The organism is Chryseobacterium vrystaatense, from assembly GCF_000737765.1.
Classification (GTDB): Bacteria; Bacteroidota; Bacteroidia; order Flavobacteriales; family Weeksellaceae; genus Chryseobacterium; species Chryseobacterium vrystaatense.
This window is the reverse complement of record NZ_JPRI01000008.1, coordinates 230,686-287,084: the sequence shown is the minus strand read 5'-3', so window position 1 is coordinate 287,084 and position 56,399 is coordinate 230,686. Positions and strand designations below refer to the sequence as shown.

General features: G+C 36.5%; 63 protein-coding genes, 2 tRNA genes and 1 other RNA gene (1 of these 66 running past the window's edge). 20 read left to right on the top strand and 46 right to left on the bottom strand.

Annotated features, from left to right (window positions below):
- Positions 1–10 precede the first annotated feature (10 nt).
- Genes IW16_RS19515 through IW16_RS19505 form a run of 3 tightly spaced genes read left to right on the top strand, consistent with a single transcriptional unit; the run spans position 11 to position 3,832 of the window.
- The gene (locus tag IW16_RS19515) at positions 11–1,054 is read left to right on the top strand and encodes a TerY-C metal binding domain-containing protein (RefSeq protein ID WP_034748401.1); all 1,044 of its coding nucleotides are present in this window, start codon (positions 11–13) and stop codon (positions 1,052–1,054) included.
- A 37-nt stretch (positions 1,055–1,091) separates the two neighbouring features.
- Positions 1,092–2,318 (top strand): PP2C family serine/threonine-protein phosphatase, encoded by a 1,227-nt coding sequence (locus IW16_RS19510; RefSeq protein ID WP_073175817.1) that lies wholly within the window; start codon positions 1,092–1,094, stop codon positions 2,316–2,318.
- A gap of 2 nt (positions 2,319–2,320) precedes the next feature.
- Entirely contained in the window at positions 2,321–3,832 is a 1,512-nt protein-coding gene (locus tag IW16_RS19505; RefSeq protein ID WP_034748398.1) for a helix-hairpin-helix domain-containing protein, read from the top strand.
- Positions 3,833–4,268: 436 nt separating this feature from the next.
- Here the strand turns inward: IW16_RS19505 and IW16_RS19495 are convergent, their stop codons facing one another.
- Positions 4,269–4,916: a T9SS type A sorting domain-containing protein gene (locus IW16_RS19495; RefSeq protein ID WP_084694590.1), complete on the bottom strand. Its 648-nt coding sequence runs from the start codon at positions 4,914–4,916 to the stop codon at positions 4,269–4,271.
- Positions 4,917–5,482: 566 nt separating this feature from the next.
- On the opposite strand from IW16_RS19495, the gene IW16_RS19490 reads away from it, so the two are divergent.
- The gene (locus IW16_RS19490) at positions 5,483–6,955 is read left to right on the top strand and encodes a tetratricopeptide repeat protein (RefSeq protein ID WP_034748387.1); all 1,473 of its coding nucleotides are present in this window, start codon (positions 5,483–5,485) and stop codon (positions 6,953–6,955) included.
- Positions 6,956–6,964: 9 nt separating this feature from the next.
- Here IW16_RS19490 and IW16_RS19485 read toward each other — a convergent pair whose 3' ends face one another.
- The 7 genes from IW16_RS19485 to IW16_RS19455 form a co-directional block, all read right to left on the bottom strand.
- Positions 6,965–7,402: a GNAT family N-acetyltransferase gene (locus tag IW16_RS19485; protein WP_034748385.1), complete on the bottom strand. Its 438-nt coding sequence runs from the start codon at positions 7,400–7,402 to the stop codon at positions 6,965–6,967.
- Between the two features lie 48 nt (positions 7,403–7,450).
- Positions 7,451–7,972 (bottom strand): 3'-5' exonuclease, encoded by a 522-nt coding sequence (locus tag IW16_RS19480; RefSeq protein ID WP_034748382.1) that lies wholly within the window; start codon positions 7,970–7,972, stop codon positions 7,451–7,453.
- Between the two features lie 56 nt (positions 7,973–8,028).
- Positions 8,029–9,228 (bottom strand): tyrosine--tRNA ligase, encoded by a 1,200-nt coding sequence (gene tyrS / locus IW16_RS19475; protein ID WP_034748379.1) that lies wholly within the window; start codon positions 9,226–9,228, stop codon positions 8,029–8,031.
- 496 nt (positions 9,229–9,724) lie between these two features.
- Entirely contained in the window at positions 9,725–10,315 is a 591-nt protein-coding gene (locus IW16_RS19470) for an NAD(P)H-dependent oxidoreductase (protein WP_034748376.1), read from the bottom strand.
- Between the two features lie 75 nt (positions 10,316–10,390).
- Complete coding sequence (locus IW16_RS19465) at positions 10,391–11,212, bottom strand: helix-turn-helix domain-containing protein (protein WP_034748373.1); 822 nt, start codon at positions 11,210–11,212, stop codon at positions 10,391–10,393.
- 11 nt (positions 11,213–11,223) lie between these two features.
- Positions 11,224–11,688, bottom strand: coding sequence for a GNAT family N-acetyltransferase (locus tag IW16_RS19460; RefSeq protein ID WP_034748371.1), 465 nt, complete (start codon positions 11,686–11,688; stop codon positions 11,224–11,226).
- Positions 11,685–12,311, bottom strand: coding sequence for a TetR/AcrR family transcriptional regulator (locus IW16_RS19455; protein WP_034748368.1), 627 nt, complete (start codon positions 12,309–12,311; stop codon positions 11,685–11,687). The genes IW16_RS19460 and IW16_RS19455 overlap by 4 nt, the downstream gene beginning before the upstream one ends.
- Positions 12,312–12,399: 88 nt before the next feature.
- Here IW16_RS19455 and IW16_RS27110 point away from each other — a divergent pair, with 88 nt between their 5' ends.
- On the top strand, positions 12,400–12,534 hold the full coding sequence (locus IW16_RS27110; protein ID WP_262485516.1) for a hypothetical protein: 135 nt from the start codon (positions 12,400–12,402) through the stop codon (positions 12,532–12,534).
- Complete coding sequence (locus tag IW16_RS26465) at positions 12,534–12,935, top strand: hypothetical protein (RefSeq protein ID WP_131327942.1); 402 nt, start codon at positions 12,534–12,536, stop codon at positions 12,933–12,935. Before IW16_RS27110 ends, IW16_RS26465 begins: the two co-directional genes overlap by 1 nt.
- On the opposite strand, the gene IW16_RS19450 is transcribed toward IW16_RS26465, so the two are convergent.
- Together IW16_RS19450 and IW16_RS19445 are read right to left on the bottom strand one after the other, a co-directional pair.
- Entirely contained in the window at positions 12,870–13,616 is a 747-nt protein-coding gene (locus tag IW16_RS19450) for a hypothetical protein (protein WP_034748366.1), read from the bottom strand. The two genes, IW16_RS26465 and IW16_RS19450, sit on opposite strands and share 66 nt — an antisense overlap.
- A 37-nt stretch (positions 13,617–13,653) precedes the next feature.
- The gene (locus IW16_RS19445; RefSeq protein WP_034748546.1) at positions 13,654–16,026 is read right to left on the bottom strand and encodes a TonB-dependent receptor domain-containing protein; all 2,373 of its coding nucleotides are present in this window, start codon (positions 16,024–16,026) and stop codon (positions 13,654–13,656) included.
- A gap of 133 nt (positions 16,027–16,159) precedes the next feature.
- Between IW16_RS19445 and IW16_RS19440 the strand changes: the two genes are divergently transcribed.
- Complete coding sequence (locus IW16_RS19440; protein ID WP_034748364.1) at positions 16,160–16,735, top strand: Crp/Fnr family transcriptional regulator; 576 nt, start codon at positions 16,160–16,162, stop codon at positions 16,733–16,735.
- Between the two features lie 59 nt (positions 16,736–16,794).
- Positions 16,795–17,811, top strand: a complete 1,017-nt coding sequence (locus IW16_RS19435) for an NAD-dependent epimerase/dehydratase family protein (RefSeq protein WP_034748360.1) — start codon at positions 16,795–16,797, stop codon at positions 17,809–17,811.
- Between the two features lie 12 nt (positions 17,812–17,823).
- Here IW16_RS19435 and IW16_RS19430 read toward each other — a convergent pair whose 3' ends face one another.
- Together IW16_RS19430 and IW16_RS19425 are read right to left on the bottom strand one after the other, a co-directional pair.
- Positions 17,824–18,462, bottom strand: a complete 639-nt coding sequence (locus tag IW16_RS19430; RefSeq protein ID WP_223878251.1) for a hypothetical protein — start codon at positions 18,460–18,462, stop codon at positions 17,824–17,826.
- Between the two features lie 74 nt (positions 18,463–18,536).
- Positions 18,537–18,998 (bottom strand): VOC family protein, encoded by a 462-nt coding sequence (locus tag IW16_RS19425; RefSeq protein ID WP_228376966.1) that lies wholly within the window; start codon positions 18,996–18,998, stop codon positions 18,537–18,539.
- A gap of 103 nt (positions 18,999–19,101) precedes the next feature.
- Between IW16_RS19425 and IW16_RS19420 the strand changes: the two genes are divergently transcribed.
- Positions 19,102–19,665 carry a TetR/AcrR family transcriptional regulator gene (locus IW16_RS19420; RefSeq protein WP_034748357.1) on the top strand — a complete coding sequence of 188 codons (564 nt, stop codon included), beginning with the start codon at positions 19,102–19,104 and terminating at the stop codon, positions 19,663–19,665.
- Between the two features lie 59 nt (positions 19,666–19,724).
- Positions 19,725–21,116, top strand: coding sequence for an MFS transporter (locus IW16_RS19415; RefSeq protein WP_228376965.1), 1,392 nt, complete (start codon positions 19,725–19,727; stop codon positions 21,114–21,116).
- On the opposite strand, the gene IW16_RS19410 is transcribed toward IW16_RS19415, so the two are convergent.
- The 16 genes from IW16_RS19410 to IW16_RS19335 all read right to left on the bottom strand — a co-directional run bounded on the left by IW16_RS19410 (position 21,113) and on the right by IW16_RS19335 (position 34,963).
- Positions 21,113–22,225: a TlpA family protein disulfide reductase gene (locus IW16_RS19410; RefSeq protein ID WP_034748350.1), complete on the bottom strand. Its 1,113-nt coding sequence runs from the start codon at positions 22,223–22,225 to the stop codon at positions 21,113–21,115. The genes IW16_RS19415 and IW16_RS19410 overlap by 4 nt on opposite strands.
- A gap of 102 nt (positions 22,226–22,327) precedes the next feature.
- Positions 22,328–23,416, bottom strand: a complete 1,089-nt coding sequence (locus IW16_RS19405) for a serine hydrolase domain-containing protein (protein WP_034748346.1) — start codon at positions 23,414–23,416, stop codon at positions 22,328–22,330.
- 193 nt (positions 23,417–23,609) lie between these two features.
- Positions 23,610–24,341 (bottom strand): hypothetical protein, encoded by a 732-nt coding sequence (locus IW16_RS19400; protein ID WP_131327941.1) that lies wholly within the window; start codon positions 24,339–24,341, stop codon positions 23,610–23,612.
- Between the two features lie 990 nt (positions 24,342–25,331).
- Complete coding sequence (locus IW16_RS19395) at positions 25,332–26,063, bottom strand: class I SAM-dependent methyltransferase (RefSeq protein WP_034748340.1); 732 nt, start codon at positions 26,061–26,063, stop codon at positions 25,332–25,334.
- A gap of 51 nt (positions 26,064–26,114) precedes the next feature.
- Positions 26,115–26,187: transfer RNA gene (locus IW16_RS19390), tRNA-Lys, on the bottom strand.
- Positions 26,188–26,190: 3 nt separating this feature from the next.
- Positions 26,191–26,265, bottom strand: a tRNA-Lys gene (locus tag IW16_RS19385).
- A 15-nt stretch (positions 26,266–26,280) separates the two neighbouring features.
- A complete protein-coding gene (locus IW16_RS19380; protein ID WP_034748337.1) occupies positions 26,281–27,591 on the bottom strand; it encodes a hypothetical protein in 1,311 nt (436 codons plus the stop codon).
- A 48-nt stretch (positions 27,592–27,639) separates the two neighbouring features.
- Positions 27,640–28,386, bottom strand: a complete 747-nt coding sequence (locus tag IW16_RS19375) for a hypothetical protein (protein WP_034748335.1) — start codon at positions 28,384–28,386, stop codon at positions 27,640–27,642.
- A 113-nt stretch (positions 28,387–28,499) separates the two neighbouring features.
- Positions 28,500–28,931, bottom strand: a complete 432-nt coding sequence (locus IW16_RS25840) for a hypothetical protein (protein WP_131327940.1) — start codon at positions 28,929–28,931, stop codon at positions 28,500–28,502.
- A 262-nt stretch (positions 28,932–29,193) separates the two neighbouring features.
- Entirely contained in the window at positions 29,194–29,685 is a 492-nt protein-coding gene (locus IW16_RS19365) for a YfbM family protein (protein WP_051890496.1), read from the bottom strand.
- Between the two features lie 123 nt (positions 29,686–29,808).
- The gene (locus tag IW16_RS19360) at positions 29,809–30,246 is read right to left on the bottom strand and encodes a hypothetical protein (RefSeq protein WP_034748329.1); all 438 of its coding nucleotides are present in this window, start codon (positions 30,244–30,246) and stop codon (positions 29,809–29,811) included.
- Between the two features lie 15 nt (positions 30,247–30,261).
- Positions 30,262–30,972: a hypothetical protein gene (locus tag IW16_RS19355; protein ID WP_131327939.1), complete on the bottom strand. Its 711-nt coding sequence runs from the start codon at positions 30,970–30,972 to the stop codon at positions 30,262–30,264.
- Positions 30,973–31,076: 104 nt separating this feature from the next.
- Complete coding sequence (locus IW16_RS19350) at positions 31,077–31,817, bottom strand: CPBP family intramembrane glutamic endopeptidase (protein WP_034748323.1); 741 nt, start codon at positions 31,815–31,817, stop codon at positions 31,077–31,079.
- Between the two features lie 144 nt (positions 31,818–31,961).
- Positions 31,962–32,447, bottom strand: coding sequence for a hypothetical protein (locus IW16_RS19345; protein WP_034748321.1), 486 nt, complete (start codon positions 32,445–32,447; stop codon positions 31,962–31,964).
- Positions 32,448–32,507: 60 nt separating this feature from the next.
- The gene (locus IW16_RS25835; RefSeq protein WP_051890488.1) at positions 32,508–32,921 is read right to left on the bottom strand and encodes a hypothetical protein; all 414 of its coding nucleotides are present in this window, start codon (positions 32,919–32,921) and stop codon (positions 32,508–32,510) included.
- 17 nt (positions 32,922–32,938) lie between these two features.
- Entirely contained in the window at positions 32,939–34,963 is a 2,025-nt protein-coding gene (locus tag IW16_RS19335; protein ID WP_034748317.1) for a M3 family metallopeptidase, read from the bottom strand.
- A gap of 254 nt (positions 34,964–35,217) precedes the next feature.
- On the opposite strand from IW16_RS19335, the gene IW16_RS19330 reads away from it, so the two are divergent.
- The 5 genes from IW16_RS19330 (at position 35,218) to rimM (ending at position 38,450) form a co-directional block, all read left to right on the top strand.
- Positions 35,218–35,748 carry an SRPBCC family protein gene (locus tag IW16_RS19330; RefSeq protein ID WP_034748314.1) on the top strand — a complete coding sequence of 177 codons (531 nt, stop codon included), beginning with the start codon at positions 35,218–35,220 and terminating at the stop codon, positions 35,746–35,748.
- A gap of 200 nt (positions 35,749–35,948) precedes the next feature.
- Positions 35,949–36,398 (top strand): hypothetical protein, encoded by a 450-nt coding sequence (locus IW16_RS19325; RefSeq protein WP_034748311.1) that lies wholly within the window; start codon positions 35,949–35,951, stop codon positions 36,396–36,398.
- 288 nt (positions 36,399–36,686) lie between these two features.
- Positions 36,687–37,199, top strand: coding sequence for a nitroreductase family protein (locus IW16_RS19320; protein ID WP_034748310.1), 513 nt, complete (start codon positions 36,687–36,689; stop codon positions 37,197–37,199).
- A 133-nt stretch (positions 37,200–37,332) separates the two neighbouring features.
- Positions 37,333–37,896, top strand: coding sequence for a 30S ribosomal protein S16 (locus tag IW16_RS19315; RefSeq protein ID WP_034748307.1), 564 nt, complete (start codon positions 37,333–37,335; stop codon positions 37,894–37,896).
- Positions 37,897–37,907: 11 nt separating this feature from the next.
- A complete protein-coding gene (gene rimM / locus IW16_RS19310) occupies positions 37,908–38,450 on the top strand; it encodes a ribosome maturation factor RimM (RefSeq protein ID WP_034748305.1) in 543 nt (180 codons plus the stop codon).
- 1 nt (position 38,451) lies between these two features.
- Here the strand turns inward: rimM and IW16_RS19305 are convergent, their stop codons facing one another.
- The 5 genes from IW16_RS19305 to IW16_RS19285 all read right to left on the bottom strand — a co-directional run bounded on the left by IW16_RS19305 (position 38,452) and on the right by IW16_RS19285 (position 43,160).
- A complete protein-coding gene (locus IW16_RS19305; protein WP_034748302.1) occupies positions 38,452–39,018 on the bottom strand; it encodes a hypothetical protein in 567 nt (188 codons plus the stop codon).
- The gene (locus tag IW16_RS19300; protein WP_034748299.1) at positions 38,999–39,502 is read right to left on the bottom strand and encodes a hypothetical protein; all 504 of its coding nucleotides are present in this window, start codon (positions 39,500–39,502) and stop codon (positions 38,999–39,001) included. The genes IW16_RS19305 and IW16_RS19300 overlap by 20 nt, the downstream gene beginning before the upstream one ends.
- A gap of 167 nt (positions 39,503–39,669) precedes the next feature.
- Positions 39,670–41,313 carry a serine hydrolase domain-containing protein gene (locus tag IW16_RS19295; RefSeq protein WP_034748297.1) on the bottom strand — a complete coding sequence of 548 codons (1,644 nt, stop codon included), beginning with the start codon at positions 41,311–41,313 and terminating at the stop codon, positions 39,670–39,672.
- 66 nt (positions 41,314–41,379) lie between these two features.
- Positions 41,380–42,183, bottom strand: coding sequence for a helix-turn-helix domain-containing protein (locus IW16_RS19290; RefSeq protein WP_034748294.1), 804 nt, complete (start codon positions 42,181–42,183; stop codon positions 41,380–41,382).
- Positions 42,180–43,160 (bottom strand): XRE family transcriptional regulator, encoded by a 981-nt coding sequence (locus tag IW16_RS19285; RefSeq protein ID WP_228376964.1) that lies wholly within the window; start codon positions 43,158–43,160, stop codon positions 42,180–42,182. The genes IW16_RS19290 and IW16_RS19285 overlap by 4 nt, the downstream gene beginning before the upstream one ends.
- A 55-nt stretch (positions 43,161–43,215) precedes the next feature.
- Between IW16_RS19285 and IW16_RS19280 the strand changes: the two genes are divergently transcribed.
- The 4 genes from IW16_RS19280 (at position 43,216) to rpoN (ending at position 47,661) form a co-directional block, all read left to right on the top strand.
- Positions 43,216–43,857 carry a hypothetical protein gene (locus IW16_RS19280; protein WP_034748289.1) on the top strand — a complete coding sequence of 214 codons (642 nt, stop codon included), beginning with the start codon at positions 43,216–43,218 and terminating at the stop codon, positions 43,855–43,857.
- Positions 43,854–44,453 (top strand): CDP-alcohol phosphatidyltransferase family protein, encoded by a 600-nt coding sequence (locus IW16_RS19275; RefSeq protein ID WP_034748287.1) that lies wholly within the window; start codon positions 43,854–43,856, stop codon positions 44,451–44,453. The genes IW16_RS19280 and IW16_RS19275 overlap by 4 nt, the downstream gene beginning before the upstream one ends.
- A gap of 136 nt (positions 44,454–44,589) precedes the next feature.
- On the top strand, positions 44,590–46,038 hold the full coding sequence (gene asnS / locus IW16_RS19270) for an asparagine--tRNA ligase (RefSeq protein WP_034748284.1): 1,449 nt from the start codon (positions 44,590–44,592) through the stop codon (positions 46,036–46,038).
- A gap of 159 nt (positions 46,039–46,197) precedes the next feature.
- On the top strand, positions 46,198–47,661 hold the full coding sequence (rpoN, locus tag IW16_RS19265) for an RNA polymerase factor sigma-54 (RefSeq protein ID WP_034748281.1): 1,464 nt from the start codon (positions 46,198–46,200) through the stop codon (positions 47,659–47,661).
- A 62-nt stretch (positions 47,662–47,723) separates the two neighbouring features.
- On the opposite strand, the gene IW16_RS19260 is transcribed toward rpoN, so the two are convergent.
- From IW16_RS19260 to IW16_RS19250, 3 genes are read right to left on the bottom strand one after another with little or no spacing between them, the layout of a single operon-like run.
- Positions 47,724–49,352, bottom strand: a complete 1,629-nt coding sequence (locus IW16_RS19260) for an AMP-binding protein (RefSeq protein WP_034748278.1) — start codon at positions 49,350–49,352, stop codon at positions 47,724–47,726.
- 58 nt (positions 49,353–49,410) lie between these two features.
- Positions 49,411–50,085 carry a hypothetical protein gene (locus IW16_RS19255; protein ID WP_034748274.1) on the bottom strand — a complete coding sequence of 225 codons (675 nt, stop codon included), beginning with the start codon at positions 50,083–50,085 and terminating at the stop codon, positions 49,411–49,413.
- Positions 50,078–50,569, bottom strand: a complete 492-nt coding sequence (locus IW16_RS19250; protein WP_034748271.1) for an RNA polymerase sigma factor — start codon at positions 50,567–50,569, stop codon at positions 50,078–50,080. The genes IW16_RS19255 and IW16_RS19250 overlap by 8 nt, the downstream gene beginning before the upstream one ends.
- A gap of 256 nt (positions 50,570–50,825) precedes the next feature.
- Here IW16_RS19250 and rnpB point away from each other — a divergent pair.
- Positions 50,826–51,150, top strand: an RNA gene (gene rnpB, locus IW16_RS25845) — RNase P RNA component class A.
- 200 nt (positions 51,151–51,350) lie between these two features.
- Here rnpB and IW16_RS19245 read toward each other — a convergent pair.
- The 10 genes from IW16_RS19245 to IW16_RS19200 all read right to left on the bottom strand — a co-directional run.
- The gene (locus IW16_RS19245; protein WP_034748267.1) at positions 51,351–51,902 is read right to left on the bottom strand and encodes a hypothetical protein; all 552 of its coding nucleotides are present in this window, start codon (positions 51,900–51,902) and stop codon (positions 51,351–51,353) included.
- Positions 51,903–51,905: 3 nt separating this feature from the next.
- The gene (locus tag IW16_RS19240; RefSeq protein WP_034748264.1) at positions 51,906–52,283 is read right to left on the bottom strand and encodes a hypothetical protein; all 378 of its coding nucleotides are present in this window, start codon (positions 52,281–52,283) and stop codon (positions 51,906–51,908) included.
- Positions 52,284–52,393: 110 nt separating this feature from the next.
- Positions 52,394–52,945, bottom strand: coding sequence for a hypothetical protein (locus IW16_RS19235; protein WP_034748261.1), 552 nt, complete (start codon positions 52,943–52,945; stop codon positions 52,394–52,396).
- 5 nt (positions 52,946–52,950) lie between these two features.
- Positions 52,951–53,328 (bottom strand): hypothetical protein, encoded by a 378-nt coding sequence (locus tag IW16_RS19230; RefSeq protein ID WP_034748258.1) that lies wholly within the window; start codon positions 53,326–53,328, stop codon positions 52,951–52,953.
- Positions 53,329–53,341: 13 nt separating this feature from the next.
- Entirely contained in the window at positions 53,342–53,905 is a 564-nt protein-coding gene (locus tag IW16_RS19225) for a hypothetical protein (RefSeq protein ID WP_034748255.1), read from the bottom strand.
- 5 nt (positions 53,906–53,910) lie between these two features.
- On the bottom strand, positions 53,911–54,282 hold the full coding sequence (locus tag IW16_RS19220; RefSeq protein WP_034748252.1) for a hypothetical protein: 372 nt from the start codon (positions 54,280–54,282) through the stop codon (positions 53,911–53,913).
- Between the two features lie 79 nt (positions 54,283–54,361).
- Positions 54,362–54,898, bottom strand: a complete 537-nt coding sequence (locus IW16_RS19215; protein WP_034748248.1) for a hypothetical protein — start codon at positions 54,896–54,898, stop codon at positions 54,362–54,364.
- A gap of 11 nt (positions 54,899–54,909) precedes the next feature.
- Positions 54,910–55,473 (bottom strand): hypothetical protein, encoded by a 564-nt coding sequence (locus IW16_RS19210; RefSeq protein WP_034748245.1) that lies wholly within the window; start codon positions 55,471–55,473, stop codon positions 54,910–54,912.
- 9 nt (positions 55,474–55,482) lie between these two features.
- Positions 55,483–55,860, bottom strand: a complete 378-nt coding sequence (locus IW16_RS19205; RefSeq protein ID WP_034748242.1) for a hypothetical protein — start codon at positions 55,858–55,860, stop codon at positions 55,483–55,485.
- 46 nt (positions 55,861–55,906) lie between these two features.
- Positions 55,907–56,399, bottom strand: partial view of a hypothetical protein gene (locus IW16_RS19200; protein WP_034748239.1) — the 3' portion only. The gene runs 65 nt beyond the window's last position; the window shows 493 of its 558 coding nt (coding positions 66–558); its start codon lies beyond the right edge, outside the window; it ends in the stop codon at positions 55,907–55,909.

The window sequence follows — 56,399 nt, the reverse complement described above, 5'->3', positions numbered from 1 at the left end:
ATTATAAACCATGAGAAGACTACCTATTTATTTTTTAGTCGATGTCTCCGAATCTATGGTTGGAGAGCCTATTGAGCAGGTACAGGAAGGTATCGCCAATATCATCAGAGAATTAAAGAAAGACCCCTATTCACTGGAAACGGTTTACATTTCCATTATTGGTTTTGCGGGAGAAGCTGAAGTGATTACACCGCTTCAGGATATCATCAGTTTTTATCCGCCAAAGATTCCTATTGGAAGCGGCACGTCATTGTCGCAAGGGCTCATCAAAGTGATGGATTGTATAGACAGGGATATTGTGAAAACAACGTATGAAAGAAAAGGCGATTGGAAACCTATTGTTTTTCTTTTTACAGACGGTGTTCCTACTGATGATGCTACCAAGGCTATCGAAAGATGGAATAATAAATATCATGGAAAGCCCAATACAATAGCAGTATCTATCGGAGAAAATACCAACTATAAATTGCTTGGAACTTTATCTGACAACGTGCTGCTTTTCAATAATTCTGATGAAAATTCTTACAGAGAATTTTTCAAATGGGTAACTGATTCCATTAAAACAACGAGCCAGAGTGTTACGGAAGCCCATAAAGAAGGAATTAATCTTTCGAAAATCGATTCCATTATTCTGGAGAAAGTAGATCCTGAACTGGAGCAGAAATTTCCTGACAATAATTTTGTGGTTCTCAACGGAAAATGTTCTGAAACAGAGAAACTCTATTTAATGAAATTTAAAAAAACATTCGCGGAATCAAGTATACCGGGAATGTCTACAAGATATTACAGACTGGATGGAGCCTATAAAATTGATGAAAAAGCCTATTTCAGGCTGTCATCTTCCCAAAAAAACAACCTTAAAATTTCGATAGAAGAACTTCAGGGCGGTACGTCGTGTCCTCATTGTGCGAATCCTATCGCATTGGCGACCTGCTCATGTGGTGGAATCCACTGCCTGAAAGGAGAAGGATATAACAAATGCCCATGGTGCGGAACTTCTGACTATTATGGGTTTTCCAGTGAAGGATTTGATATTAACAGAACACTGGGATAGTTAAGAGAACCCTACTTCAGAGATGAAACAAAACACCATGGAAAAAACTCTTATTTACAGGGAGAAAGAAGAATTTAAAGAATTCCATCTGATTCTTAAAAATGCCAGTTCAAAGCAGTTTTATGAATTCAGTTTTGAGATGGAAGAATTTCCGAATATCAGAATCAAAAATATTGTCAATCTTCAGGAAACAGGACTTAGTTTCGAAAATAATAAGATATCGGGAATTCCTTATGTCAGCAATGTATATGATCTGGATATTGAATTCTATCATATCCAAGAACATGAAAAGACAGAGATCAAAAAAGTAAATCTGTTTGTGAATGCCGATCCCAAAGACCTTTGGAAGAATATTCCATCTGATACAAGCGATGTTTACCATAAACCTGACGAAACATCATTTAAAGGGAAATTTCTGGATAAAAAAATCACCATTGCATCAAAAAGAGGACGTTCCCATGCCCATGAAGGAAAATTCAGGGATGATGATTTTGCAGTGAACGAACTTCAGGAAAACTGGAACATCATTTCCGTGGCAGATGGAGCCGGTTCTGCTGCTGTGGCAAGGGAAGGTTCCAGATTGGCAGCTGTCTCAGTGAACCGTTTTTTCGATTCTGAAGAAATTCTGACTGAGATCGAAAAAAACATTAACATTGTTTACCATTCAGAATCATCAAAAGAAAATCAGACAGAAGCGAAGGAGAAGATCATAAGGTCACTCTATGAAGGTGTACTGCATGTATATCATGTTTTGGATAAAACAGCAAATGAAAATTCTCTTTCCATAAAGGATTTTCACACAACGCTGATCTTTGCACTTACTAAAAAATTTGATTTTGGATATGTTGTTCTTACTTTCGGGGTAGGTGACTGTCCTATTAATCTTATCAGTCCCGACTTTTCTCAGGTAAAACTTCTCAACAGGATGGATGTAGGCGAATTTGGCGGTGGTACCCGGTTTATTACCATGAAAGAAATATTTAATGAAGATATAGTTTCACGGTTCGGAATAACCTGTGTAGATGATTTTTCTTATCTCGTTCTGATGACAGACGGCATTTACGATCCCAAGTTTATGACAGAAAGCCAACTTGAAAATATACAAAGCTGGAAAACATTTATTAATGATCTGGCCGGAAACAATGATGACCGTACAAAGGTTGACTTTACTAATGATACACATATTGATCAGCAGCTTCTGACATGGACCGATTTCTGGAGCCGCGGAAATCATGATGACAGAACACTGGCCATAATTTATTAAGCATGAAAAATACCGTTAAAGTTATTTCTGTTCTGGATGCAGCAAAATCCTATGAATACGTAGATGAAAGTCCGATACGCGGAGGAGTGAAAGATGTTTATTTTTCGCCGGACAGAGAATATGTCGTAGCCTTTTACCGGAGTCCTTTAGATGCCGGACAGAAAGAACGTATCATGAGAATTGTTTCTACCTACCTCGGAAATATACAGAACGGAAATTCATCCGATTATTTTCTGAATGAAATATTCAGATGGCCTTATGATATTGTCGAAAAAAATAAACTGACGGGAATCGTGGTTCCTGTTTACCATAAAAAATTCTTCTTTGCTAAAGGATACATTGGATCCGATAATATCCAGGGCCAGGATAAGGTCGGAAAATGGTTTACTGCTCCGATGTTCAGAAACCAACAGTATCCTTTGAGGCTCGATCATTCTGAACTCGGGGATTGGCTGAGTTATTTTCAGATCACCATCAATATCAGCAGGGGAGTGAAAAAGCTTCACCAGATGGGTCTGGCACATTCAGACCTTTCCTACAATAATATTCTGATCGATCCGGTTACAAAGTCTGCCTGCATTATCGATATAGACGGATTGGTCGTTCCAAAACTGTTTCCTCCGGAAGTGATCGGAACAGCAGATTTTATTGCTCCCGAAGTTTTGAAGACCAAGCATCTGAGTATGCAGGACCCCGGAAGACATTTGCCCAATCAGAAAACAGATCTTCATGCATTGGCCGTATTGATCTACATGTACCTGTTCAGAAGACATCCGCTGAGAGGAAGCAAAATCTGGGATTTGGACTCTGAAAAAGATGAGGTGATTTCAATGGGCGAAAAAGCATTATTTATAGAACATCCCAACGATCCTTCCAATAATGTAAAAGCCGACCATCTGCGAAAATGGGATGCTTTCTGGGGGGATCCTCAAAAAATTCCTTTTACAGCAGCAGGTCCTTATCTTTCTGAATTATTTAGAAAAGCATTTATAGACGGACTTCACGACCCAATCAGACGTCCTATGGCCAATGAATGGGAAACTGCGCTGTTGAAAACTGCAGATCTGATACAGCCTTGCCATAATCCGGATTGTACAGAAAAATGGTATGTCTTTGACAATACCAGTAATCCAAAATGTCCTTTCTGCGGGACGCCACACCGTGGAACACTTCCCGTCCTGGATCTCTATTTTAAATTCGATGATGAAGTATGGAAACCTGAAAACCACAGACTGATGGTTTATAACAATCAGTATTTATTCAAATGGCATGTTTCCAGAAAGGTGATCAGAAATGAAAATCTTACCATGCAGGATAAAATGCCTGTAGGATATTTCACCTTTCATGAAGGAAGATGGGTGCTGGTGAACCAGAGCCTGACTTCTATGAAAGATATTACAGAACAAAAAGAAATTCCGCCCGGATCTATGGTTGAACTGACAGATGGAAAGAAAATACTGCTATCTGCAGAAGAGGGAGGTAGACTGGTCCTTGTTACGCTGGTAAATCAATAGAATGAAAAAATAAAAATCCGGTATTCCGGTTTCCTATACAATTTGATGAGCTGAAACCGTATCCAAAATCAGTAAGGATATAAGAACTGTATTTTTGGCGATCAGGAAATATAATTTACACTGTGAAAGTGAAACCTGGATAAAAGGAAATACCGGCGAAATTTTCACCAAAAGCCGGACCAGCAATTCTTCAGCATTAAGAAAAGCTGCTTGTGTAATTTTTAAGTCAGTCAATTTAGATAAGTCATTTTATTGGAGTTATAAGAGGTGAAACGTCCAAATGATCAGGGTCAGGAAATAGTGTCCTGCGACCAGTTTAATAAATGAATGGAGCTAAAATTTCTTCCGGCCTTAATCAAAAATAGGGTTCCTGAAAAATAGAGCCGGAAGAAAGTACAGGTTTCATCTACCTGTTAAAGCTTTTCAGCTGAAGCAATTATTTTTTTATGACGTTTACTACAGAATATGAACCGTCATTGTTTTTCATCTTCAAAAAATATTTACCCTTTAAATAAGGAACCATCGAAATATTTCTTTTGTTGCTTTCTTTGGAATCTGCTGTTGTTTGAGTAAACAGCAATTTCCCTGTGGCGTCATAAAGATCTAATCCACTGATGTTTTCTGTAGAAGTGATATTCAATACATCACTGCATGGATTTGGGAAGACCCGGGTTTTTGATTTTGTCTTGTTTAAGTTATCTTCAACCCCAAGAGCCCCCTGAAAAGTTAGATTGATCCTGCTGTTGTAGTATTTGTTTTGGGCCATAAGCATATGAACAAAGGTAAACTGATCCTTTTCAGCAGAAGTCAGTTCTATCTCATGATAGCCTCCGGGTGGAATGTTGACCGGAATACTGCTTACCCCATCATTGATAAAGCTGCTGTTTTGGGGACTAATCGTGTACGGTAAATTATTGGTAAACCGGATTTTATCTCCAATGACAACATTTTCGCTGATCTGGTAAAGAGAGCCATCTGAGTTGGCATTATTGATGTTAAGAACAATTGTTCTGCCGAAGCTTTCAGGACTTAGAGTCATGAAGAAAATGATCATAGTCCATTGAAAAAGTAGTTTTGTTTGCATGTAAAAAAATTTAATTGTTAGTATGTATAAGATTTAAAAATTGTTGAGATACTATTTGGAGTGGGGCAGGTTGATAGATTTTCTGAAACTTAAGACAGGCTGTTTTCGAATAGTCAGCCTGCTCAAGTAAAACACATTAAACTAATAAAAAAAATACAGTAAAGATTTTAAACAGTTCAAAATTAGTTTTTTACAGCAAAGAATGTTTATCCGAAAAGAGGGATTGATCAGAAGCAGTATTTGATACGTAGACATTTCAGGACTATACGAATGTATAAAAGCATGAAACAGAACTTTTGTACTCAGTTATTAGTGATGAATATTAGATTATACTGAAACGAAATACTTAAAAAGAAAAATTCTGATCCGGATTATTTTGTTGTGGTACTCAAAACAGTATTTTTTTTAAATATTATAATAGAGTATGTATCGAGAAGTAGTTATTTAATTGTTAAAAAATATGATTAAATTTTAAATATTTGATTACCATATGGGAGTAGATAATACGTATGTTGTAAAAAGGATAAATATTTTTATTTTAGCATTAAATTAAACAGTATTAAAAAATGGTAAAAAAATTATTTTTTTTCTTCTTCTCATTAAGTTTGTTTTTTTCTTCTTTCAGCTGTACTCAAAATCTGACAGATGACCAGCTAAAAAAAAGCATACATGATATAGACCTTATTCCTGCGAATGATAAAGACATTCAGAAAATTCAAAATATTATAAAAAAATGTCAGACATGTGAAGGAACCGGTTATCTTAAAATCGCCCAGATTTATGCCAAAAATAATAATATGGCAAAGTCTTTAGAGTATATCGAAAAAATAAACAGCGGGCAATTAATTGATGCAGATAAAAATCTGGACGAATTTTTCAGTTTGAAGTGTTTACAGTCCGGCTTATACAGATCTTCCGGAGAACATGTAAAAGCACTGGATGAACTGAATGAATTGTCTGCGGAACCACAGATCAGAAACTATCCTTATTACGTTTATTTTATTGCATTACTGCGCGGAGCGATCAATATATCTATGGAAAACAATGCTGAATCCTTAAGATATTTCAGAGAGGCATATAAAATTTCAAAATTATGCAGACAGAAGAAAAATCTGGATAAGATACATGGAAAAAAACAACAGGCTCAAATCGAAGACAGTTATAAATCTACTGCATATTTAGCAGTGGGTTATCTTGATATGGGCAAGCTTGATTCTGCCAAGATTTATTTGAAAGAAGCTTTAATGGATGCTGATCATTTGGATGATGTAAGAAATGCAGATATCAAACATGTTACCTACCATGTTGCCGGATCTGTATATATGGTTGATAAAGACTATCAGAAAGCACAGACCTATTATCTGATGAGTAAGAAAATGGCAGAGAACTATTTGTCAAGGGATGATACGAGACTGTCTGTATACACCGCATTGCTGGAATTATATGAAAGAGAAGGAAGAAAGGACAGTATTAATTACTATTTAAAGAAAATAGTTGAGCTCCAGAAAAATAGCAAGAAGAAAGGTATCAACCTTGATAAGTCTTTGGATATCAGAGACCGGAAGCAAATGCAAAATCTGGAAAGTAACAATAAAAGATTGATTGCTACCCTGGTCATGATCCTTGTTCTCAGTATAGGACTCATTTACTTTGCCTTCTTTTTTTATAAAAAATATAAAGAAAAGACTTTGGATAAGAAAGACGTTCCTTTAGATGACTTTACCGGCAAGGACCAATATAATGAATCGTTTAAAGAAGTCGTTTTACTTGCCAAAGAAAATAAACCTGAATTTATGACAAGATTTAATCAGTTGTTTCCTGAATTTTCGACGAAAATATTATCCGTTAATGATACCATTCAAAGTTCGGAATTACGGTTTTGTGCCTATCTGTACTTGAATTTTTCTACCAAAGATATTGCAGAATACACTTACATTTCCGTAAGAACCGTGCAGACAAAAAAGTATAAATTAAGAAAAAAATTAAATATTCCCGGTGATGTTGATGTATATGTGTGGCTTGATAACTTATTAAAATGATCCGTATTTCTATACAAAAAACTCCATAAAATAAGAATGCTCATCTTCACCCACAATTTTAAAACCTAAACTGGAATACAGATTTTGAGCTTTATTGGTTTTTAAAACACTTAAGGCAACGGCTTTTCCTGAAGATGAGGTTTCGTCGAGAATATCCTTTAAGATCCTTTTCCCCAGGCCTTTTCCCTGATGAATGGGATCAATCTGAAGCTGTAGAACCTCCGTTTTGTCTTCTGCTCTGTTGATCTTTAATAATCCTGCACGTTCATCGTTTAAAAGGATGATATGAGCTTTGTCAAACTGATAAAGAATTCTTTGAAGCGTTGTTTCTCTGTCCGTTGGCAGATTGGAATCTGCGTAATGCGGATTCATGGTTTTCGTTCTTAAATCAAGAAGATAATCAATATCGTTTTCTGAGGCTTTTTTGTAAGTAATAGTCGTATTCATAAGTTATTTGTGTGCTCCAATTTTTAAGCCAGATTGTTCCGGTATAAATTATTTCAAACCTATTTTCAGTCCCATTTCCTTTTTCATGTACAGCAGAACCTCTGCGTTTCCTCTTGCATCATCTACAGGATGGTGGGTGTGCTCGCTTTTCCGGAGATGCTTCCACTGGGCGAAAGTATCTTTTTCCAGTCCGCAATACAGATCCGACAGTCTTCTTGATGAATAACCGAAAGGATTCTTTCCGGTAAAGTGATGAAAATACCAGCAGATAAACATCCAGTCGAAACCATTATTATCACTGATGAATATAGGTCTCCCTTTGGTATTGTCTCTGATCCATTCTTCGAAGGCCAGCATTACTTCTTTAGGATCATCAAACTGCATCGTTTCTTCTCTGCTGAAACCTGAAACCGCTAAAGCTTCAGGATTAAATTTTTCTGAAATTGGTTTCAGTTTTCCATAGAAATTGGTATCCAGTTCCTCATTCACAAGAACAGCTCCAAAACAGACCATCGAAAAATCTCCGGGAATCGGGCCGTCCGATTCAATATCAACCATAAAATAACTCATCCTTTCTCTTTAATCAGACGAATATAATTAAAAATTAGACACCCAATCCCGAGATTTTATACAAGTTCAAAAAAACGCCTCTTTCCTATTTTTATTGTAGTTCCTTTTATCATCTCAATTTCCAGATCAGGATCCCTTGCCTTTATATTGTCTATCTTAACTCCTCCGTTTTCTATCAGTCTCCGGATTGCTGATTTGCTGAGGTCACGGATTAACTGACTGCAGAGTTCTACTAATTTCATAGGACCTTCCTTACAGTCAAATGAGTCTGGAGATATAGGTTCATAGACCTTTTCTTCAGAATTTTTGCTCTGAAACTGACTGATGAAAAACTGTTCGGCAAGTTCTGCTGCTGAATGATCATGATATTGGGTAATGATATTTTTAGCGATCAGTTTTTTGATATTCATTGGATTTTCGCCATTTTCTAATTGTAGTTTTAAACCATCTTTTTCCTCAATAGAAAAATCACAGGCAAGCTCAGTAAATTCACCGATAAGGCTGTCGGGAATAGACATGGTTTTCCCAAACATATCATTCGGTTCATCAGTAAGACCTATAATATTATTCAACGATTTACTCATTTTTTCCTTACCGTCAAGACCTTTCAGCAGAGGCATACACATTACAATTTGGGGTGACATCTGATGAACTTCCTGAAGCTGTCTACCCATGGTACAGTTGAAAAGCTGATCGGTTCCGCCCATCTCAATATCACATTCGATCTGTACAGAATCGAAGCCCTGAAGAATCGGGTACACGAGTTCATGCATAGCAATCGGAGTATTTTCCGTAAACCTTTTATTGAAATCATTCCGGTGCATCAGCTGAGCCACGGTAACTTTTGACATCAGCTGAATCACTTCCGGGAAACTGAGCGCATCCAGCCAGTCGGAATTAAAAACAATTTTGGTTTTTTCCACATCAATAATCTTTGAAAGCTGATCGATATAGGTTTGGGCATTGTGATTCACATCTTCAATGCTTAATGGTTTCCGGGCTTTATTTTTTCCTGTCGGATCCCCGATTCTTGCTGTAAAACTTCCGACGACAATAACAATCTGATGTCCCAGATCCTGAAACTGTTTCAGCTTTTTAAGCACAACGGCATGACCAAGGTGCAGATCCGGAGCGGTGGGATCAAATCCCAGTTTGATTATTAATCTTCTGTTTTCCTTATCAGCCTGCTGGAGTTTCTGTTCCAGACCGTTTTCCGGAAGGATGATGGCTGCATTTTGTTTTAATGTACTGATCATATTTTTGATTTTTAGATATAAAAAAAGCCCGGACAATGCTGTCCGGGCTCTATATACTTTAGATTATTCTTGTTAGATTACAGATATAGAAAGTCTTCCCGAACGTTTAGCCGGGGAGTAATACTCACTGAAAAAAGGAAGACGCAATATGCTGTTTAAATGTTTCATTGATAATACAAATATAAAAAGCTTTCGATAGTGATCCAATATTTAAACCATTAAGACCCGCTGTAAAGTTCCATATCAGTTGAGATTTATAAAAAAAAACTACTGTTCTTAACAGTTTATCAGTCTCAATGGCTTAAAATAAAGGTTTCAAAAACAATTTTATCTAACGCTCTTGAAGCTAATTCCATGCCATAAAACCCTTGTAGGCAAAATAAAGAATCGTTATAAATAAACTGTATTTTATGATTTTTTTTGTGATCTTATATGTCTTAAACAGCGCTGGACTGATGGACTTTTTTGCTGTATGTTTTTCCATGGGATACAAAATTTAAAGATTAAAAACAGGTGATGAGTAGGTATTTCTGATTTGCTCTTTCCATATTTCTACTTCTTCCGGAGATACTTTATCTGCACGGTCGAAAAAGAAGTGCTGAACGATTTCAAAACCGCTGTAAAGAAAAATTCCGTTGTCTGAAGTGAGAGTGAGAGCTTTATCCATTCCCATACGTTCATATTCCTCATGGGATTTTCCGTGGGTATTGATAATGACTGCTTTTTTACCTTTTAAAAGCCCCTTTTGAACACCCTGATCATAACGATAGGCAAAACCATAACTGAAAACACGGTCGATATAGCCTTTCATAATAGCCGGCATTCCGGTCCACCAGATAGGATAGATAAAAGTGATCTGGTCTGCCCTGGAAATATATTCCTGTTCTGTTTTGATGTCATCTGAAATTTGTCCTGCGAACTGCCTCTGCATATCTTCCATTGAAAAAACAGGGTTAAATCCTATTTTGTTCAGATCTCTGATTTGTATGTCGTGATGTTCTTTATCAAGACTTTCAATAACGATTTGAAGCAAGCGGCTGTTCAGGCTGTTTTCGTTGGGATGTGCATAAATGATTAAATGTCTCATCGTATTATTGTTTAAATTAATAAGACAAATGTAGAACAGCAGGAAGTGCAAAAATTGTAAGAAAACGAAATGGAATCAATCCGATCCGGAACGGCAGATGTCCTTCTGAAATTTCACATATTGGGAAGGAGACATATTTATGAAATGTTTAAAATCATGGATAAGCTGGCTCTGATCATAATAACCGCACTCATCAATAACGGTGAACCATTCGATCTTTTTGCTATTTTCCTGTTCTTTTTCGATAAGGGTGATTGCTTTGAGAAATCGGCTGTAACGAGCAAGTTCTTTGGAAGAATATCCAAACTGTTCCTTCTGTTTAAGCTGAATATTCCTTTCGCTCTGACGCTTTTTTTCTGCTATGGCTTTAACAGGATTAAGAGCTGTGCTGTCGAAATTACTAAGCAGCCGGCTTGTTTCATCCTGATCCTGAAGATAAGGACGGCAGAATTCGAGAATGTATCTGGTTTTTTCCTGTGGAGAAGCGAATTCAGAGATCTGATGCCAGAGTTCTGTAAAACAATTATCCTGCAGGAGTTCATCCGGGTGAGTACCTTTAGCGGAAATCATTGCTTTTCCAAAGAAACGGTAAAAAGCATCGTCTTTAAAATTAGCCACCAGAATAGAACTTCCTGGAGGCAGAGTATAGTCAAAGGATTGACGGACCGGTCCTAAAACGACACACTTATTGACCTCCGCAACGGTATTTTCCAGGGTGGTCATGAAAGCATTTTTACCAAAACAAAAAAGCATAATGGTTTGGTAAGAGGGGAGCAGGGTTTTCGTAACAGAAGCGGAAGAACTGTTTTCAGCGAAATAAAAATGCGTAAATACACTTTCAAATTCCTGAGGAACTGATATTTTTAGCTGGTGATATTCCGGGTGTAATTCATGCATGGTAAAGATTTTTAATTTAACTCTTTCTCCATTTTATAGTTGGTAAGATCAAAGCCTTTTACATGAACGGTTTGTTCTTTTATGACATTAAAACCCATTTTTTCAAAGAAAGGTCTTGCCGTTTTGCTTACATCGGCAGTAAGTATCTTTTCCCTCCGGATGATAGCTTCCTGTTCTATAAAGGTATACATTTTTCTGGCAATTCCCTGATGCTGAAAGTCCTTGTGCACGAAAAGTAGATCAATATAATTTCCCTGATCCAGATTACAGAACCCTGCCATTTGGCCATTAATTTTAGCTACGATGACGAGCTGACTGTCTATCACCCTGAGCCATCTTTCTTCATTTTCCGCTCCGGATTTCCAGGCATTGATCTGATCGCTGGTATAGTCGTTTTGACAGACCGTCGTAACGGTATCTGTAAAGAGGGTGCGCATTTCTGTAAGATCGCCGGGGGTACCTTTTCTGATGATCATGACTCGCTGATATATTTTTCCTGATAAAGTTGCTGCTGTTCGTCCGTCAGCAAGGGATAAAAAAGATTCATCTGAATAAGTGCATAATGCTTTACAGCTTCTTCCTTATTAAGTTTGAAAGAAAGGCTGTTATGGATGATCCAGTTGTCGGCTATAATGAATATCTGTGTGGTCAGACTTCTTATGATAAAATCAGGAATATCTTTCTTAAAAATATTATTGGTCTGAAAACCGTTAAAAATCATCTGAAACTCATCCTTTCGGGTAATGTTGATGGATTCATACTGCGCTTCTATGACCGGAATGTTTTTTAAAATATCAAAAAAATTCATGAAAATAAATCGGAATGAATAAAATACCTCATAAGTGGAATAGGTAAATTGATATAAATCTTCCAGTGTCTTGTGGTTTATTTTCTGCAAATTGTTCATCAAAACATCCATTTTAAGAATCAGGTCAGAAAAAAGGATCTTAATAATATCTTCAGAATGTTTAAAATGATAGTGCAGATTTCCCGGGCTGATATTCAGATCAGCCGCAATATGCCTTGTCGTGATGGTATTATAGCCTTTTTCGTTGAACAGCTCCAATGCTTTTGATAATATTTTATCCTTGGTTTTCATGCACCAAATATAAGAGAGTTTAAATTATATTTCAAAATTAGAACATTTGTTCTAATTTTAGTATATTTGCCTCAGAAAATCTACCGGAATGGAAGGGAAAAAAATGTTCAATTACGAAACTGCCGAAAACAGAGATCCGAAAAAAGAAAAGGATATCCAGGAAACACTGGTGAAGATCCTGCAGGTTATTATCGGACTAATTATGGCCATACTTCACATGTAATGAAAAAGAAAATTTCATATGGGTTTCTGCTGGGACTTGCTGTTTGGGCACTGATTATTTTTCTTAGAAAGAAGGGGATTATTATTCCGGTCATAAGCAATCATCTGACAGATTTTATCACTGTTCCGATGTATGCATATCTGATAGAATATGTAATGAACCGGAGACTGGGATATCAATGGAAACCAGATTTTAAATTTATTTTGTCTTCTGTACTCTATCTGTCGATGCTTTTTGAAGTGGTTTGTCCCATGCTTTCGGATAGATTTACAGGGGATATTTTAGATGTTGCAGCTTATTTCATGGGCGGAGTCATGTATTATTTGGAAGTAAGGTTACGGAACTTTTTCAAATGTGATAGTGTTAAGAATATTCCTGAATGTACAATACTCAATGATTAGCCTTTCTTCTTGAAAATAATACTTAAATGAATCAATTACATCTCCTGATCCGAACTCTATTTTATCTTGTTCTGCCCTGTAACTGAAAGGGATGATACTGGAATTGCAATGCAGGGAAAATTTATTATATCCGAAATTCAGAGAAGTAATTGTATGGGTTGGAACTCCTGCTATAACTCTTTGCTCCGGAAGCTGGACGGTTAATGTATCTTGCTGATTGGTTGATAAAGAAACGATCTTGAAATCGACTGTTTTCCAGTCTCCAAGTAATCTTTTCCTTTGTTTTTCTACTTCTTCGGCAGTGGATACCGCTTTTTTCATATCATCTGCCAGGATATTATTACGATAAAAGCTTCCATAATAATCTTTTCCTTTTACAATGATCCTGTTGGAATCTAAAACCTTTATTTGAAATAGAGCCTTGTCACGATCATACATTTCCAATCCTTTTATTTGCAGATTCTTATTGAGCAAATATTTTTTACCCCAACTGGTTGTGCGTGCTGCCTGACCATTATCAAAATACAGAAATTCCCGCCAATGATCATTTTCTTTAGTCACCAACGAATCAGACATCCATTCCCCGTTGAAGAAATGCGGTTCATAGTCTTTAAAGCATGAAACCAGCAGAAATCCTGAACCAATCAGGATACCGCCGGTTATTATTTTTTGTAGCAGCATGGTCAAACTTATCTGCTTCTAATGTATTAAATAAAATTTAATTACTGGCCCCGCCTGCTCTGCTAGATTCTTCAAACTTCACCTCTTTTGTAGCGCCCTTCACATTATTGTTTCCGAATTTGTACGTTACAGAAAGATAAATGTTCCGGGTGATCCCTTTATTATAATATTCTACATCGTAGTTAGGATAATATTCTATCCCTTTATTACGGTTGGTATTCAGAAGGTCATTCACATACAGGTTGATCAGAAGTTTTTTCTCCATCAGGTTCAGTTTCATTCCTGTATAGACGGATGCATTGGCAAAATAATATGTATTTCCGTCCCTGTTCGGAAGATTGCTCCAGAGTCCAAGCATTAAAGTAAGACTCTTGCTTTTATTCAGAAAGAAATTATTATCAAGATTGAAGTTGGCACTGTAACCTTTAGGAGCTGCTATTGCAGTCGGGTCATAAGATTTTGTTTTCGAATAATAGCCATTCAGAAAAATATTGGATTCCAACCATTTCAGCTTATTGTAATTATAGCTGATATTGATTCCCGCCTGATCTTCATTAAAGAAATTTTTGACGATACTGTATTTCGATTTACCTTCTACAACCTGAATTCTGTCCCAGTCATCCTTAGTCCTGTTATAATACAGGGTGACATTAAAATTATTGTGTACCACGTATCCGAATTCTAAATTATCTGAAAATGAAGGCAGCAAATAAGGATTTCCTGTACTGTATTCAAATTCAGAAACATAGAATTTGAAAGGATTCAGGTTCCCGAAATAGGGCCGTGAAATACGTCTGGAATAATTAAGGGAGAAAGCGTTATTTTCGTTAGGCTTGTAACTGATGTAAGCCGTCGGGAAAAATTTTCCATATTTAATTTTCGCTGACGAATCATCATTCATCGATATTCCTTCCAAAGTGGTGTATTCGTAGCGAAGCCCCGCTTTAGCATCCCATTTGTCGTTGATTTTAAAACTTGTGGATGCATAGGCAGCGTAATTCTGTTCATTGTAAAAGAAAGTATTCGTTCTTTTTGGATTAAGAATGTTTTGGCCGTCTTCGATCGTAAAGAAATTAAACTCAGAATCATTTTTGATCTTGGTATACTTTAATCCTCCCTCTGTTTTCACTTTACCAAAAGTTTTCTCCAGATCTGCCTGAGCGGAGTAAATTCTATATTTACTGATAGGATTGGCAAATGTAGAAACAACATCAGAAGTAATGGTATTATAAAAATTCCTGGCATTGGAATTATTGAGCATCATATTCGCGGTTACACTTAGCTTACTACCTAATGAATCAAGTTTTACATCATAAAATGCCGATGCATTGTGAACATTTCTGCGGTTCCTGTTGCTGTAATTGGAGGAAACATCCAGAGAGCCGTCTTTATCAAAGATATTCGCCCTGCTTTCACCCGTTTCCAAAGGATTACTGAATGAATAATTATAATTGATTCCGATCAGATTTTTATCATTGATCTTATATTCACCTTTTAAGCCACCTCCCTTGTAACGGTAATTGTTATTACTGGTACTGTTCGTCTTCCAGTAATTATTATCAGTTGTTCCGGTCAGATAATTATAAGACCGGTTTTCCCAATAATTGTCACCGATAGACAAATTGCTGGTAATAGAAAGTTTTTCTCCCTGGTAGTTAAAAGAAGCTCCGCTTCGGGTAGAGGTCGCTGGTCTGTCCCCATAATAACTTCCCGAAGTTTGAAGCGAGCCGTTCCACCCCAGACTGGAATTTTTCTTAAGGATGATATTGATCAGGCCGCTTTTTCCTTCTGCTTCGTATTTGGCAGGAGGTGTTGTGATTACTTCTATTTTAAGAATATCATCAGAGCGGATGGTTTTCAGATAATTGATCAGTTCCTGACCGTTCAGGTTTAAAAGTCTGTCATTGATCATTATGGCGACATTGCTTTTTCCGGCGATACTGATCGCATCATCGGTTGCACGTACCATCGGTGTTTTTGCAAGAGCTTCTACAGCATCTATGCCCTGTGAAGCTACAGAGTTTTCTACATTGAAGACCAGCCGGTCTACTTTTCTTTCAAATAGCTTTTTTCTGGCAGTAAGTGTAACGCCTTCCAGTTTTTGTTCTACAGGTGCTTCTTTCAGCTGGATATCTTTTGTAGAGTTCCCTTTTACTGTGATATTTTCGGTATTGGTTTTTACACCGTCTTTTATAATTTCAAGGATATAGTTTCCGTCTTCTTTCAGGGGAATTTTAAACATCCCGTTTTCGTCTGTGATCGCAGAAAATTTAGTATCTGCTTTGGTGATCAGAACTTCAGTTTCCGGTGCCGGTTTGTTCTGCATATCAGTAACCTTACCTTCAATGCTCTGCGCAAAAAAATAAGATGATGAGACAAGACTTAAAAGGAGGATAATCTTTCGATTCATGATTGGCTTTTTATACATAACATCTCATTGAGCAGCGGCATTACATCAAGAAGTGGAAAATATTAAAAGAGTTGTCAACCCATCAGGTATTCTTTTGGCTATTTTTGTAAGAATATTCTACAAATATTATCGCATGCATGACAAACTTTTACTGTATATGGGTTCTGATTTTCATTTTAATTCTCACGAAATTGAAATGATTCAGCAGTATTTTGAACCTGTTGGTTATTCAAAAAATACGTTGCTGGAAGAGGCTGGGAAAATTCCCGGACATCTGTATTATATTGTATCGGGATATCTCAGGCTGTTTTATATGGATGATAAGGGTAATGAAGTGACCACACATATTAACTGCCCACCTGGATTTTTCACATCTTATACTCATTTTATCAGTCAGACCCGTTCCGAAGATAATGTAGAATGCATTACAGACTGTAATCTTTTAAGAATCACGAAAGAAAATCTGGATAAGCTGATCAGCAGCAGCCAGAGCATGAAGGACTTCAGCATTTCAGTATTTCAAAAGTCTATTGCTTATCATGAAAACCGATCCAAAGAACTGTCTGTATTAAATGCAGAACAACGTTATTTGAAGCTTATAGAAAATTATCCGGACATTATTCAGAATGTTCCCATTCAGCATATCGCTTCATTCTTAGGAATGAAACCCGAAAGTCTCAGCAGGATTCGGAAAAAGATAATTAACTAACAAAAGTCAAGAGGTTCCGGGTGTAGGAAGATGAACTTTGCAGTATTAAAATTTATGCAATGACAACTAATCATCTGGCTCTTGTTTCAGGAGCAAACGGACATTTGGGAAACAACTTAGTGAGACTTTTGCTAAAAAAAGGTATTCCTGTGCGGGCAGCGGTAAGAAACATGAGCAATACAAAACCTTTTGAGGGACTGAACTGCGAAGTGGTAAAGGTGGATATTACAGATAAGGCTTCTTTTGTGAAAGCACTCCATGGTGTGGAAACATTTTATGCAGTAGGAGCATCCTTTAAGCTGTGGGCAAAAGATCCCAAGAAAGAAATTTATGACGTTAATATCAGTGGAACCATCAATACTATCGAAGCGGCGGCTGAAGCCGGAGTAAGAAAAATTGTTTATGTAAGCTCTATTGCTGCTTTAAATTATACAAAACTTCCTGTAAACGAAAGCGGAGGATACAATCCTGACAGAAGGGATATGTATTACAATTCTAAAAATGATGGTGAAAAGCTCGCTTTTGAACTTGCAGCAAAGCATGGAATAGAACTGGTTTCTGTGATGCCTTCCGCAATGATTGGCAGTGAAGCTTTCCTTCCGTTGAATGTTTCCTACAATATATTGAAGCTGATTCTAAATAAAAAAATACCGGTAGACACAAAAATAACACTGAATTGGATTGACGTAAAGGATGTCGCAGAAGGCTGTTTTCTTGCTGCCCAAAAGGGGCGTTCCGGAGAACGTTATATCCTGGCTAATGAAAAATGTATGACGATTACGGATACGACAGCTTTAGCCGGGAGATTATATCCTGAACTGAACCTGAAGATCCCGGGCTCTGTTCCCAAAACTGTGCTTTATGCCATTGCCGGAATCATGGAACTTGGAGGTAAGTTGAGCCGAAAACCTCCTTTGCTGACCAGAAAAGATATCGCGATGTTCTCGGGGCTGCAACAGAATTTTGATATTTCCAAAGCCAAAAATGAGTTAGGGTTCAAACCCAAAGATCCGGAGCTGGCAGTACAGCAGGCATTGGAATATCTGATGAAACATAAGAATATTCTGGAGATTTGAAAAAGTAATTTCTTATAAAGTATGAAGTTTGATGACAGATCCCTTATAATATTTTGTCAGGTCGTACAGATCTCCAAAATAACGCTGAAGGTCAAGGCTATTGTTCTGGTCGGAACTTCTCTCACGGGCATGATCTTCTGCAACAGCATATAGAGAGGGATAATCCGGCTTTAAATAATGTGAAAGCACCGTACAGCTGCCTTTCTGTTCCAGTATAATATCTGTGAAAAACAGTCCGTAGATCAGAAACTGATTAAAGTTTTGTGCATCCACCATAAAATCCAGATTCTGTTTAGAATAGTTTTCGTAATTGAAAAGAATTTCCTGAAAAGCTTTTATATTCTCTTCTCTCGGAATGTCATAAAAAAGATCGATGCCATTGATGAAAAGCTGGGTTTTAGCTTCTTCGCTGTCCGCAGGATAGGTGCTGCTGAACCAGGTGAAAATACTTGAAAGTTCCTCTTTCGAGAGATCGTTAACAGAATCCTTTACTTTATTTTTAATGATTTCAAGACTTACTTTGGCATCATCGTGAAGAAATTTCATGATATGATCCTCTTCACGGCAGAGTTTATTGTATAAATTGATTTTAGCAATATTGGGATTCGTCTTGATGAAATAAAGTTCTTCTGGCATTGCTGGATACCACATGATTTATTCTTAAGTGGTAACTAAAGATACGAAATATGTAGTGACTAAAATCAAAAATGTTATGCAGTAAATTATTAATCATTTTTCAGCGTTTCATGAAGTGCAATTCTGTTTCCTTCAGAATCTTCCAATTCGGCTACTGCAAAACCATATTTTTCATTTATTTTTTTAGGATAAAGTATCTTGCCTTTATGCTGAACAGCTTTACGCAGAGATTCGTCAATACTTTCTGTTTTGAAATAAATAATAACGCCATCCCTCGTCGGCTTGTATACATCACCTTTTGCTAAAGCACCGGTAATCCCGGTGTTTTTTTCCTCAAATGGGAAAAGAGACATTTCGTAGCCGTCAATATCTTCTTTTTGAAATTGGAAATTAAAAACATTCGTATAAAACTGCTCGGCACGTTTCATGTCATTCACAGGAATTTCAAAATAGACAACAGGATTGGAGTGAGGCATAGTTTCTTTTTTGGGAGGGCTGCAAGATACATAGATCAACAGGAAAAGAAGATAAAGCAGAAACTTTTTTGACATACTTTTTATTAATTTTTATAAACTTGAAAGTAAACTTTTTTTTCTAATTTCAAAAATAGATAGACTTATCTATTTTTTATCTACATTTGTAAAAAATTTTGTAATGAAAAAAGAAAAGGTACAGGACAGAATTATCAGGGTGGCTTCGGATCTGTTTTACAGACAGGGTTTCAACTCGACCGGAATCAATCAGATCATTGCTGAGGCAGATATTGCCATAGGATCTCTGTACAATCATTTTTCATCAAAAAATGACTTGCTTCAGGCTTACCTTATCAAAGAGGAAGTGGAATGGTTCAGGGGCTTTGAGGAATACTCTGCTAAAATTTCGGGACCCAGGAAAAAACTGCTTTCTTTGGTAGAGTACCGTAAGAAGCTGCAAAAATCCTCAAAGTTTGCGGGCTGTCATTTTATCAAAATTATTGCTGAAGTAGGAGACACCAGCCCTGTAATTTCTGATTTTGTAAAAAAACATAAGGGTAAACAAAAAGAAATGATCCGGTCTCTGGTAATAGAATATGATGAAAATAATAACAGTACAGATACGGATCTTGTTACGGAACATATTTTTCTGCTGATAGAAGGCGCGGTAATAACGTCTACAATCAATAAGAATACTGATTCTTTTGATCATATTCAAAAAATGATTGAGGCCCAGCTGTCTTAATTTTTTTTTCTGTAATAAATAGATATATCTATATAAAAATGAATGCTAAATATTTGAAATTGATTGTAATATTATCCGGTCAGCTGCTTACCATTATGGATATCTTCATCATCAATGTATCCATTCCGTCGATCCAGCGTGATCTTCATGCTTCCAATGGAGAGATGCAGCTGATGATTGCTTCTTACCTTATTGGTTTTGCTTCATTCCTGATCACAGGCGGAAGAATGGGGGATATGTTTGGGCGAAAAAATATTTTTATGATCGGGCTGATATTTTTCATGTTAAGTTCTGCTGCCTGTGGAATCTCTTCCGGATCGGCTTTGCTTGTCATCTCCAGATTTGTTCAGGGAATCAGTGCTGCCCTGATGTCTCCACAGGTTTTGTCGATGATACAAATCCTGTTTTCCGGGCATGAAGAAAGATCAAAAGCGATGGGCTGGTATGGAATTACTATTGGAGCAGGAACTATTCTCGGACAGTTTCTGGGAGGCTATTTCTCGTCCATGACTTTCATGGAGGAATCCTGGAGACTTATTTTCCTGATCAATGTCCCGATATGTCTTCTGGCTTTACTTTTCAGCAGAAAAATCTTAGCTGAATCTAAAATTTCAGATGGAAAAAATACTTTTGATTTCTTTGGGGTTACTGTACTGGCTGCAGGACTTTTCGGTTTTACATATGCGCTGACTATGTCTGAACATGGAATTCAACCTGTAAATATACTGTTCATCGTTTTATCAATAAGTGTTTTAATTTATTTTATTAAAAATCAAAAGATGAGGTTGCAGAACAGGAAATCTTACCTGATGGATTTTAGCTTATTTGGCTATAAAAATTTCAATCTTGGAATTCTGGCAGTTTCCTTTTTCTTTATCATGCTGGATTCTTATTTTTATATTCTGTCGCTTTTTTTTCAGGACGGGCTGCAGATAGGATCAATGGCAGCTGGTGAAATTATTGTTTTCCAGGGGCTTGGTTTTATACTCGCATCCCTGTTTTCTGCGAAACTTATTTTACGATATGGTAAAGTATTTTTAGTTACCGGGTTGAGCCTTATCATGGCCGTTCTTATTCTGCAGATCTTTTTGTTTGATAAGGAAACTCCCTTTTTTGTGCTTTGCCTTTTACTTTTTTTCCACGGAATCGGTGTGGGCTCTATTATTCCTTCATTAGCTAATATTGCCTTATCCGGACTGCCGCAAAAGCTGGCAGGAAATGCCTCAGGAGTTTACAATACTTTTCAGCAGACTGCAGCTATTATGGGAATTATTGTGGTAGGAAGTATTTTTTACTATTTTCTGGGAACCAAACCATCCCCGAAAGATTATCATCACGCCTTTTCCATTGCGGTGGCTGTCAACATTTTTTGTCTCATTATCGTTTTATATTCTATTATGAAAGTTCCAGAATATATTCTTCCCACCAGAAAAGATTTAAATTCTCATTAATTCAGATGTTTTTCTATGACCGATTCAAGAGTTTCCTGTCTGTCCACTTCTCTTGAAACGATCTTTCCGTTACCATCTACCAGAATGTAAAGTGGATAACCTGCGGCGTTGAGTTTTTTAGAAAACTCTTTCGCAGGGTCAAAATAATTTTTCCAGCTGACATTATTTTTTCTGAATATTTTGTTGGCAAGCTCCATTCTTGGCTGCGTTTTTTCATCTGCGACACTGATGAAATTCACCCCTTTATCTTTGTATTTTCCGTATAGTTTAACAAGCTCAGGAAGTCCTTCAATACACGGCTTACAGGTAGTGGACCAGTAATCTATCAAAGTCAGTTTGTGGTCCGAAAATGTTGCTTTTGTAATATTGCCTTCAGTTCCGAAATCAATCTCCGGAAAATTGCCTCCCACATTCGTAGAATTTTCTATGTATAATATTTTTTCAAAATCCTTAAAACATGATGATGTTTTTAATTTTTTTGAGAATAAAGGAAGAGCTGACAGATAATCTTTATGAAAACCATATTTTGAGAAGTCATCTACGATCTCCCAAAAAGCAGGATATGATTCCGGATTATTTTTGATATAGGTTTGCAGGAGTTTTTCTTTATTTTTAACGTCTTCGGGATTGTTTTTCTCAAAAGGTTTAAGCTTTTCATCTGCCTGATGAAGGTATTCTTTCAGTCTTTTATAATCTTTATTGATGATCGCATCGGGTGGAAGTACCAGCGTGAGATCTTTATCACTGACTTCAATTTTTAAAATTCCGTTTTCAATGAAAAATACCTTAGAATTCTGAAACCCATTCTGTCCATCTTTAGATGGTGCCATCATCATCATAGGCATGGGGCACTGAAACGTTCCGCTGATCGTATTTTGAGACTGCACACTAATGACGGCTCCTTTTGAATTTGCGAAAGATCTTACATTTTTGTTGTTACCCTTTAAATTCATAGCGAACAGCGATGTTACACTTTTTGAAACAGTAGGAAATACTAAAAATAGAGAATCATTTTCAAATGAGGGGGCCTTCAATTCAATATGAATCTGTTTTTGGGAAAAAACGAAACTGCCTGCAAAAAGTAATAAAATTTGTGAAATAACTCTCATATCAATAATTGGGACGATAAAGATATTGTTTGATCATGCGGTGAGCAAATTTATTTACTTTTTTAGATGATTGCAATCCTGTTTTTGATTTTCGCGAATAGATTATTTTTTTATTGACTGCAATGTAATTTTTGCAATATTTCTGGTAATTTCTGTCGGGGAGTGGCAGTCACAGTTGCTGAATCCTATAACGTAAATATCTTCAGAAGGAATATACACACCCATACTTTTGAATCCGAAAATACTTCCACCATGTTCTCTGTCAGGAGTTCCATTGATATCTTTGAGGTGCCAGCCATAGCCGTAAGTGAATTCTTCTCCGTTGTTCAGTTTGTATTTCTGAAAAACTTTTTTAGTTTCTGCCGGATTAAGAAGTGTATTTTGGTTCAAAGCCTGCTGCCATTTCAACATATCATCTACCGTAGACATCAAAGATCCGGATGAAAAAGGAACACTGAAACTGATTACTGTTTTATTGACAAATCCATGTTCTTTCTGGTGGTATCCATATGCTCTTTTTGGAATAAGCTGGCGGTCGGTCGCATAATAGGAATGGAGCATTCCCACCTTTTCAAAAATATTTTTTTTGATGAAATCCTCATAAGTCTGTCCCGAGACAATCTCAATAATATATCCTAATAGAACATATCCCGAATTGTTATATTCAAATTTTTCTCCGGGAGCAAAGTCGACAGGTTCATTTTTGAAAAAATCAACCATCATTTCCGGTTTCATTTCTTTCTGTGCAATCGTTGATAGAGCTTTCATCTTAGTAAAATCTTTAATTCCCGAAGTGTGGGTAAGAAGATGATGAATCGTAATTTTAGCACCATTAGGATAATCTGCGATGTATTTTGATATAGGATCGTTGACATTGAGCTTCCCTTGTTGCTCCAGCATCAATATAGCTATAGCTGTGAACTGTTTGGTCATGGAACCGATTTGGAAAACATTTTTAGGTGTCATGTTGACATCCAGTTCGAGATTAGCTTTTCCAAAGGCTTTATGATAAAGGCTTTTCCCTTTTTGGGTTACCATAAAAACGCCTCCAGGCTCATTTTTACTTTCAAATCCGGTAAGGATCAGGCTGTCTATTTTCTTTTCGTACTTATTTGTAGGTACTTGTGCATCAATTCTAATACCTAAAAGTAGTATCGGTATCAGGATGGTTATGGTTTTTTTAGTAATCATAGTTATGTATATTGCTATACAAAGATATGATTTATTATAATTACTATGTTATACACTATAATTGTTTTGAAAATGATACTGTTTCATACATCTGGTATTTAAATAGACTGAAACAGTATCGAGCTTGATGCTTATTGCAATAGAATCATCATTTGTGCTTTTAGAATCCTTTACAATGCAAGTATTTTTATTCTTAATCTAATTTGTGTATAATAAAATGAGCACCCCAGTCGAGATTAGTATAAGCACTTTCATAATAAGATGGATTTGGGTTGTAAAGCTCTCCCTGAAATTGCATAAACATACTGCCGGCACCACCCGAAAAATCAGCAATGAAGGATGCCCTTAAGGTGGCGCCATAAACAGTGTGAAATAAACCTATATTATCTGGAGTAACAATGTTAAAAAGACCATATTCGAATGCAGCGATATCTTCATCAAGAATTATGAGATATTTGCCTTTTGGTAAATTAATGGTTGCTCCTGAAGTGCTTATTCCTCCTATATTGTCCTTTTCTATAATGGAGGTCCCGACGAATCGGGTGAATTGCGAAGTTGAAAAATCTTGTTTACCTGAAAGATAGATTATAGCTCCCTTGCTTTCTTTTGGCTGCCAGGTTCCAACACCATTATCATCCGATGTTAATAATCTACCTGCCTGTTGGGTACCATCAACAATTTTAATTGCACCAGGCACATCATTTTTTATTTCCAGCTTAGCAGTAGGTGAGGAGCTGTTAATCCCAACATCCCCGTTATTCAATACGGTTAAAAGCTCGTGATTACTACTGTTGGTAATCTTTAAGGCCTTGGTAACAGCAGAATTATCTTTCGATACAAGATCAAATTCAGCACTTGGATTAGGGGTATTAATCCCGATCTGAGAGAATAGAATAGCAGGATAGAAAAGTATACCTGCTATCAATAAGTTTTTTTTCATTTGTTTTATATGTAAGAATCGTAACTATCAGAAAATCATAAGAAATTGAAACTTATTTTAATCATTTTAATTTCTTAATTGGAATGATGATTAGATTGTGCAAAGGTATTTTGAAATATGATTGTATGCAAGAATTAGACTGTCACTATTCGCGAATATTAACAGTTTTTTTTGTTGTAATTTACTGAATTATATATTTTTATGTTTTTTAATTGAGGTGTTTTTTTTGAGTTGAAAAGTAGAGTTATTGATCTTTTTAATTGCATCAAATAGAATGAATTTTCTTTTTTAATAGATGCTCTGATATTAATTTCTTCATTAAAAAGCAGTCAGAAAGCCATTTCAACAAAATATCTGCCATTATTCGCGAATAATGACAGATATTTTGTTGTACTAATTTATTTCTTGAAATAGTTTTACCACTCGTCAAAGAACATATATTCACGAATAAGTAGAAAGCAGATCTATAAAATTACAGGAACTGTTGCCTGATACTTCCTGATTCAAATGATTTATCCAAAATTCCATGATACATTCAAGAGCAATTAAAATGCTTACAACAAATGTTTTGTGTGTGATGAGTAATTTTTTTTGTTGATAATCAGTTATTTATATTTGGTTTTTATCCTTTGATAAAAGAAAAGGCTGTCAATATTCGCGAATAATGACAGCCTTTTCATTGCTTACTTTTCACTAATATAATAATTTTGCTGGCAGAAAAACATGTTCCTTTTGAATGCATCAAGATCAGATTAAAAGTATTGTTTTTCATTAAAAAAGATATTTTAAAACACAAATGATGGAAGAAATTCTTAAAAAAGAAAATTTGAATTGGAATATGTCAGGTTATGACGAAGTGTGGAATGACCGGTTTTTATTTTTCCAAGTAGAATGAAAGTGAGCAGTAAAGGCTTGGGTTATGACCCGAGCTTTTCTGTATATGGCTATTACAAATTATCTAGATCTCAATTTCTGTTATTTTTCTACAGAGATGAGAAGCATCATAGGACGGCGCAATTCGTCTTTCATTTCAGAAAATTCGTTGAGCATCTCTGTACTGGGTTCAGGTTCTGTAATTTCATTTATTTTAAAACCCTGCTTTAGTAAACTGTTGAGATAAGTCGTCAGTGTTCTGTGATACTTAATTACATTTTCTCCCAAAAAAGAAGTATCTCTTTTCCCTTCTATGAAATACCGGTCTACGGGCCAATATAATTTTTCTTCATTTGCACCATAGATCCAATCCTGCCTACCCTGAGCAGTAAAAACAGGATGTTCAACAGAAAATACGAAATGTCCTTTGGGTTTAAGCCATTGATAAATATTTTGGACCATCACATCAAACGATTCTATGTAATGAAAGGTCAAAGAACTTAATATGATGTCAAATTTTCCCGAAGGATAATCCACATCTTCAAGGGCTTTTCTTATATATTCAATACCCTCCAGATTATTGATCTCCGTAGCTTTTTCCAGCATTTTTTCTGAAAGATCAACTCCAATAACGGACTTCGCTCCGCTTTCAATAGCGTACCGGCAATGCCAGCCAAAGCCGCAACCGAGATCAAGAACTTCTTTTCCTGTAAAATCCGGCAGCATTTTTTTCAGGGCATGCCATTCTCCGGCTCCTTCCAGCCCTTTTTGGGAACGGAGCATCTTTTCGTACTGTTCAAAAAATGATGAGTTATCGTATTTATTTTCTTTCATAGATTAAAATGGAATCTTTAAAAGCAATTTTTATGCTAATCATTGATTATGCTCTGATAACAGGGCTCGAACCTGTGTCCTCCCGGATGAAGAGCCGGGTGCTCTGCCGCTGAGCTATATCAGAAGTTGGATAGGTGCAGGGCTCGAACCTGCGTCAACCCGGGTGAAGAGCCGGGAATTCTACCACTGAACTAACCTATCCGTATGGTATTATCTTTCAGACTTTCCCTGAGAAATATTTATTTTTTCTTAATACCGTTGCCAGAAACGGATTGGAAATGGTAACTCCATGCACCAGTTCTGGTGTAGGCTTAAATTGGCTGACCCGGTGAGTCCGTGGTGCAATCCAACCTGAATTTTCAGCATCAATACCAGCTTTCCTACAAGCCTCAATAATCATATTTTTGTTGCAGAATTCTTTTTTCTGAAAGACTTCCCACGGCAAAGGTAATATATTCCAAACTTCTGTATTGGGATCAAGCCTTCCGCCACTTGATAGATGCCAGGCGATAACATCGGCCGCCATCAGTCGCATGACTTTTCCAAAACTGATATCTTCCAGAATGTATTCAATTCCCAAAGCGTAGATCAGGTTCATCCAGTTGTCTCTTGCTTTGTTCCAGGCCCCTGCAGTATTATTCCAGGTTGTGGAGTCGTTGCCCGTTTTTACTGCCATTGTTTTCCTGTTGATGTCATTTTGATTCCAGAGTTCTCCAAGAAATTCTGCAATCTCCTGCAGTATTTCAGTCCATCGGCCCAGCAGAGCTCCTTTCTGTTCGTCGGTCAGATTTTGCAATACTTCTTCGCTGGTGTAGATATAGGAAACAGCCAGCCAATTGGTTTTTTCCGGAGTTTCTTTGCACCGGTCAAACAGGACTTCACATATTTCATCAAACGGCCTTTCCTGACTTTGATTGGTAAAGGTGCTTCTAAGGCCGCTTCTAGCATTGAAATAGGCAATGAAACATGCTGTGTTCAGATCTTCATTAAAATCTTCCGGACGGATAGTGTGTGAAAGTCCATGTTTTGCAATTTTCTGAAATTCAATCTTTTTAGATTCATGAATGAATTGGTACAGTCTTTTTTCAATTCGTTTTAAAAGACGCCATTTTTTATTATAATTCCTTTTGGAAATATCCAGTCCTGCTTCTTTTCTTTCATTTTTATTAAGTCTGTCGGATCTGAAATCATTCTGCCCCACAGATTTTTGAATCAAAGGTGATATTTGATTTAAAAATACTTCAATATTTTCAGCATTGTTATAATCTGTTTTTTCTTTTTCGCTGATCCTGAAAATCTCAATCGCTTTATGAATCTGTTTTTCAGCACCGATGGCGTTTCCAAATGTTTCCAGCATGGAAGTATATCCAAACATACTTCTTTTCAGAGAACCCTGAGCGGCTTTTTCCAAAATGGTTTGTTCTTGCTCAGTCAGTTTATCTTCTAATAGCTCAGCAATCATTTCCGCAATGTCTTCCGGGCGCCTGCGTTGGTCTAATGTTTTATAAAGCTGTTCAACTGTTGTCATGATACAATCAAAATTATTAAAAAAATGTTGAGTAGATGGGATAAAAGATTACTTTTTCAGAATTGGATTATGATCATTTTTACTCTGCTGTTTCTTAAATGACCATAGAAAAATAGCAGCGATGATTCCTAAAAAAATCAGGATAAAGGCGACCATACCCGTCACGGCATTATAAAAGAATGAACCCTGAAAATAAAATAAATCTGTGGATAAAAACAGTTTGCTTTTTTCTGGCTGATGGGGATTGGTGAGAATAAAATATTCCCGTTTCTGTATTTTTTCTGAAACTGATTTTGAAAATTCCTCCACCAGCTCCCGGCTCTTTTTTCTGTTCCAAAACGGATAATACTTGTATAAAGCGTCAGGTTCTGAATTTTTATAGGTCCTTCCATTAAACTGATATTCGTAATCAATATTAACGTAAGAATTTCCTTTTCGTTTATAGCCGCTGTCCCATGAAGCAAATGGCTGAATTGTTAGGGCATTTACCGGTTTCCAGTCTGAATGAGAATATTTAAATTCCATGACTTTCAGAAATGGAGAAAGGGATAGTATCGTAATTAAAGCAAGATAGACCACACCGGTTGCAATCAGGAGATTTTTGGCTGTTTTTTTTAAATCATTTCTGAAATTCTGAAGGCTCTTAAGATTGGTGGCAATGACCAGAAGTACAGCGTATAAAAAATATCTGACAGGGTTTTCTATAAAGACAAGAACGAATAATCCACCTACAATCACGATTGATCCTAAAACCGTAAAAAAGATATCTGATATTTTTTTGAATTTTCCAGCCATAGGAATTGGTTTTTTATGTCACTTTTATATTACGAATAATATTAAAATTAAATAATCCGTCAGATAATTTCAATTCCGGAAAATTCTTGCTGTCCTCAACAATTGCTCTAAAGTTACTGAATCTGTGCAATCTTCCCTCTGAAATACCCTTTCCCTTGATGAGGCATGCTATTTCCAAACCGATCATGTTCCGTTTTTTCAAATTCGAAATATCCGTAAATACTGTCGTTCAATTTGTATTTTGATTGGTTAAGAACCAGTTTTTGTTTAGTGTTTTTAAAGTTTGAAGGTTTGTCATTATCATTGATCACGTCGTCTTCTGAAAATGGCGAAATGTCAAATTTATTTTCATACACTGCGATATTGAATCCGACGGAGGTAAATCCTGAGTAATAAACGATATTAACATTTACAGTATCTGACTTTCTCCAAAGCATAGGGTTACAGATATATTCATTACTTCCATCATATATTAGTTTTGTTGTTCTTTTAGTTAGAGGAGGTTCTGAATCAATCATCATTTGAATTTCATTTTCAGAGCTCATTTGTCTGAAAATTTTGTTATGCTTCAAATTTTCATCGACAGAAAATGTCAGCCATTTTTCATTTTTGTTCTTTTCCTTCGAACAGCTCAATAAAAATATGGAAAAAATTAGGAGTGATAATCTGAATTTCATAGATAAGCGTTAGATTGGGAAATTGATAAGGACTTGTTGAAAGGGGAATAGAATAACAATTCATTATCTATCCAATTCATTTCAGCATTTTTAATATAGAAATAATCTTTCGTTTAGATTGACTTCTTGATCAGTTTAAAAATGTGATAACTGCTTCACCATTCTTCGCTGCTTCTGCATAAACCTTTTGTACAGTTGAGAATCCATCAGCAAGATAGTCGAAAGCGTCATCTCCTTCGTCCCAAATTGAGGGATAAACATCTGATTCGGTCATCTTTTTTGGATCGAAATTAGGTTTTAAGGAATCCATGGTAATTACAGAAATCTGACTGTTTAATTCGGAAACCTGCTCTGGAGTCGAATAATGAGCGGGTCCATATCCTAAATCCTGCTCTTCATCAATAATCTGACCGCTGAACAAAATTTTGGAAAGGGGATGATCATAAGCATCAAATAGGTTCCTGCCTGTCAGTAAAAAAATAATTCCATCCCAGGCCTTATCGATGTCTACCAGGTTTTCGCTGTTTGCATCTTCACTATAGATACGGTCTCTCAGTAATGAACTGTCTTTTAAATAAGCCACAAGCTCAGATTCTTTGATGCGGAGTAAATTTCCAATCATGCTCATAATTTCAAAGGTATTTTGTTGTTAATAAGTTTTGATGTCAGCTTCAAATGTAAACATTGGAGCCATACGATTTATAAAATATTCGCTAATGTTTTTAAAATCATTAAGGTTCTCGAATTAGTTATCTTTTTCATTGTGTGCTTCAAATCCATCCCGTACTGCTGCTAGAAGTATATCAAGGTTAATATCTTTCAGCGCTTTGAACTTAATGCAATATCCGCTTACGCTCGCCTTACCTATTTTTTCTCCGTATGTTTTGGCTAGATAGGTCTTATCATTGATGGTGAGGATGTAGACAGAGATTCCGGCTGTGTTGGCACTGATCCCAATTTGATAAAACTCCCGGGTTGTTCCGTTAGCATAGGATATTTTTTGGAAGCCGTATCCTATATTAGGATTGGAAACCGTTTTGTTTTCATTGTTTTTACCATCGAGAAACCATAACTGACAGGAAGGCATCAATTCTTGAATGACGTGGTGAAGCTCCTGCATATCACTGCGTTTTGGTTCAGGCTGGCTGATTATATATTCTGTGATTTGTTCCTTTACGTTCATGGAATTCTGAATGATCTAGTGTGTGCTATTCTTTTCGTTCTCTGTTATTTTTTTCAGGGCTATTCCAATTGCCGATATTCCATTAGGCATTGCTGTTGCCCTTAGACTGATTAATTTTTCTTTTGCAGGATGATATTGGTGAAATCCTAAAATTTGAATGGCCCGCTCCTGAACATACATATCATCATTGTCAAGAAATGGATAAATGTTATCCTCAATCTCGGTAGCTGAACTTAAGGCAATAATTGAAAATGCAATTTGCTGTTTTAGGTCGTCATCATTTTCCGAAGTGAATTCAGCTTTTAGCTGTTTGATGATTTGTTTTCTTTCTGTAAATTCCGCTGGAATTTCAACGCTGGGAAAATCAAAAAATGCTTCATCTAAATCGTTAAAGTCATAAGCCTCCGGATTTTCTTCAATTGCTTTTACAAAACTGGAAATATCTTTAAATTTTGGTTCTAAATTAGGTTCGTCGTGACTTAAATAACAAATCATTCCTTTCATAGGTCCGCTAACATATAGACACCAATAATTGGAATTGTCATCAGTCAATAAAGCTGTTATATTTTTATACATTGAAAACTGACTGAAATAATCTTCCATTTCATCAAACTCTGAGTCGTTAAGAAGCATAAATCCCTCCCTTGACTGGAAGACTTTTAGTCTTTCGGCTTCTGATTTTTTTATATCAAATTTATTTAATTTTTCAATCATAATTTCTTTCATTAATTGCCTGCTCTGGAAAATCAGCTGGCTTTCGAATGTACGAATTGTATTCATTCGATTTAAACAATATTTCCCATATGTAAAAAAGACTTAGTCCTGTAGTTTTAAAATCCCGTGATCAGAAATATGATATGAGTCACAATATGCGCAATCATGGCTGATTCAAGTCCTCTTTTCCAGTACAACCATCCGAATATGATTCCACCCAGTGAATTTCCTAAAACAATATAAAGAATGAGACTGGAAGAAGGATCTGTTACCAGCCCGTTAACAATAGGTAAATGCCCAATTCCAAATAACAGAGATGAAAGTAAAATTCCGGACCAGTACGTCCACTGATTTTTGCTTTTGAAAATCATTTGAAAGAGCCATACAAAAAGAGTCATCAATCCAAAACGCATGAGTATTTCCTCCGTTATTCCTCCGTAAAAGAACCGATTGAAAATATTGGGGCTAAAGCTTTTCAGTGCACCCGGAATATCAGAACTAAAAATCCATGAAATAAAAGATAGCAGTGATCCACTTAATATTCCACCTGCAATTCCAAACTTGGATATGCTTTTAAAATCAACAGGGACTTTGTCTTTCCGTGTTAAATATTCGAAAACAGGCAGTTTAAATCCAGTTTTAGTATACAGTGAAGTTCCAATAAGCGTAAAAAGGGTCAGTAAAATAGTTGGATTGATAAGGATGAGTAACTTGAACTGAAAAGGAGTAAAAACGTCGGACATCTCAGTTTTCAGCTTTTCTATAAGTGGAATATCCATGGTTAGAAGAGAAAGAATTCCTAAAAAGCCTATTGTGAATAGTAAAATGCCCAATTTTATCTTGTCGGGTTGTTTCATAAATGTATACTTAGAGAGGGTGACGGTTTGCTGTATGTTTAAAAACCCGGGTTTATTATTTAATTTGAATAGATTGATGTTGCTATATTTTGTAGTTCAGGACTGTCATACTGAAGCTATTCTTCATATGATGTAGGGATCTGTTTATATATCCAAAAATTGTTTTGCTGTTTTTTCGAATTTATGAAACTCCTGAAATGGAAAATCGTGAATCCTATTTTCTGAAAATTGTTTATCCCGCAATAAAAAATGGGTCTTTTTCAGTTGTAAATAGAGAATAGTAATCAGTTGTTTGAGCTTTATATCAAAAGTAATCATCAATGAATATTGTTTTTGTTCTTTATAAAAATTTTCGTCAAATTGTGTTATTGAAACCATCACCTTATGCTGTTCTGTCATAATTTTGTTTATTTCAATTCTATGCCCACCTGGTTCACCATACCAAAATAAAGTTGCATTGTTGTGTCCATAGATTAAGTTTGTCAATACCTGAATAAGATCTAAGTAAGGATTACTAAAACTATGAGTGATGATAAGCTCAAAGGTATTGTCTTTAACAAATAAAAAGCAAGAACTCCAGCCATGTGGGTTGAGAGTTAATAATAAATCAATGTCGTCAGTTTCTGTCATTTTACACGTGTAGACTATATTTGCTGGTTTTGTTTTGAAAGAAGCTGCCTTTCGGCAGCTTCAGTGTATTAATTCATTAATGGTTTGATCTGTTTTCATCAGTAGTCCCTGTGGGATCTGGTGATTAAGATAAGTGAAAAGTAAATGAGCGATCCATCTGCTTTCAATACCATGCACGTAATAGGAACATATCAGATCCATATCATCAGAAATATAAGCAGGTAAATCAGACGATCCGGTACTTCTGAATGTAAGAACAAAAATATCCTTCCTGAATTCATCTATTTCAGATTTTATTTCCGGATCTGTTACTTTTTTTTCAATCAAATGATAAGCCCGCATCCATGCATCCGAAAATTCAGATTCATCCCTTTTGTCTAAGATCAAATCAATATTTTCAGGGTCAGTATTTTTAAGCGTTACTTCTAATGATTTTTTTAAAATAGCTTTAAGCTTATCCAGCTCACCTTTCATCAAACAATTATTATAGGTTATCCAAACGCTCTTTTCAGTAAACTCTCCACCTTAGGCTCACTTCCTCTAAAACTTTTATACAGTTCCATAGGATCTTTTGTTCCGCCTGATGAAAGAAGGATTTTATATTTTGCAGCCGTTTCGGGATTGAAGATTCCGGTTTCTTTAAAATACTGGAATGCATCTGCATCCAGAACTTCTGCCCATTTGTAAGAATAGTACCCTGCAGAATATCCACCCTGGAAAATGTGTGAAAAACTTGGGCTCATTGCCGTTTCAGAATTGATAGGGTAAAGCGTAGTAGCCTTTGTATATTTATCTTCAAACTCCTTTACACTTTCATTTTCCAACTCAGCAACTTTCGTATGATAATTCATATCCAGAAGTCCAAAGCCAAGCTGTCTCATCGTTTGGTAGCCTTCCATGAAGTTTTTGGACTGCTCGATCTTTTCAATTTTTTCGTCAGGAAGAACTTCACCTGTTTTATAATGTTTAGCGAATGTCTTTAAAAATTCAGGTTCGTAGCAGAAGTTTTCCAGAAACTGAGATGGAAGTTCTACAAAATCCCATTTTACAGAAGTTCCGGAAAGACCTGGATATTCTGTTTCAGCCATCATTCCGTGGAGGGCATGTCCAAATTCATGAAATAAAGTCGTCACTTCCTGGAACGTCAACAGACTCGGAGTGTCTTTCGTTGGCTTGCTGAAATTGCAGACGATAGAAATGTGTGGACGGGAATTTTCACCGTCTTTTTTATACTGATTTTTATAGCTTGTCATCCATGCTCCGGCTCTCTTGCCTTTTCGAGGGAAATAATCCACATAAAGCAATGCTTTGAAGTGGTCTTCCGGTTGCTCTGATACTTCATAGACTTTAACATCTTCATGGTATTTCGGAATGTCATTTCTTTCTTTAAAATGAAGACCGAAAAGTTTTCCAGCCAGTCCAAAAACAGCCTCCTGCACCTGATCTAATGGGAAATAAGGCTTCAGCTCTTCATCGTTAAAATCATATTTTTGCTTGCGCAGTTTTTCTGCGTAAAAAGAATGGTCATAACCCTGAAGGTCTTCTATTCCGTCTGCTTTCGCCAGAGATCTTAATTCCTCAATTTCTTTTTCTGCATAAGGTTTTGCCTTCGTTAAAAGTTCGTTTAAGAAATCAAGGACTTTCGCAGGAGATTTTGCCATTCTTTCTTCAAGAACATAATCCGCGTAGTTTTGATATCCTAATAATTCAGCTTTTTGCTGCTTCAAAGTCAGAAGTTCCTTGATCAGTTCCTGATTGTCAAATTCTCCGCCGTCAAAAGATTTTTTGCCGCTGGCCAAAGCCAATTCTTTTCTCAGCTCGCGGTTTTCAGCATACGTCATGAATGGGATATAGCTAGGATACTGAAGCGTAACAACCCATCCTTCCAGTTCTTTTTCTTTCGCTTCTTCAGCATACTGGTCAAGAATAGCTTCAGGAATCCCTGCCAGATCTTCTTTATGGGTGATATGTTTAAAGTAAGCATTCGTAGAGGCCAGAACATTTTGTCCGAACTGCAAAGATTTTACAGAAAGAGCCATACTGATTTTCTGTAATTTTTCTTTATCCGCTTCATTCAGCAGAGCACCGCTTCTTACAAAACCTTTGTATGTTTCATTCAAAAGCATTTGCTGTTCTTCATTCAGCTGATAGGTTTCTTTGTTGTCGTATACTTTTTTGATTTTGCCGAATAATGCTTCGTTTTGAGAAATCTTTGAAGAATATTCAGTCAGAAGGGGAGAAACTTCCTGAGCAATTTTCTGGATCTCATCGCTTGTTTCTGCAGAATTTAAATTGAAGAAAATATTGGATACCACATCCAGCTGTTCTCCTGAAAAAGCTAATGCCTCTATAACATTTTCAAAAGTAGGTGCTTCAGGATTACTGACAATATCATTAATTTCATCCTCGGACTTTTTGATCAGTTCCTTAAATGCGGGAGTGAAATCTTCGTTTTTGATACTGTTAAAAGGGGCTGCATGATATGGTGTCGTAAATTTTTCTGTTAAAATATTCATTTTTCGATTTTTAAGTAAAGTAAATTTAATGATTCATGAGGAATCCGAGCTGAAATCCACAAAAATAATGCCCGGATAACAGGATGTGACAAAAATGCTTTATCTTTAATAATCTTGTCATATGAAAAGAGGCGGCGAGGATGGAATGACTAATTTTGAAAACAGTTAACCAGACAGGGAATACATTATATTGAATCTGTATTTCAGATGTTTATGGTTGAAAAATTAAACAAATAATCCAAAATATTAAAACTATGAAAATACTCTTAAAAATTATTGGCGTCATTATTCTTTTAGCTGTCATATATGCAATTATTGCAATGTTGGCTTTCAGCAAAAACTATCATTTTGAAAGATCAGTAGTCATCAATGCACCAAAAGAAAAAGTATGGCAGTATGTAGGCTCTCTGCAGGAATATAATAAATGGGACCCTTTTTCCAAAGCGGATCCGAATATTGTGATCACCTATTCCGGAACCGGTGATAAGGCAGGAGATTCTTATCATTGGAAAGGAAACGATAAAGTAGGAGAGGGAGAGCAGTCCATTACCGAAATCATACCCAATGATAAATTAGTAACCAAACTTCACTTTATAAAACCTTTCGAAGGCAATGCTGCTGCCAATTTTATTTTGACTCCCGAAGGAAATGGAACAAAAGTTACCTGGACCATAGATAACGAACTGAATACGATGATGAAGATCATGAAACCTATGATGGATATGAATATGAAAACCATGTTTGATCAGGGACTGGGAGACCTTAAAAAGATATCTGAAAAATAAAAAATATAAGCCTTGTGTTTCTGCAAGGCTTTTTTTATTGCTTTTCTCCCGAAAATATTTTGAAATAATAGGATCCTTTTTTGATTCTTCCCCCACAGGGAAACTGATTCAACATTCGATGATCATTACTCTATTTTATGAAGACGAAAATATAAATTATTATTTTAAAAAATTATTATCTTTATATAAAGATAAGATTTATGGAGAAGATCGTATTTGTAAAAAGTGATATAAGAGATTTTGTAAAAACGGTGATTACCGAAAAAATAGAAAAGCTTAAAAACTTCATCGAGTTTACGCTCGAAGCAAGCCGCGATATCAAAAAGACCCCGAAATATGACAGCATGAGAGAGGAAATGCAGGAGGAGATTTATCAGATGCAGCGCCAGCTTGCAGCGTTGAATGACCTTAAGCGAAATATGGCGAAAGTTCTGAATACTTCTACGGAACGTATACAGCTTGGCTCCCTTGTCATTACCAATAAAGCCCGTTTCTATATTTCGGTTTCATTAGGAGAGTTCTTTTTTGAAGGAGATCGGTTTTATGCCATCTCTCCCGAAAGTCCAATGGCTCAGAAGATGATGGGAATGAAATCCGGGGACGCTTTTACCCTTAATAATATTCATCAGCAGATTGTGGAGGTGATTTGAGAATCAATATTTTAGATGTCAGATATTAGATGGGAGATACCAGATTTCAGACTATGGAATACGGAGATTCAGTGCCAGTGGGATTTTCAGTTGTGAATTTTGCTTCGCAGGTCAATGGGAGGGATAGACAAAACTTGATACAATTGATGCTGAAAATTTGATAACTGATCAACAGTAATCCTTTCTCCCACTCATTTATTCTCAAACTCTCAAACCTCTTTACTGCTAAGTCTGCTGAAATTCACGAATAAATGTAAACCATTCAGATTCATGTCGTAAATTTGCAGCATGAATAAAGCGGACATTTTAAAAGAAATCATAGAACAGAGAAGAAGTATATTTCCGAAAGATTATTCTGAAACCGAAATAGCTCAGGAAATCCTAGATGAAATAGTACACTCAGCAACATTAGCCCCGAATCATAAGCGTACCAAACCCTGGCGGTTTAAGATTTTCAAAGGGGAAGAAAAAGCAAAATTAGCGTTAGAAATGCAGTCTATTTACAAGGCGACACAATCCGAACAGACTTTTTTAGAGAAAAAATACCAAGATATCGGCTTTAAAATTAATAAGGCGGATGCCGTCATTTCTATTATAGTCAATTTTAGTGGAATGGTCCCGGAATGGGAAGAAATCGCTGCTGTTTCAATGGCGGTACAGAATATGTATCTTACCTGCACAGCCAATAATATAGGCTGTTATTGGAGTTCCCCTAAGATTGTAGACAACCTTAAAGAATCTCTGACCATTGAAGAGAATCAGAAGTGTCTGGGACTTTTCTATCTGGGAAGTGTAGATTAATGATCTCATTTGGAGATGTTTTGGTAAAAAAACATCAAATTATCATATTAGCATTTCAACATATAAGAAAAAGTAGTATCTTTGCACTCTTAAATATTTAACTGGGACGAGTTCCCGTAAAATTCACAACATTATGTCAGTAAAAATCAGATTACAAAGACACGGTAAAAAAGGTAAGCCTTTTTTCCACATCGTGGTTGCAGATTCTAGAGCTAGAAGAGATGGTAGATTCATCGAGAAACTAGGAACTTACAACCCAATTACTAACCCTGCGACTATCGATTTGAACGTTGATGCTGCTGTAAAGTGGTTAAACAACGGTGCTCAGCCAACTGATACTGCAAGAGCTATCCTTTCTTATAAAGGTGCCCTTTACAAAAAACACTTACAAGGTGGTGTTGCTAAAGGTGCTTTTGACGAGGCTGAAGCTGAAAAAAGATTCGGGGCTTGGTTAGAATCTAAAGAACAAAAAGTACAAGGTAAAGTAGAAGGTTTAACTAAAGCTCAAGCTGACGCTAAGAAATCTGCTTTAGATGCTGAAGCTAAAGTAAATGAAGCTAGAATTGCTGCTGCTGCACAAGTAGAAGCTGATGCTAAAGCTGCTGAAGAAGCTGCTAACGCACCTGCTGAAGAAGTTGTAGAAGCTACAGAAGGAGAAGCTCCTGCTGCTGAAACTGAAGAAAACACTGAAGCTTAAAAAATACCTGTATGCGTAAAGAAGATTGCTATTTACTAGGAAAAATCACACGCAGACATGGCCTTGCGGGTAACGTTATCCTTAAATTGGATACCGACCAGCCCGAGCTTTACAATAAATTGGAATCAATATTCGTTGAAATCAACGGATTATTGGTTCCTTTTTTTATTGTAAAATCATCATGGAGCAAGAATGACGCACTGAATCTTGCCTTCAAAAATTCTTCTGAAGCTGTGGTAGATCAGGTTTTAGGTAAAAACGTATATTTACCGCTTACTACACTTCCGAAACTTTCCGGAAAACAGTTTTACTATCATGAGATCATCGGTTTCGATATTCTTGATGAACAGGATAAAGAATGTGGAGTGATTAGATCTGTGAATGATCAGACGGCTCAAAATTATTTCGTAACCAATCTGGATGGAAAAGAAGTGGTTATTCCTATCATCAAAGACTGGATTCTTGAGGTAAACAGAGAAGAAAGGTTTATCAAAATGCAACTTCCCGAAGGACTTATCGACGTTTTTTTAGTTTCCTCTAAAAAAGACGAATAAATCAATTTTTCAGATAATAGATCTGAAATTTCCCCTCTTTTATATTACTTACTAAAAAATACTTTCCTGTTTTGGTCTTTATTGGATCAGAAACGACTATTTGTGTATGATCTTCTTTTGTGAAGACTGTTTTATTTCCAACTTTTACATCATAATAATACAGGTAAACCGGAGTATATCCGAAAGATCCAACAAAATGATTACCCGTACTGAACCATTGGTTCCCTGACACAATCTTATCTTTTATTTTAAACGATACAGAATCAATATATTCTTTCTGAATTTCAGGATAAAAAATATTCTCCTGGTGAGCAAGTTTGATCTTCGGACTTAGCTTGGCATACAGAGGGTCTTTCTCTACAGAAGAATCTTTAGTAGCCAATTCCTGTAAAAGATTGTGGGATACAAAATAAGCATTTTTCTGTCCGGGATTAAACAGATAATTATAACTGTATACCGAACGATCCAAAATTTCGGGATTCATATCATCAGTAACCATCAGGATATGCTTCCCTTTTTCCAGAATATTTTTTTGATACACCATCTGCTCATCGGTGATTTTCATCATCAATGCAGAATCTTTTTCTGATTCTCCTTTGTGAAAAAGAGATTCGTATTTTTTGCGGGATATCATTCAGGTCAAAAAAAGGAAGGATCTGTTTGTAACGGAAATCCGGAGCAAGATATTTCCGGTTGTTGGCATACAGATTACCGGCATCATCTGTAAAAGCAAGATTATTGATAGCAGGATTGGTTTTCCACTTTTCAAAAATAACCAGTTTGCCCTGGTTGATGATAAATAGTCTGTTGGTATCGTTCTGGTATGAATCTGTTAGAGGAAAATTATAGACCAAAAGATAGCTGTCTTTGATCATAAAAGTACAGTTGTCTTTCTGAGAAAGGGGAAGGTCAAGTACTTTCTCTACGATTACTGTTTTATCTGAAAAATTAGGAAACCCCGGAATTTCGGGATACTTGTCTTCTTCTACATCCGTTTTAGGACTATAGCATGATGATAAAACAAAAAGAGATAGTAAAAGTGAAATCCTCATGGCTTATTTTTACTAAAGATACATTTTTTACCCGTTCACTGATACCAAGAATTTGAGCTGTTTTTATAATTATTTGAAAAATACAGCCAGTCAGAATAATCAGCATATCAAATAAAAAAATGAGTGACCGGTACACTAATCACTCATTATTTATTATGAATTGCCAGTTATTGATTAATAGCAGGGAGTAGATAGTCCTCAACTATTTTATCTGCCTGTGAATGGGCGTAAGGCTTGTTGTAGGCTTTCGCGGTAATGACAATTACAATGGGGATTTCTGTGAATATAATAATTTTATTTCCCCCATTTCCACTGGATTGATACGCTTCAAAATTTTGATTCCCTACTTTATAAACTTTTCGCCAGAATAAATAGCCATATCCTTCAAAATCCTGAGTGTCTGTGAAGTAATTTGTAAACGATTTCTTTACCCAGTTTTTGTCAATAAGATTTCGTCCATTCCACATTCCGTTATTTTTATAAAGCTGTCCGAATTTTGCGAAATCTAAGGTTCTCATACGAAGCCCGCCGGCTAAAGAAGGTTTATGCTGTGGGGTAAACTGCCATTGATAGTTTGTGATTCCAAGAGGTTGAAATATTTTATTTTCAGCATACTTTTCCAGGCCTTTAGGTACTGTTTTATCTAAAATATCTCCGGTCATTACAACACCAGCAGTGAAATAATTCCACATTTTTCCTGGCTTGTTTTCTGTAGTGGGCAGATCGAGTGCAAATTTTACCCAATTCTCTGTAGGATACATATTCTCTTCATTTCCAGGCGATTCTTCATCTACATCATTTCCGTCAAAGCCGGAGCTCATCGTTAGTAGACTTTTTATAGTAATGCTGTCTTTATGAGAAGAATAATTTTTGAATGTTTTCAAATCATAGAATTCTTTCAGCATTTGATTTTCATTTTTGATGTAGCCATCTTTAATAGCAATACCCATCAATGCTGAAGCGAAAGATTTCCCAACCGAACGCGTATCCTGAAGAGAATCTCTTCCTGACTGGCTGAAATATTCCTCCAAAAGAAGCTTTTCATTTTTAATAACCACAATACTGGTGATGTCTCTGAATCTGTTCGCTGTAATTTTTGTATTTAAAAGCCTTATTTTTTCTTTGTTCAGGTTTTCATCAGAAATCATCCATCCGCTGCCAGGCTGTATTTTTTGAATGGCAATCTGTTGTTCAGAAACATTTTTGTGTGGAACGGTCAGTTGAATTTCACCGGTTGCGATGGTAGGTCCAACTTGTAACGAAGACGTTTTTAAATAAGGTTTGATTTCAATTTTTAAAAGATGCTTTCCTTCGTCCAGAGCATCGATTCCTCCATGTCCCAGATAAAATCTCATCCACATATATTTGCCCCAGGAATCTTCATTTTTTGAATTTAATAAAGGAATTCTAAAAGTAGTTTTCTTTTTTTTATCTTCCGGCAGCCCTGCTCCTGTGTTTACATTTTCTGTATAGATTAGTTTTCCGTCTACAAAGAAATTGAATTGGTAATTTCCTTTTTTCAGTAATTCGTCGGAGGACAGAGAAGGGTCAATCTGGTGTAAATAGTTCAACAAAGAGTTGTCCATGAAAATACGGATATCAAGATCCTGATCCTCCCAGAATATCATGGTTTTGAGAAAATCAGATTCTTTTATCTGGTCCGGTGCAACAGCTTTACCCAGAAAAACAATTTTGTTGATGTTTTTTTTATGAACAGGTTGTGTAATAACATCGGGATCTGTCATATTTTTTGACTGACCTGAAGAAAGTCCAAAACTTAGAAGTAAAACAAACAGTAGAATTGATTTCATTTTAATATTTTATCTGAGCAAAAGTATACATTGATTTCCAGTAAAAATAGAATGAAATTAACATTATCACTTTTTCATAAGATGTTTATACTGTAAAGGTGTAATTCCTGTGTTTTCTTTAAATGACCTGATGAAATGGCTTTGATCTGCAAAACCACATTCCATTGCTACTTCAGCCAAAGACGGGTAGGTGTTGAGAAGCGTTAAAGACTTATTGATCTTCAGTTTTCTGATATAGGTTCCCAAACTGCAGTGGAAATATTTTTGAAAATCCCGGCTTAAATGGACAGGATGGATGTCAATGGTTTTGGAAAGATAGGTTAGATCTAGTTTTTCTGTGAAATTTTCATGCAGTACTTCATTAATCTTATTTACCCAGCCGGGTTTTTTACCGGTATTCTGAACTTTATTGGATAACTCACTGAAAATGTTCAGTAAAAGTTCATGAACAGAAATCTCAAAAGAAGAATCATTCATTTTGGTTTCTCTAAAAATCTTGTACATCAACAATTTTAAAGCTGGATTTTTCAAATTGAAACTTCCTTCAATAGAATCTTTTGAAATCTGAAATTTTTCAAACCAGCTTTCTGTAACTTCAAGATGAAATCCTCTCGTAAAAATGTCAGGTTTGATATTGTAGTGAGCATCCTCCCAATGATGATAGAGCAGTGTTCCTGCCGGACAGTCATAGATTTCTTTTTTATTTCCTTCAGTCATATTTCCCTGGAGCAGAAATGTGAAATAGGCATTTTCATGATAATGCCAGTCGACATAAGGATGGGTGTATTCCGTATCCGTAATGGTCAGTCCGTCAAAACGCACGGTTTGATTGGTCAGTCCAAAAAACTCACCATTAAGGAGGTTTTTCATATTAATTTATTATTTAAATGAATAATCTGCTCATACATTTTATTGAAAAATATCTTTCTGTCACGGTTTCCTGAAGTGTTCAGAGATTTTGAATTTTTGATCTGATGTTCAAAATAATTCTGTGTTTCGCTGCAGGTTTTTGCATCATTAATTAAGATATACCCAAACATATTTACTGGTAAAGCAAAAAGTGACTGTTTCGGATGATGGAAAAATATGTCATTGGAAAGATGCATCAGTTCATTTTCATAAAAATGAAATTTTGGATTATTCTCTGTTTTATGTTCAATGTATTTTATAAGTTCTCTGAGTTCTTCCAATATAACTTCGGCTTCATTTTTTTGTAAAAGTCCGGTTTCATAATAAAATAAAATCTGTTGCAGAATACTGGAAATAGTCCTGTCATTCCATAATTCTACAACATTCTGTGCTTCATATTTTTTCTTTAGTTCCTGTGTGTTGGATTCGAAATAAGGTGGGGAAAACTGTTTAAAGGGAATGAAAACCTGTTTTGCATTCAGCAGATTCATCCAGACATAAATTTTAAAACGGGAAAGCAGTGTGTCTGAAAGTGTATAAAAAAACGGAATATCCTTAGCCGAATAATAGATAGTCATGTCATCGGAAAGCGGAAGGTTTTCAAAAATACCGAGATTATTCTGAAAAAAAGACTGTAAATCTTCAGTATTATTCACGGCTGAAGTTTTCTGAACCACGAGCTGCCGGTCTGAAGTGATAAACTGATTAAGGGAAATCTGATAATATTTCGCCAGTTCCAAAGCTTCTTCAAAACTGAACTTTGCTTTAAGAGATGTTCTTCTGTGGGATGCATCATAACTTATATTGAGAATATTGGCAATCTCGTCATTCAAAGATTTGTCACCGATTTTTCTGCGAATTTCTTTAAGCAAAAGTTCCTGATACATGGTTTTGTGATTTTCACAAATGTACTTCTTTATTTTAATTTTTTTTCGCATTCGTATTGGTGATTTTCACAGATACTTTTGAGGTATAATTTTAAAACAATGAGTTATGAAAATAAAATTTTTAATGATGATTGTCCTCTTGGCAGGAATCATCATGAACGCTCAGGATAGTTTACATGCTGTATCGGATCGATCTAAGTTTATTGCCTTTTCACCTTCGAAAGAAACTAAAAATGTCAATGGAATGCTTATTAAATATTATGATGAAATTGATCAGGAAATACAGCCTAAAAAAGTAAATGGTATTGGACTGGGGCTTAATGGTTTAGGTGTATTCTTTCCCTTGCTTTTTCTGGTTAATATTACATCCATTGATAATTGGGCAATTAATGATGTTGGTTCAGAACCTTTACCGGATAAAATGAATAAGATCAACGGGCTGCAGTTCTCTATAATCAATATGGAACCTACTGTTACCAATGGATTGGAATTGAGTTTATCCAGTAATATTAGTGCACCCTCTGTTACCAATGGAATTGCCGTCTCACCATTGTACAATTTTCATCATACAACTAATGGTTTAGCTGTTTCAACTTTCGCGAATATAAGTCAAAAATGCAGGGGTGTTCAGGTTTCTTTAATCAATGTATGTAAAAACTCACGAGGGATACAAATTGGTTTTTGGAACGAAAACGAAAGAAGAAAATTTCCCTTGATCAATTGGAATTTTAAAAATAAAAAGTCATGAAAAAATTACCATATCTGCTTATTGCCATCAGGTTTATTCTTGCTCCTGTTATTGTGTTAATAGCTTATTTCAAAGGTGCAGAATCAAGATTTTTAATTTTGGGATTAATGTATTTCGGATTGCTGACTGATATCTTCGATGGAATTATTGCCCGAAAAGTCGGTGTTTCATCAGAAAAATTAAGGAGACTGGACAGCCAGACCGATTTGATCTTCTGGCTTTCACTGGGAATTGCGTCCTATTTCCTGAATCCTGAATTGATTAAAAATGAATGGCAGGGAATTCTTTTAATTTTCGTCATGGAAGCGCTTTGTTATATAGTCAGTATCTGGAAGTTTGGTAAAGAAACCTGTACCCATGCTTTCATATCTAAGATGTGGGGGTTAAGTCTGGTGATCGCTTTTACGTATCTGATTGGCTTTCAGCAGGCGGGATGGGCTTTTTATCTTACGGTTGTTTTGGGGTTTGTATCTCATATTGATGTTATTCTGATTGTTTTACTGCTTCGTAAATGGCAATACGACATACCAAGTTCCTATCATGCATGGAAAATCCACAATGGAAAAGAGCGAAAAAAAACGGTATTCTTTAATTAAATAATATTTAGAGCATAGTTTCTGATTGAAAATTTTGATAAATGATTTTTTAAAAATACAGCGTAATCATCAAGTTGCGCTGTTTTTTTGTAACTTTGCAGACGTTAATTTTTAAACGAAAATTTATAATCAACAAATGAAAAAGCAGACGATTAAAGAAATCCTACAGGATTACAAGAAAGTATTACATCATGACATTACTGTTTACGGATGGGTAAGATCATTCCGTGCGAATCGCTTTATTGCCCTTAATGATGGATCTACGATTAATAATTTGCAAATAGTTGTTGATTTTGAAAATTTTGATGAAGAGATTCTTAAGAAGATCAGTACAGCTTCTTCCCTTAAAGTAATTGGAGAAGTGGTAGAAAGTCAGGGAGCTGGACAGGCAGTGGAAATCATTGCTAAAAAGATCATTATTTTAGGAGATAACTTTACAGAAGAACTTCAGAATACGATTCTTCAGCCTAAGAAACACAGTTTGGAGAAACTTCGTGAGCAGGCACACCTGAGATTCAGAACCAATGTATTTGGAGCTGTTTTCAGAGTACGTCACGCAGTAAGCTTCGCAGTGCATTCATTTTTTAACCAAAACCAGTTTTTCTATATCAACACACCTGTAATTACGGGTGCGGATGCGGAAGGAGCAGGAGAAATGTTCGGAGTAACGAACTTTGACCTGAACAATATGCCAAGAACTGAAGAGGGAGAGATTGATTTTGCACAGGATTTCTTTGGTAAAAAGACCAACCTGACGGTTTCCGGACAGCTTGAAGGAGAAACTGCAGCGATGGGATTGGGTAGAATTTATACATTCGGACCTACTTTCCGTGCAGAAAACTCAAACACGACAAGACACCTTGCAGAATTCTGGATGATAGAACCGGAAGTAGCCTTTAACAACCTTGAAGACAACATCGATCTTGCAGAAGATTTCTTAAAATATGTGATTCAGTATGTTCTTGACAACTGTAAAGATGATCTTGAATTCCTGAACACCCGTTTTGAAGAAGAACAAAAAGGAAAACCTGAAAAAGACAGAGCTAAAGAAGGTCTTATCGAAAAACTTCATAATGTTATCGCTAAACGTTTCAAACGTGTAAGCTATACGGAAGCTATTGAGATCTTACTGAACTCTAAAGAAAATAAAAAAGGAAAATTCCAGTATCCGGTTGAAAACTGGGGTGCTGATCTTCAGTCTGAACACGAAAGATACCTGGTTGAAAAGCATTTTGAATGCCCGGTAGTGTTGTTTGACTATCCAAAGGAGATTAAAGCTTTCTATATGAAACTGAATGATGATAATAAGACCGTTGCAGCAATGGACGTTTTGTTCCCTGGTATCGGGGAGATCATCGGTGGATCTGAAAGAGAAGCAAGACTGGATGTCCTAAAACAGAAAATGGAAGATATGCATGTAGATGCGGAAGAACTTTGGTGGTATCTTGATACCCGAAAATTCGGTTCTGTACCGCATGCAGGCTTCGGTTTAGGGTTGGAAAGACTGGTTCTTTTCGTAACAGGAATGACCAACATCAGAGATGTAATTCCTTTCCCTAGAACGCCGAAAAGTGCTGAATTCTAGACCAATAAAAAAAGCCTTAATGTAAAAATTAAGGCTTTTTTATTTTCTAATAGTTTATTATGATACCATGTATAATGCAAAAATCATGCTAAATGCATTTTTTGTCGAATTAATTTATTAAATTCGTAGAATATGTTATGTTAAAACACAAAGACTAATATGCTTAAACAACACTTACAACTCAAATTAGGACAGAAGCTGGCACCTCAGCAGATCCAACTGATGAAGCTTATTCAGCTTCACACATTGGAATTCGAAGAGGAGCTGGAAAGAGAGCTAGAAGAGAATCCTGCTTTGGAAATTGTAAAGGAAGATTCTAAAGAAGATGAATTTTCTTCTCTTGAAGATGCTTATCAGGATGAGGGAACAGCCAGCATTGAAACAGATTTTGACGTCAATGAGTATATCTATGACGACGAACCCAACTATAAAACAGCTTCCAGCAACTATTCTCCGGACGATGAAGAATTCGATAATGAAAGTCTTCTGACAGAAGGGCAGTCTTTATATGACTACCTGCTGGAGCAGATTCACCTGGTGAATATCAGTGATGAAGACGAGAAGATTGCTGAGTATGTTATTGGTAACCTTGATACAGACGGATATCTTAGACGGGAAATCAAAGCTATTGTAGATGATCTTGCTTTCTCTCAGGGAATTTATACCACTAAAGAAAAAGTAGAAGATATCTTAGAGAATTACATTCAGAAACTTGATCCGCCTGGGGTAGGAGCAAGAGGTCTTCAGGAATGTCTGCTGCTTCAAATCGAAAAGAAGGTAAGTTCCGACAAAGCGGTTTCTTTAGCGGCAAATATTTTAAGACATCAGTTTGATGCGCTTACCAATAAGCACTACAATAAGATTATTCAGAAATACGATATAGAAGAAGAAGATCTTAAAGATGCTCTGGAAGAGATCTCAAAGCTTTCCCCAAAAGTGGGCGGGAACTTTGATACGCAGACCATTACCATCAATCAGGAAATTATCCCGGATTTTGTGATCCAGGTGAAGGACGGAATGGTTATTCCAATGCTTAACAGCAAAAATGCGCCGACTTTAAGAGTTTCTGAAGAATATAAAGATATTTTAACTACGTATTCTCACGATAAAAACTCTTCAGAACATAAGCAGGCTGCATTGTTTATCAAGCAGAAATTGGATGCCGCAAAATGGTATATAGATGCCATTAACCAGCGTCAGAATACTTTGCTTCAGACTATTACGGCTATTGTGAAATTTCAGAAGGAATATTTTATCACCGGAGACGAAAAATCTCTGAAACCGATGATTCTTAAGGATGTCGCAGATATTACAGGATTTGATATTTCCACCATTTCCAGAGTAGTAAAAAGCAAATATGCAGATACATCAAACGGAATTATTTATCTGAAAGACCTATTCTCAGACAGTCTTACCAATGATGATGGTGAAGAAGTCTCTACCAAAGAGATTAAAACTCATCTTCAGGAAGTTATCGGAAAAGAGAATAAGAGAAAACCCCTTACCGATGATGCGCTGGTTGTAATTCTGAAAGAACAGGGTTATAATATTGCGAGAAGAACGATTGCAAAATACCGCGAACAGCTTAATATTCCGGTAGCAAGATTAAGAAAAGAACTTTAATAAGTTATATATAAAATAAAGAAGAGCCCGGTATTTCCGGGCTTTTTTGTTGATGATTTCTTTTAGGAACGTTGTTTTAAAGTATTCAGTTCAAGTTCTTTTAAAGAGATTTCACGCATTTCCACTTTTCTTATTTTTCCGGAAATCGTCATTGGAAATTCATCCACAAATTTCCAGTATTTCGGAATTTTATAATGGGCAATCCTTCCTTTACAATATTCTAAGAGCTCGGCTTCCGTTACCGTAAATCCTTTTCTGACTTTTATCCACGCCATTATTTCTTCTCCATATTTTTCACTCGGAATGCCGATGATCTGTACATCAAGAATATTCAGATATGTATATAAGAAATCTTCAATCTCTTTGGGGGAAATATTTTCGCCTCCACGAATGATCAGGTCTTTAATTCTTCCGGAGATTGTAATATACCCATCAGCATCCATTACAGCCATATCACCCGTATGCATCCATCGGGCATCATCCAATACTTTTTTCGTGTTTTCCGGATCGTTCCAGTATTTCAGCATCACAGAATAGCCTCTGGTGCAAAGTTCGCCATGTTCACCGCGCTCAACGGTTCTGCCGTTTTCGTCAATAATCTTAATCTCAAGATGGTCCTGTACAGTTCCTACGGTACTGACCTGTTTATCCAATGGCGTTCCGATCAGGGTTTGGGTAGAAACAGGAGAGGTTTCGGTCATGCCGTAACAAATACTCATTTCCTTAATATTCATCAGATTTTCCACCTTTTTCATAATCTCCGGCGGACAGACTGAACCTGCCATTACACCGGTCCTTAAATTTGAAAAATCATAAAGATCGAAGTTTTTCACTGCGAGTTCAGCAATAAACATTGTTGGAACTCCATATAGTGAAGTGCATTTTTCGTCAGAAACCGTCTGTAAAGTAATCTCCGGATCAAAACTGTCATTCGGTATTACCATGCAGGCACCGTGAGATGTACAGCATATATTTCCTATTACCATTCCAAAACAGTGATAAAAAGGTACAGGAATACAGACACGGTCCAGCTCAGTGTATTTTAAACGTACTCCAATAAAATATCCGTTATTTAAAATGTTATGATGGGAAAGTGTAACGCCTTTTGGAAAGCCCGTAGTTCCTGATGTATACTGAATATTCACGGCATCATCAAACTGTACATGCTCTTCAAAACTGTGAAGGGTATCGTCTGAAATATCCTGTCCCTTGTTTACAAAAACTTCCCAGCTGTCATCAAAGAAGATTTCATGTTCCAGACTGGGACATACTTCCTTTGCATATTCTACCATTTCCCTGTAATTACTTGTTTTGAAATGTAACGAGGAAAAAATAAAACGGATTCCGGACTGGTTGATCACATAGGTGAGTTCGTGTGTTCTGTAAGCAGGATTGATATTAACCAGTATCGTTCCTATCCGTGCGGTTGCATACTGAAGCAGTACCCATTCATAGCGGTTAGAAGACCAGATCCCTATTCTGTCTCCTGCTTTTGCTCCTGCAAAAATTAAGGCTTTCGCAACAGCTGTTGTCTGATTATAAAATTCCTGATAGGTAGCTCTGTAATTTTGATGAACACAGATTAAAGCTTCTTGATTGGGGTATTTTTCAACAGTCTTTTTAAGATTTCCTCCGATAGTTTGTCCAAGTAATGGAATCGGGGAAACTCCATAGACGTAAGATAATGGCATAGTTTAAGATTTGGTGGGATAAAATTAATGAAAAATCTTTAACTGATGCCTGTTTGTACTAATTTTCGTGAGAATCTATGTCTTTAAGCTGTTTTAAATTTCTGTCCAGTTTTCTGATAATAATTCCATACACAAGTCTGTAATAAAGCCAGATCAGCAATACACAAAGGACGGTACTTACAATGATTCCAATAATCACGATGATAAGATTTGAATTGGAAGGCTGTACATTTTGGGAATTCAATACATAAAAGATGAATGCTGTAAATACAAACATAAAAGCAACCAACAGGACAATGCTGATCAGAATGAAAGCATTGACGGTCTTCTTGAATTTGATAATCCGTGTGATGAGGCCTTTCAGGTTTTCCTCGATCCTTATCTTGCGGTAATTTTGGTAAAATTTCAAAACAAAATAAGCTGTAATCAGTAAACTTAAAACTTTAATAGCTAAATAAGCGTGATCAAAATTAGTCTCTATTTCAGGGGCTTCCTGTGCTCCCAGTTTTTCTAAGATCTTACGGAAACTGTCTGAGTCCTGATCTTGAAAGAAATAGAACAATCCCAAAACAGAGAAGAATAAAAATTCCAACACACTGATCCAGAAAATATATTTCACGTAATTGCGTGATTTTCTATTCAGCATCTTAAGGATCTCCGTGCTGTCATATTTGGGCTGAACAGGCTGCTCCTGCCATGTCTTCTTAAAACTGTCTAAATCAAAATCAGGCATATTTTTCCATCTGTTCTTTAAGGGTTTTCTTTAATCTGTTCATTTTCACACGCGCATTGACCTCGGTGATCCCAAGGTTTTCTGCAATATCCTTATAGGGCAGGTCGTCAAGATACATCATTACAATCGCTCTTTCTACATTGGGAAGGGTTTTAATCACAGTGTACAGAAGAGAAATCTGTTGCTGTTTGTCATCATCATCTTCCACAAAATCCCTGTGATTGATATCCAGTTCATTAGTAGGAAGGCTTTTGCTTTTTTTTCTGAAAAGAGTAATGGCTGTATTAAGGGCTACGCGATACATCCACGTAGAAATTTTAGAGTTTCCTTTAAAGGAGTCGTAGCTTCTCCAAAGCTGCAGTACGATTTCCTGAAACAAATCTTCTTCGTCTTCAAGAGAATTGGTATACAGACGCGAAACTTTAATAATCAGACCCTGATTATCCTTAATAAGCTGCGCAAATTCTTTTTCTCTGGAAGCCATAGATATATAATGGTACGAAGATAATAATAATGTGGTGATTTGTTGATATGATGATGGGATAATTTGTGAATGTACTGATTAGCTGATCTGGCTGAGTTCTGTGGTTTTATATTATTTTCCTGAATGACCTAAGCACTTGTGATTTACGTATATCTTCCTTAATCAATCTCATTATCATATCAGGAAATTAGTATATCATCATATTAACTGATGAAGACATCAGCATATCATCAAATAATATGTATCTTTGCCTCCGCGAGAAAATCGGCTTGTTGATTCCTGTTTCGGCAGGGGTAGGAAAGTCCGGACACCATAGAGCAGCAAAGCGGATAACATCCGTCACCCGTGAGGGTAGGACAAGTGCAACAGAAAGCAGGTACAGTTCGGCTGTAGTGAAACCAGGTAAACTCTTTGCGGTGCAATGATAAGTATATCGGTTCTTTTCAGTAATGGAAATCAGGGGCGGCTCGTCCTGAAAGCCGAGGGGTAATCAGCTCAAGTTTTGCAGCAATGTAAGACGCAGATAAATAACAGGCGCTTCTTCGGAAGGACAAAATCCGGCTTATAGATTTTCTCGTTTTTTTTATGGACACAATTCACAGCTTATAAAAAGCGGAGACATTTCTCCGCTTTTCTTTTTAAGTATACGTCAGGATTCAAATTAAATAAAAAAAATCCGAAGAAAGAATACCTTCTCCGGATTAAAACTATTTTGATTGTTTGACAAACTTTTTCCGGTCTTTTAACAAATACTGAAGTAAGTCAATAATGCTGCTTTTTTTTACGGATAAATTTGAAAATAGGTTATTGTTTCAGTACCTGTGATGGTAAACCATTCTGCAGAGCCATCCGGAGTGGAAAAATAATCTACGCTCGTTATGCATGTATTGGGAGTAGCATCTCCCACACTTTCATTGAATCCAATGACCTTGTTGCCGGTTCCTGCATAATACATCTGGAATTTAGACGTGGCCCACCTGGTGTTGTTAGCTATTACACCATTTGGCATGATGCTTGGGTGGTTCCATTGTCTTACTGTTGAAGAGGATGGACCAAGGGTTACCAGCCAATTATTGATAGGATACAGTGAAGTACTGAACTGATCTCTGTAATTCTCTATTTTCCATGCGAGACCATTACCCATATGTGAATTGGCTGGAACTACCATGGTAGCTGGATCATTGTTCATAACAGCAGGAATACAGCCATTAAGATTAATAGCCATAAGATTTCCGCGGTAATCATGTGGAGAATAGTTATTAAGGATAAACATTCCCTGCGAATAAGCCATTGATGCTGCTGTTACTGCCAGTATTGTTAAAATCTTTTTCATAATTTATTGATCAGATTTAATATTTTTACGGATGTCATCGCTCTTCTGCATGTAGATCTGAGTAGCCCAAACGATGATCTGGCTCATGTCATTTCCTGTTTTTCTCGTTAGTTCTGCTTCCGTAACACCTGAGGAAAGAATCAGTTCTTTGGAAGCGGGTACTAATAGTGCTTTTCTTCTGTCGCTCAGTTCCGAAGTATTTCTTTTTCTCTCCTCTTCAGTAGGTCTGTTTTGTGGATCGCCCAGACTTTTGAAAGCTTTGTCGAAGTTTTCCATCTGAGGCGTTTTCATGCTTTCTACCGTATTTAATGCGCTTCCTTCATTATTGCAGGAAACTAACGTTAAAGCGGCAAAAGCGGCTGACATAAAAAGTTTTTTCATGAATTAAAATTTAGGTTTGATTTTGTTTGACTCATTATCAGCCATTAAGAATATCTGCTAATCCGGCCGCCGTATTTAGCAGATATATTCTTAATGATCACAAGACTCTATTAAAAAATCTGGATATATGTAGTCACAACGGTTCCACTAGTGATCGTGAATATATCCGCGCTGTTAAGCCCATTGGAAGTTGTGAAACCAGAAAGATAAGGATAACACGGATTCGGGTAAAGTGCTATATTTCCCCCGAAACCGGGAACTCCTATGGTTGTACCCGCGTATACCATTCCAAATTTGGCTATTCCCCATTTGGTAGTGTTTGAAATTGTTCCTCCTGGTACTAAGTTGGCATCATTCCATGCCCATACAAAGTCGTTGTTAGGTGAAGTAGCAACACTCCAGTCAGCCATTGGGTATAAAGAGGTTCCAAATTGGTCTCTGAAATTTTTATACTCTAGCTGAAGTCCGTTTCCCATATGAGAATCGGCAGGTACTATAATAGGAACATTGTTGGCTACTCTGGGGTAACATGGAGCGACCATATCATGAGCAATCACATGGCCTCTGAAGTCATAATCCGAATAGTTATTGATGACAAGCGGTCCCTGTGCATATGCGGCTAGTGAAGCCACAAATCCTAATAGACTAAAAATTTTTTTCATAGTTTTTATTTGTCAGATTTAATATTTTTACGAATGTCATCACTTTTCTGCATGTAGATTTGAGTGGCCCAAACAATGATTTGGCTCATATCATTACCGGTCTTTCTTGTCAGTTCAGTTTCTGAAATACCTGTAGAAAGGATCAGCTCTTTGGAAGCAGGAACAAGAAGCGCTTTTCTTCGGTCACTTAATTCAGATGTATTTCTTTTTCTTTCCTCTTCAGTAGGTCTGTTTTGTGGATCTCCGAGACTTTTGAAAGCTTTATCGAAATTTTCCATCTGTGGTGTTTTCATACTTTCGACAGTATTCACTGCACTTCCTTCGTTGTTGCAGGATACTAAAGTTAAAGTGGCAAAAGCAGCTGATATAAAAAGCTTTTTCATAATAAATAGGATATTAGTAAAGTTGGATGTAGGTAGTTGTTGTTCCACTGCCGGATATTGTGAATATTTCGGCACTGTTACTTCCTGAAGAAGTTACAAGGTTATCAGATGCACTGTAACACGTGTTACCAGCGACTGCAATGGTCCCGTTGAAATTATCAGGAGCGAGATTAGTGGTTCCGGGATAATACATCACAAATTTTGTGGATGCCCATTTTGTATTAATGGAAAAAACACCGCCTGGCATTAGTGAACCGTGGTTCCATAGTCTGATGACACCAGGTGCATTGGATGTACTTATAACCCATGAAGTCATCGGATATAAAGAATTGGTATATTGATCGCGGTAGTTCTCATATCTCAGTTCATTTCCGTTACCCATATGAGAATTGGCAGGAACTTTGACCATATCAGGATTGTTGGAGCTTATGTACGGGTAGCATCCTCCCGAAAAATTGTTTGCCATGATAAATCCTTTAAAATCATATGCGGAATAATTATTGAGAATAAGAGTTCCTCCCTGTGAGTAAGCCAAAGAAAAGGCTGCAAAACCCAATACCGTTAAAATCTTTTTCATAATATTTATGATTTAATGTTTTTACGGATCTCATCACTTTTCTGCATATAGATCTGAGTGGCCCATACAATGATCTGGCTCATATCATTTCCTGTCTTTCTTGTCAGTTCAGCTTCTGTAACTCCTGTGGAAAGAATCAGTTCTTTGGAAGCCGGAACAAGAAGTGCTTTTCTTCTGTCGCTGAGTTCTGATGTATTTCTTTTTCTTTCCTCTTCAGTGGGTCTGTTTTGAGGATCACCCAAGCTTTTGAATGCTTTGTCAAAGTTTTCCATCTGAGGTGTTTTCATACTCTCCACTGTATTCAGGGCACTTCCTTCATTATTACAGGAAACTAATGTTAAAGCGGCGAAAGCAGCTGATATAAAAAGTTTTTTCATGATTAATTTAGATTTAGGTTAAATTTTTTATAATGTTAAATTTTTGATAGATAAATGATCTTCGGGATTCATCATATTTCTAATAAAGCTGGAGATAAGTGATTCCTCCAATGACAAATATGTCTGCACTGTTGTTTCCGGATGCCGTAGAAAAAGAAGTTGAGGAACCAGAGTTACAGGGATTTGGCAGGACTAAATTGGTTTGGAATTCAGGGTTTGATGTATTTGTTCCTGGAAACGTTGTGTAAAACTTAGTGGCATACCATTGGGTTGTAGTTGAAATAGTACCGCCGGGAGCTAAGTTTACATTATCCCAGGCCATGACCGAAGTGGTGTTTGCATTGGGATAAACACTCCAGTTGGTCGTCGGATATAATGAGTAATACTGGTTCTGGTAATCTTTATACATTAGATTTTTTCCATTACCCATGTGAGAATCAGCAGGGACAACAATTGCAGCTTCATTTGCGACGCGGGGATAGCATCCGACTGTAGAATTCCCTGCGATCATAAATCCGTTATAGTCAAATTTCGAATAATTATTAATGATAAGAGTTCCCTGTGAGTAGACAAGAGCAGCAGCAGCTGTTGCTGCTATAGTTAAGAATTTTTTCATAAAATTTTGTATTAATAAAGTTGTGCGTATGTATAAACTATTGTTCCATTGGTTATGGTAAATATTTCTGCGCTATTGCTTCCCGAAGGAGTACTGTAATAATCAGGTGCGTTATAACAGGAATTGGCGGCAATCGTTACACTGGTTCCAAACTGATCCGGGGCATTGATATGGGTTCCGGGATAAAACATAGCAAATTTTATAGTGGCCCATCTCGTGTTCAAGGAAAAAACACCGCCTTGCATTAAAGATGGGTGATTCCAAGGTCTTGTTACGCTGCTTGTACTTGATGTGTTTATATTCCACGAAGCCATTGGATAGGGAGAAGAATTGAACTGATCTCTGTAATTGTCATATCTCAGCTCATTTCCATTCCCCATATGCGAGTTGGCAGGAACTTTAACCAGTTCGGGATTTGCAGAAGTTATATATGGATAACAGCCTCCGGCAATATTATTGGCAATGATATATCCTTCATAGTCATATTGGGAATAATTGTTCAAGACGAATGTACCTCCCTGAGAATATCCGAAAGAAAAGGCTGCTAATCCTAATACTGTTAATATTTTTTTCATAGTGGTAGATTATTTATCGGATTTGATATTTTTACGGATTTCGTCGCTTTTCTGCATATAGATCTGAGTAGCCCAGACAATAATCTGGCTCATATCACCGCCTGTCTTTCTTGTTATTTCATTTTCTGTAATACCTGTAGAAAGGATCAGTTCTTTGGAAGCCGGAACAAGAAGTGCTTTTCTCCTGTCGCTCAGCTCAGATGTATTTCTTTTTCTCTCCTCTTCGGTAGGTCTGTTTTGTGGATCTCCCAGGCTTTTGAAAGCTTTATCAAAATTTTCCATCTGAGGCGTTTTCATACTTTCTACAGTATTCACGGCACTGCCTTCATTGTTACATGAAGCTAGTGTTAAAGCGGCAAATGCTGCCGATAAAATATATTTTTTCATAGTTAAATTTTAATGTGATGTATTATATATTATATATTGTCTGACCTTAAAAAAGCTGTAGATAAGTTTCTACTAAACCTGTACTGGTACTGATTGTAAAGATTTCTGCACTATGAAGACCATTTGGTGTTGTAAAATAATCCGGTGCCATGTAGCATGGGTTTCCTGCAAGGCTCACAGTGGTACTGAATCCCGGAATATATAAAGATGTAGCCGGGTCATACATTTCAAACTTTGAGGAAGACCATTTTGTGTTGATGGAAAATACTCCTCCCGGCATAAGGCTTCCGTGATTCCAAGGTCGTATGGTGGTACTGGTGGCTGAAGTACTTACTGTCCAGTTGGGCATTGGATACAATGATGAGGTGTACTGATCTCTGTAATTGGTATATATCAATGCGTTGCCATTACCCATATGAGAATCAGGAGGAATAATTACTCCGGCATTAGTGCTGATAAAGGGATAGCATCCCCCTGAAAAATTATTAGCAATTAAAGCTCCCCGGTACTCATAGGGAGTATAATTGTTCACAATTATG

What these genes read in the sequence shown, in the direction of transcription:
- IW16_RS19380 (WP_034748337.1), bottom strand. Translation starts at nt 27,591, where the DNA reads ATGACAACAGTTGAACAGCTTTATAAAACATTAGACCAACGCAGGCGC.
- IW16_RS19230 (WP_034748258.1), bottom strand. Translation starts at nt 53,328, where the DNA reads ATGAAAAAGCTTTTTATATCAGCTGCTTTTGCCACTTTAACTTTAGTA.
- IW16_RS19210 (WP_034748245.1), bottom strand. Translation starts at nt 55,473, where the DNA reads ATGAAAAAAATATTAACAGTATTAGGATTAGCAGCCTTTTCTTTCGGA.
- IW16_RS19290 (WP_034748294.1), bottom strand. Translation starts at nt 42,183, where the DNA reads ATGAAAAACCTCCTTAATGGTGAGTTTTTTGGACTGACCAATCAAACC.
- IW16_RS19430 (WP_223878251.1), bottom strand. Translation starts at nt 18,462, where the DNA reads ATGTGGTATCCAGCAATGCCAGAAGAACTTTATTTCATCAAGACGAAT.
- IW16_RS26465 (WP_131327942.1), top strand. Translation starts at nt 12,534, where the DNA reads ATGAAAAAGAAAATTTCATATGGGTTTCTGCTGGGACTTGCTGTTTGG.
- IW16_RS19435 (WP_034748360.1), top strand. Translation starts at nt 16,795, where the DNA reads ATGACAACTAATCATCTGGCTCTTGTTTCAGGAGCAAACGGACATTTG.
- IW16_RS19220 (WP_034748252.1), bottom strand. Translation starts at nt 54,282, where the DNA reads ATGAAAAAACTTTTTATATCAGCTGCTTTCGCCGCTTTAACATTAGTT.
- IW16_RS19345 (WP_034748321.1), bottom strand. Translation starts at nt 32,447, where the DNA reads ATGACAGAAACTGACGACATTGATTTATTATTAACTCTCAACCCACAT.
- IW16_RS19460 (WP_034748371.1), bottom strand. Translation starts at nt 11,688, where the DNA reads ATGATCATCAGAAAAGGTACCCCCGGCGATCTTACAGAAATGCGCACC.
- IW16_RS19240 (WP_034748264.1), bottom strand. Translation starts at nt 52,283, where the DNA reads ATGAAAAAACTTTTTATGTCAGCCGCTTTTGCCGCTTTAACGTTAGTT.
- IW16_RS19235 (WP_034748261.1), bottom strand. Translation starts at nt 52,945, where the DNA reads ATGAAAAAAATTTTTAGTCTATTAGGATTTGTGGCTTCACTAGCCGCA.
- IW16_RS19320 (WP_034748310.1), top strand. Translation starts at nt 36,687, where the DNA reads ATGAATAAAGCGGACATTTTAAAAGAAATCATAGAACAGAGAAGAAGT.
- IW16_RS19465 (WP_034748373.1), bottom strand. Translation starts at nt 11,212, where the DNA reads ATGCATGAATTACACCCGGAATATCACCAGCTAAAAATATCAGTTCCT.
- tyrS (WP_034748379.1), bottom strand. Translation starts at nt 9,228, where the DNA reads ATGATCAGTACATTAAAACAAAATGCAGCCATCATCCTTCCGGAAAAC.
- IW16_RS19355 (WP_131327939.1), bottom strand. Translation starts at nt 30,972, where the DNA reads ATGAAAGAAATTATGATTGAAAAATTAAATAAATTTGATATAAAAAAA.
- IW16_RS25835 (WP_051890488.1), bottom strand. Translation starts at nt 32,921, where the DNA reads ATGAAAGGTGAGCTGGATAAGCTTAAAGCTATTTTAAAAAAATCATTA.
- IW16_RS19440 (WP_034748364.1), top strand. Translation starts at nt 16,160, where the DNA reads ATGCATGACAAACTTTTACTGTATATGGGTTCTGATTTTCATTTTAAT.
- IW16_RS19280 (WP_034748289.1), top strand. Translation starts at nt 43,216, where the DNA reads ATGAAAATAAAATTTTTAATGATGATTGTCCTCTTGGCAGGAATCATC.
- rimM (WP_034748305.1), top strand. Translation starts at nt 37,908, where the DNA reads ATGCGTAAAGAAGATTGCTATTTACTAGGAAAAATCACACGCAGACAT.
- IW16_RS19205 (WP_034748242.1), bottom strand. Translation starts at nt 55,860, where the DNA reads ATGAAAAAATATATTTTATCGGCAGCATTTGCCGCTTTAACACTAGCT.
- IW16_RS19305 (WP_034748302.1), bottom strand. Translation starts at nt 39,018, where the DNA reads ATGATGAAAATCACCGATGAGCAGATGGTGTATCAAAAAAATATTCTG.
- asnS (WP_034748284.1), top strand. Translation starts at nt 44,590, where the DNA reads ATGAAAAAGCAGACGATTAAAGAAATCCTACAGGATTACAAGAAAGTA.
- IW16_RS27110 (WP_262485516.1), top strand. Translation starts at nt 12,400, where the DNA reads ATGGAAGGGAAAAAAATGTTCAATTACGAAACTGCCGAAAACAGAGAT.
- IW16_RS19215 (WP_034748248.1), bottom strand. Translation starts at nt 54,898, where the DNA reads ATGAAAAAATTCTTAACTATAGCAGCAACAGCTGCTGCTGCTCTTGTC.
- IW16_RS19495 (WP_084694590.1), bottom strand. Translation starts at nt 4,916, where the DNA reads ATGCAAACAAAACTACTTTTTCAATGGACTATGATCATTTTCTTCATG.
- IW16_RS19275 (WP_034748287.1), top strand. Translation starts at nt 43,854, where the DNA reads ATGAAAAAATTACCATATCTGCTTATTGCCATCAGGTTTATTCTTGCT.
- IW16_RS19325 (WP_034748311.1), top strand. Translation starts at nt 35,949, where the DNA reads ATGGAGAAGATCGTATTTGTAAAAAGTGATATAAGAGATTTTGTAAAA.
- IW16_RS19300 (WP_034748299.1), bottom strand. Translation starts at nt 39,502, where the DNA reads ATGAGGATTTCACTTTTACTATCTCTTTTTGTTTTATCATCATGCTAT.
- IW16_RS19330 (WP_034748314.1), top strand. Translation starts at nt 35,218, where the DNA reads ATGAAAATACTCTTAAAAATTATTGGCGTCATTATTCTTTTAGCTGTC.
- IW16_RS19510 (WP_073175817.1), top strand. Translation starts at nt 1,092, where the DNA reads ATGGAAAAAACTCTTATTTACAGGGAGAAAGAAGAATTTAAAGAATTC.
- IW16_RS19490 (WP_034748387.1), top strand. Translation starts at nt 5,483, where the DNA reads ATGGTAAAAAAATTATTTTTTTTCTTCTTCTCATTAAGTTTGTTTTTT.
- IW16_RS19375 (WP_034748335.1), bottom strand. Translation starts at nt 28,386, where the DNA reads ATGGCTGGAAAATTCAAAAAAATATCAGATATCTTTTTTACGGTTTTA.
- IW16_RS25840 (WP_131327940.1), bottom strand. Translation starts at nt 28,931, where the DNA reads ATGAGCTCTGAAAATGAAATTCAAATGATGATTGATTCAGAACCTCCT.
- IW16_RS19455 (WP_034748368.1), bottom strand. Translation starts at nt 12,311, where the DNA reads ATGAAAACCAAGGATAAAATATTATCAAAAGCATTGGAGCTGTTCAAC.
- IW16_RS19225 (WP_034748255.1), bottom strand. Translation starts at nt 53,905, where the DNA reads ATGAAAAAGATTTTAACGGTATTGGGTTTTGCAGCCTTTTCTTTGGCT.
- IW16_RS19480 (WP_034748382.1), bottom strand. Translation starts at nt 7,972, where the DNA reads ATGAGTTATTTTATGGTTGATATTGAATCGGACGGCCCGATTCCCGGA.
- IW16_RS19445 (WP_034748546.1), bottom strand. Translation starts at nt 16,026, where the DNA reads ATGAATCGAAAGATTATCCTCCTTTTAAGTCTTGTCTCATCATCTTAT.
- IW16_RS19335 (WP_034748317.1), bottom strand. Translation starts at nt 34,963, where the DNA reads ATGAATATTTTAACAGAAAAATTTACGACACCATATCATGCAGCCCCT.
- IW16_RS19450 (WP_034748366.1), bottom strand. Translation starts at nt 13,616, where the DNA reads ATGCTGCTACAAAAAATAATAACCGGCGGTATCCTGATTGGTTCAGGA.
- IW16_RS19245 (WP_034748267.1), bottom strand. Translation starts at nt 51,902, where the DNA reads ATGAAAAAGATTTTAACAATACTGGCAGTAACAGCAGCATCAATGGCT.
- IW16_RS19470 (WP_034748376.1), bottom strand. Translation starts at nt 10,315, where the DNA reads ATGAGACATTTAATCATTTATGCACATCCCAACGAAAACAGCCTGAAC.
- IW16_RS19405 (WP_034748346.1), bottom strand. Translation starts at nt 23,416, where the DNA reads ATGATTACTAAAAAAACCATAACCATCCTGATACCGATACTACTTTTA.
- IW16_RS19515 (WP_034748401.1), top strand. Translation starts at nt 11, where the DNA reads ATGAGAAGACTACCTATTTATTTTTTAGTCGATGTCTCCGAATCTATG.
- IW16_RS19260 (WP_034748278.1), bottom strand. Translation starts at nt 49,352, where the DNA reads ATGCCATTATCTTACGTCTATGGAGTTTCCCCGATTCCATTACTTGGA.
- IW16_RS19505 (WP_034748398.1), top strand. Translation starts at nt 2,321, where the DNA reads ATGAAAAATACCGTTAAAGTTATTTCTGTTCTGGATGCAGCAAAATCC.
- IW16_RS19485 (WP_034748385.1), bottom strand. Translation starts at nt 7,402, where the DNA reads ATGAATACGACTATTACTTACAAAAAAGCCTCAGAAAACGATATTGAT.
- IW16_RS19285 (WP_228376964.1), bottom strand. Translation starts at nt 43,160, where the DNA reads ATGCGAAAAAAAATTAAAATAAAGAAGTACATTTGTGAAAATCACAAA.
- IW16_RS19255 (WP_034748274.1), bottom strand. Translation starts at nt 50,085, where the DNA reads ATGCCTGATTTTGATTTAGACAGTTTTAAGAAGACATGGCAGGAGCAG.
- rpoN (WP_034748281.1), top strand. Translation starts at nt 46,198, where the DNA reads ATGCTTAAACAACACTTACAACTCAAATTAGGACAGAAGCTGGCACCT.
- IW16_RS19295 (WP_034748297.1), bottom strand. Translation starts at nt 41,313, where the DNA reads ATGAAATCAATTCTACTGTTTGTTTTACTTCTAAGTTTTGGACTTTCT.
- IW16_RS19315 (WP_034748307.1), top strand. Translation starts at nt 37,333, where the DNA reads ATGTCAGTAAAAATCAGATTACAAAGACACGGTAAAAAAGGTAAGCCT.
- IW16_RS19425 (WP_228376966.1), bottom strand. Translation starts at nt 18,998, where the DNA reads ATGTCAAAAAAGTTTCTGCTTTATCTTCTTTTCCTGTTGATCTATGTA.
- IW16_RS19410 (WP_034748350.1), bottom strand. Translation starts at nt 22,225, where the DNA reads ATGAGAGTTATTTCACAAATTTTATTACTTTTTGCAGGCAGTTTCGTT.
- IW16_RS19350 (WP_034748323.1), bottom strand. Translation starts at nt 31,817, where the DNA reads ATGAAACAACCCGACAAGATAAAATTGGGCATTTTACTATTCACAATA.
- IW16_RS19420 (WP_034748357.1), top strand. Translation starts at nt 19,102, where the DNA reads ATGAAAAAAGAAAAGGTACAGGACAGAATTATCAGGGTGGCTTCGGAT.
- IW16_RS19365 (WP_051890496.1), bottom strand. Translation starts at nt 29,685, where the DNA reads ATGATTGGAAATTTACTCCGCATCAAAGAATCTGAGCTTGTGGCTTAT.
- IW16_RS19395 (WP_034748340.1), bottom strand. Translation starts at nt 26,063, where the DNA reads ATGAAAGAAAATAAATACGATAACTCATCATTTTTTGAACAGTACGAA.
- IW16_RS19360 (WP_034748329.1), bottom strand. Translation starts at nt 30,246, where the DNA reads ATGAACGTAAAGGAACAAATCACAGAATATATAATCAGCCAGCCTGAA.
- IW16_RS19250 (WP_034748271.1), bottom strand. Translation starts at nt 50,569, where the DNA reads ATGGCTTCCAGAGAAAAAGAATTTGCGCAGCTTATTAAGGATAATCAG.